Origin of the sequence: Streptomyces inusitatus, assembly GCF_014651115.1 — a bacterium.
In the GTDB taxonomy this organism is placed as follows: domain Bacteria; phylum Actinomycetota; class Actinomycetes; order Streptomycetales; family Streptomycetaceae; genus Streptomyces; species Streptomyces amakusaensis.
The window spans coordinates 1-57,671 of record NZ_BMWG01000018.1 but is presented as its reverse complement, the minus strand read 5'-3'; the positions used below and the strand labels follow the sequence as shown (position 1 = coordinate 57,671).

General features: G+C 72.1%; 46 protein-coding genes and 1 pseudogene (1 of these 47 running past the window's edge). 36 read left to right on the top strand and 11 right to left on the bottom strand.

Annotated elements, in window-relative coordinates; genetic code table 11:
• From ligA to gatB, 6 genes are all read left to right on the top strand, one after another.
• Positions 1-1,925, top strand: partial view of an NAD-dependent DNA ligase LigA gene (gene ligA, locus IE247_RS23970; RefSeq protein ID WP_229869305.1) — the 3' portion only. It extends 313 nt beyond the left edge of the window; only the last 1,925 of its 2,238 coding nucleotides appear in the window; the start codon falls outside the window, past its left edge; it ends in the stop codon at positions 1,923-1,925.
• A gap of 326 nt (positions 1,926-2,251) precedes the next feature.
• Positions 2,252-4,408: a putative bifunctional diguanylate cyclase/phosphodiesterase gene (locus IE247_RS23965; protein ID WP_190125321.1), complete on the top strand. Its 2,157-nt coding sequence runs from the start codon at positions 2,252-2,254 to the stop codon at positions 4,406-4,408.
• Positions 4,409-4,527: 119 nt separating this feature from the next.
• A complete protein-coding gene (gene gatC, locus IE247_RS23960) occupies positions 4,528-4,824 on the top strand; it encodes an Asp-tRNA(Asn)/Glu-tRNA(Gln) amidotransferase subunit GatC (protein ID WP_190125320.1) in 297 nt (98 codons plus the stop codon).
• A gap of 7 nt (positions 4,825-4,831) precedes the next feature.
• Complete coding sequence (gatA, locus tag IE247_RS23955; RefSeq protein ID WP_190125319.1) at positions 4,832-6,325, top strand: Asp-tRNA(Asn)/Glu-tRNA(Gln) amidotransferase subunit GatA; 1,494 nt, start codon at positions 4,832-4,834, stop codon at positions 6,323-6,325.
• On the top strand, positions 6,322-6,561 hold the full coding sequence (locus IE247_RS23950) for a hypothetical protein (protein ID WP_190125318.1): 240 nt from the start codon (positions 6,322-6,324) through the stop codon (positions 6,559-6,561). Before gatA ends, IE247_RS23950 begins: the two co-directional genes overlap by 4 nt.
• Before the next feature lie 16 nt (positions 6,562-6,577).
• Complete coding sequence (gene gatB / locus IE247_RS23945) at positions 6,578-8,089, top strand: Asp-tRNA(Asn)/Glu-tRNA(Gln) amidotransferase subunit GatB (protein ID WP_190125317.1); 1,512 nt, start codon at positions 6,578-6,580, stop codon at positions 8,087-8,089.
• Positions 8,090-8,221: 132 nt separating this feature from the next.
• Here the strand turns inward: gatB and IE247_RS23940 are convergent, their stop codons facing one another.
• Positions 8,222-9,121 carry a hypothetical protein gene (locus IE247_RS23940; RefSeq protein ID WP_190125316.1) on the bottom strand — a complete coding sequence of 300 codons (900 nt, stop codon included), beginning with the start codon at positions 9,119-9,121 and terminating at the stop codon, positions 8,222-8,224.
• Between the two features lie 240 nt (positions 9,122-9,361).
• Between IE247_RS23940 and IE247_RS23935 the strand changes: the two genes are divergently transcribed.
• The 6 genes from IE247_RS23935 (at position 9,362) to IE247_RS23910 (ending at position 17,181) form a co-directional block, all read left to right on the top strand.
• Positions 9,362-11,590 (top strand): MMPL family transporter, encoded by a 2,229-nt coding sequence (locus IE247_RS23935; protein WP_190125315.1) that lies wholly within the window; start codon positions 9,362-9,364, stop codon positions 11,588-11,590.
• Positions 11,591-11,624: 34 nt separating this feature from the next.
• Positions 11,625-12,194 carry a GNAT family N-acetyltransferase gene (locus tag IE247_RS23930; RefSeq protein WP_190125314.1) on the top strand — a complete coding sequence of 190 codons (570 nt, stop codon included), beginning with the start codon at positions 11,625-11,627 and terminating at the stop codon, positions 12,192-12,194.
• A 58-nt stretch (positions 12,195-12,252) separates the two neighbouring features.
• Positions 12,253-12,834 (top strand): hypothetical protein, encoded by a 582-nt coding sequence (locus IE247_RS23925; RefSeq protein ID WP_229869304.1) that lies wholly within the window; start codon positions 12,253-12,255, stop codon positions 12,832-12,834.
• Between the two features lie 62 nt (positions 12,835-12,896).
• Positions 12,897-13,673, top strand: a complete 777-nt coding sequence (locus IE247_RS23920; RefSeq protein ID WP_190125312.1) for a GNAT family N-acetyltransferase — start codon at positions 12,897-12,899, stop codon at positions 13,671-13,673.
• Between the two features lie 236 nt (positions 13,674-13,909).
• Positions 13,910-14,080 carry a hypothetical protein gene (locus IE247_RS23915; RefSeq protein WP_190125311.1) on the top strand — a complete coding sequence of 57 codons (171 nt, stop codon included), beginning with the start codon at positions 13,910-13,912 and terminating at the stop codon, positions 14,078-14,080.
• A 59-nt stretch (positions 14,081-14,139) separates the two neighbouring features.
• Positions 14,140-17,181, top strand: coding sequence for a helix-turn-helix transcriptional regulator (locus IE247_RS23910; protein ID WP_190125310.1), 3,042 nt, complete (start codon positions 14,140-14,142; stop codon positions 17,179-17,181).
• Positions 17,182-17,218: 37 nt separating this feature from the next.
• On the opposite strand, the gene IE247_RS23905 is transcribed toward IE247_RS23910, so the two are convergent.
• Both IE247_RS23905 and IE247_RS23900 read right to left on the bottom strand, forming a co-directional pair.
• Positions 17,219-18,409: a PQQ-dependent sugar dehydrogenase gene (locus tag IE247_RS23905; protein WP_190125309.1), complete on the bottom strand. Its 1,191-nt coding sequence runs from the start codon at positions 18,407-18,409 to the stop codon at positions 17,219-17,221.
• 154 nt (positions 18,410-18,563) lie between these two features.
• Positions 18,564-19,577 (bottom strand): aldo/keto reductase, encoded by a 1,014-nt coding sequence (locus IE247_RS23900; RefSeq protein ID WP_190125308.1) that lies wholly within the window; start codon positions 19,575-19,577, stop codon positions 18,564-18,566.
• Between the two features lie 217 nt (positions 19,578-19,794).
• On the opposite strand from IE247_RS23900, the gene IE247_RS23895 reads away from it, so the two are divergent.
• From IE247_RS23895 to serA, 6 genes are all read left to right on the top strand, one after another.
• On the top strand, positions 19,795-20,742 hold the full coding sequence (locus IE247_RS23895) for a 2-hydroxyacid dehydrogenase (protein ID WP_229869303.1): 948 nt from the start codon (positions 19,795-19,797) through the stop codon (positions 20,740-20,742).
• Positions 20,743-21,163: 421 nt separating this feature from the next.
• Positions 21,164-23,947 carry a putative bifunctional diguanylate cyclase/phosphodiesterase gene (locus IE247_RS23890; RefSeq protein WP_229869302.1) on the top strand — a complete coding sequence of 928 codons (2,784 nt, stop codon included), beginning with the start codon at positions 21,164-21,166 and terminating at the stop codon, positions 23,945-23,947.
• Positions 23,948-24,269: 322 nt separating this feature from the next.
• The gene (locus tag IE247_RS23885; RefSeq protein ID WP_190125307.1) at positions 24,270-26,129 is read left to right on the top strand and encodes an acetolactate synthase large subunit; all 1,860 of its coding nucleotides are present in this window, start codon (positions 24,270-24,272) and stop codon (positions 26,127-26,129) included.
• 29 nt (positions 26,130-26,158) lie between these two features.
• Positions 26,159-26,683, top strand: a complete 525-nt coding sequence (gene ilvN, locus IE247_RS23880; protein WP_190125306.1) for an acetolactate synthase small subunit — start codon at positions 26,159-26,161, stop codon at positions 26,681-26,683.
• Positions 26,684-26,832: 149 nt separating this feature from the next.
• Positions 26,833-27,834 (top strand): ketol-acid reductoisomerase, encoded by a 1,002-nt coding sequence (gene ilvC, locus IE247_RS23875; RefSeq protein ID WP_190125305.1) that lies wholly within the window; start codon positions 26,833-26,835, stop codon positions 27,832-27,834.
• A gap of 310 nt (positions 27,835-28,144) precedes the next feature.
• Positions 28,145-29,749, top strand: coding sequence for a phosphoglycerate dehydrogenase (gene serA, locus IE247_RS23870; RefSeq protein WP_190125304.1), 1,605 nt, complete (start codon positions 28,145-28,147; stop codon positions 29,747-29,749).
• An 84-nt stretch (positions 29,750-29,833) separates the two neighbouring features.
• Here the strand turns inward: serA and IE247_RS23865 are convergent, their stop codons facing one another.
• Both IE247_RS23865 and IE247_RS23860 read right to left on the bottom strand, forming a co-directional pair.
• Positions 29,834-30,604 (bottom strand): class I SAM-dependent methyltransferase, encoded by a 771-nt coding sequence (locus tag IE247_RS23865; RefSeq protein WP_190125303.1) that lies wholly within the window; start codon positions 30,602-30,604, stop codon positions 29,834-29,836.
• Between the two features lie 500 nt (positions 30,605-31,104).
• A complete protein-coding gene (locus IE247_RS23860) occupies positions 31,105-32,403 on the bottom strand; it encodes a PucR family transcriptional regulator (protein WP_190125302.1) in 1,299 nt (432 codons plus the stop codon).
• A 176-nt stretch (positions 32,404-32,579) separates the two neighbouring features.
• On the opposite strand from IE247_RS23860, the gene IE247_RS23855 reads away from it, so the two are divergent.
• Both IE247_RS23855 and pruA read left to right on the top strand, forming a co-directional pair.
• Positions 32,580-33,506 carry a proline dehydrogenase family protein gene (locus tag IE247_RS23855; protein WP_190125301.1) on the top strand — a complete coding sequence of 309 codons (927 nt, stop codon included), beginning with the start codon at positions 32,580-32,582 and terminating at the stop codon, positions 33,504-33,506.
• A gap of 45 nt (positions 33,507-33,551) precedes the next feature.
• A complete protein-coding gene (gene pruA / locus IE247_RS23850; RefSeq protein WP_190125300.1) occupies positions 33,552-35,192 on the top strand; it encodes an L-glutamate gamma-semialdehyde dehydrogenase in 1,641 nt (546 codons plus the stop codon).
• A 156-nt stretch (positions 35,193-35,348) separates the two neighbouring features.
• Here pruA and IE247_RS23845 read toward each other — a convergent pair whose 3' ends face one another.
• A complete protein-coding gene (locus IE247_RS23845) occupies positions 35,349-35,807 on the bottom strand; it encodes an SRPBCC family protein (RefSeq protein ID WP_190125299.1) in 459 nt (152 codons plus the stop codon).
• A 136-nt stretch (positions 35,808-35,943) separates the two neighbouring features.
• Between IE247_RS23845 and IE247_RS23840 the strand changes: the two genes are divergently transcribed.
• The 10 genes from IE247_RS23840 (at position 35,944) to IE247_RS23795 (ending at position 46,179) form a co-directional block, all read left to right on the top strand.
• Positions 35,944-36,486, top strand: coding sequence for a GNAT family N-acetyltransferase (locus IE247_RS23840; RefSeq protein ID WP_190125298.1), 543 nt, complete (start codon positions 35,944-35,946; stop codon positions 36,484-36,486).
• Positions 36,487-36,798: 312 nt separating this feature from the next.
• On the top strand, positions 36,799-36,939 hold the full coding sequence (locus IE247_RS23835; protein WP_190125415.1) for a hypothetical protein: 141 nt from the start codon (positions 36,799-36,801) through the stop codon (positions 36,937-36,939).
• 79 nt (positions 36,940-37,018) lie between these two features.
• Positions 37,019-38,059 (top strand): 3-isopropylmalate dehydrogenase, encoded by a 1,041-nt coding sequence (locus IE247_RS23830; RefSeq protein ID WP_190125297.1) that lies wholly within the window; start codon positions 37,019-37,021, stop codon positions 38,057-38,059.
• Positions 38,060-38,302: 243 nt separating this feature from the next.
• Positions 38,303-39,391, top strand: a complete 1,089-nt coding sequence (locus IE247_RS23825; protein ID WP_190125296.1) for a branched-chain amino acid aminotransferase — start codon at positions 38,303-38,305, stop codon at positions 39,389-39,391.
• A 56-nt stretch (positions 39,392-39,447) separates the two neighbouring features.
• Positions 39,448-39,951, top strand: a complete 504-nt coding sequence (locus IE247_RS23820) for a tetratricopeptide repeat protein (RefSeq protein WP_190125295.1) — start codon at positions 39,448-39,450, stop codon at positions 39,949-39,951.
• Between the two features lie 175 nt (positions 39,952-40,126).
• Positions 40,127-40,360 carry a hypothetical protein gene (locus tag IE247_RS23815; RefSeq protein WP_190125294.1) on the top strand — a complete coding sequence of 78 codons (234 nt, stop codon included), beginning with the start codon at positions 40,127-40,129 and terminating at the stop codon, positions 40,358-40,360.
• A 25-nt stretch (positions 40,361-40,385) separates the two neighbouring features.
• A complete protein-coding gene (locus IE247_RS23810) occupies positions 40,386-41,000 on the top strand; it encodes a TetR/AcrR family transcriptional regulator (RefSeq protein WP_190125293.1) in 615 nt (204 codons plus the stop codon).
• 133 nt (positions 41,001-41,133) lie between these two features.
• Entirely contained in the window at positions 41,134-42,483 is a 1,350-nt protein-coding gene (locus tag IE247_RS23805; RefSeq protein WP_190125292.1) for an MFS transporter, read from the top strand.
• A gap of 595 nt (positions 42,484-43,078) precedes the next feature.
• On the top strand, positions 43,079-44,710 hold the full coding sequence (gene cimA / locus IE247_RS23800) for a citramalate synthase (protein ID WP_190125291.1): 1,632 nt from the start codon (positions 43,079-43,081) through the stop codon (positions 44,708-44,710).
• A 50-nt stretch (positions 44,711-44,760) separates the two neighbouring features.
• Entirely contained in the window at positions 44,761-46,179 is a 1,419-nt protein-coding gene (locus IE247_RS23795) for a hypothetical protein (RefSeq protein ID WP_190125290.1), read from the top strand.
• A 164-nt stretch (positions 46,180-46,343) separates the two neighbouring features.
• Here the strand turns inward: IE247_RS23795 and IE247_RS23790 are convergent, their stop codons facing one another.
• Positions 46,344-46,949 carry a YceI family protein gene (locus IE247_RS23790; protein ID WP_190125289.1) on the bottom strand — a complete coding sequence of 202 codons (606 nt, stop codon included), beginning with the start codon at positions 46,947-46,949 and terminating at the stop codon, positions 46,344-46,346.
• Positions 46,950-47,137: 188 nt separating this feature from the next.
• Between IE247_RS23790 and IE247_RS23785 the strand changes: the two genes are divergently transcribed.
• The 3 genes from IE247_RS23785 to IE247_RS34805 all read left to right on the top strand — a co-directional run bounded on the left by IE247_RS23785 (position 47,138) and on the right by IE247_RS34805 (position 49,591).
• On the top strand, positions 47,138-48,280 hold the full coding sequence (locus IE247_RS23785) for a threonine synthase (RefSeq protein WP_190125288.1): 1,143 nt from the start codon (positions 47,138-47,140) through the stop codon (positions 48,278-48,280).
• Positions 48,277-48,960, top strand: coding sequence for a helix-turn-helix transcriptional regulator (locus IE247_RS23780; RefSeq protein ID WP_190125287.1), 684 nt, complete (start codon positions 48,277-48,279; stop codon positions 48,958-48,960). The genes IE247_RS23785 and IE247_RS23780 overlap by 4 nt, the downstream gene beginning before the upstream one ends.
• Positions 48,961-49,024: 64 nt before the next feature.
• Positions 49,025-49,591, top strand: coding sequence for an EF-hand domain-containing protein (locus IE247_RS34805; protein WP_190125286.1), 567 nt, complete (start codon positions 49,025-49,027; stop codon positions 49,589-49,591).
• Here IE247_RS34805 and IE247_RS23770 read toward each other — a convergent pair.
• Positions 49,537-50,526: a terpene synthase family protein gene (locus IE247_RS23770; protein WP_190125285.1), complete on the bottom strand. Its 990-nt coding sequence runs from the start codon at positions 50,524-50,526 to the stop codon at positions 49,537-49,539. The two genes, IE247_RS34805 and IE247_RS23770, sit on opposite strands and share 55 nt — an antisense overlap.
• Positions 50,523-51,887: a cytochrome P450 gene (locus tag IE247_RS23765; protein ID WP_190125284.1), complete on the bottom strand. Its 1,365-nt coding sequence runs from the start codon at positions 51,885-51,887 to the stop codon at positions 50,523-50,525. The genes IE247_RS23770 and IE247_RS23765 overlap by 4 nt, the downstream gene beginning before the upstream one ends.
• 235 nt (positions 51,888-52,122) lie before the next feature.
• On the opposite strand from IE247_RS23765, the gene IE247_RS23760 reads away from it, so the two are divergent.
• From IE247_RS23760 to IE247_RS23750, 3 genes are all read left to right on the top strand, one after another.
• Positions 52,123-54,453 carry a polysaccharide lyase 8 family protein gene (locus IE247_RS23760; RefSeq protein ID WP_190125283.1) on the top strand — a complete coding sequence of 777 codons (2,331 nt, stop codon included), beginning with the start codon at positions 52,123-52,125 and terminating at the stop codon, positions 54,451-54,453.
• 154 nt (positions 54,454-54,607) lie between these two features.
• Complete coding sequence (locus IE247_RS23755; RefSeq protein WP_190125282.1) at positions 54,608-56,191, top strand: acyl-CoA carboxylase subunit beta; 1,584 nt, start codon at positions 54,608-54,610, stop codon at positions 56,189-56,191.
• 32 nt (positions 56,192-56,223) lie between these two features.
• Positions 56,224-56,427 carry an acyl-CoA carboxylase subunit epsilon gene (locus tag IE247_RS23750; protein ID WP_190125281.1) on the top strand — a complete coding sequence of 68 codons (204 nt, stop codon included), beginning with the start codon at positions 56,224-56,226 and terminating at the stop codon, positions 56,425-56,427.
• A gap of 114 nt (positions 56,428-56,541) precedes the next feature.
• On the opposite strand, the gene IE247_RS23745 is transcribed toward IE247_RS23750, so the two are convergent.
• Together IE247_RS23745 and IE247_RS23740 are read right to left on the bottom strand one after the other, a co-directional pair.
• Positions 56,542-57,363: a nucleotidyltransferase domain-containing protein gene (locus IE247_RS23745; RefSeq protein ID WP_190125280.1), complete on the bottom strand. Its 822-nt coding sequence runs from the start codon at positions 57,361-57,363 to the stop codon at positions 56,542-56,544.
• Between the two features lie 175 nt (positions 57,364-57,538).
• Positions 57,539-57,671: pseudogene (locus IE247_RS23740) on the bottom strand (ATP-binding protein); the annotation flags it as partial.

The window sequence follows — 57,671 nt, the reverse complement described above, 5'->3', positions numbered from 1 at the left end:
GCATGCTCTCCCTGGACAACGCCTTCGACGAGGAGGAGCTGACCGCCTGGGCCGAGCGGGTCGAGCGCGAGGTCGGAAGCCCCGACTTCCACTTCCTGTGCGAGCTGAAGGTCGACGGCCTCGCCGTCAATCTGACCTACGAGAAGGGCCGGCTGACCCGCGCGGCGACCCGGGGCGACGGCCGCGTCGGCGAGGACATCACCCCGAACATCCGCACCATCTCCGACGTCCCCGAGCGGCTGCTCGGCGACGATGTGCCGGATCTTGTGGAGATCCGCGGCGAGGTCTACTTCCCGATGGACCAGTTCCAGGCGCTCAACGAGAGACGTGTCGCGGCCGGCGAGCAGCCCTACGCCAACCCGAGGAACTCGGCCTCGGGCTCGCTCCGGCAGAAGGACCCCAGGGTCACCGCCACCCTGCCGCTGCACATGGTGGTCCACGGCATCGGGGCCCGTGAGGGCTTCACCATCGACTGTCTGTCGCACGCCTACGACCTGCTGCGCTCCTGGGGTCTGCCCACCGCCCGCCACAACCGGGTGGTGGACTCCCTTCAGGGGGTGCGGGAGTTCATCGCCCACTACGGCGAGAACCGGCACTCCATGGAGCACGAGATCGACGGCGTGGTCGTCAAGCTCGACGAGATCCCCCTCCAGGGGCGGCTCGGCTCCACCGCGCGGGCCCCGCGCTGGGCCATCGCCTGGAAGTACCCGCCCGAGGAGGTCAACACCAAGCTGGTGAACATCCTCGTCGGCGTCGGCCGCACCGGCCGGGTCACGCCCTACGCCCAGGTCGAGCCGGTCCAGGTGGCGGGCTCCGAGGTCGAGTTCGCCACCCTGCACAACCAGGACGTGGTCAGGGCCAAGGGCGTGCTCATCGGCGACACGGTGGTGCTGCGCAAGGCGGGCGAGGTCATCCCGGAGATCCTCGGCCCGGTCGCCGAGCTGCGGGACGGCACCGAGCGGGAGTTCGTGATGCCCGCCCAGTGCCCCGAGTGCGGTACGCCGCTGCGGGCCATGAAGGAGGCGGACGTCGATCTGCGCTGCCCCAACGCCCGCTCCTGCCCGGCGCAGCTGCGGGAGCGGCTCTTCTATCTCGCGGGCCGCAAGTCGCTCGACATCGAGCACTTCGGCTATGTGGCGGCGGCGGCGCTCACCAAGCCGCTGGAGCCCGCCGAGCCGCCGCTGAAGGACGAGGGGGACCTCTTCGACCTCACCATGGAGGAGCTGCTGCCGATCCGGGCGTATGTCCTGGACCCGGACAGCAAGCTGCCCAAGCGGGACCCGAAGACGGGCGAGGACAAGACCGCGACGGTCTTCGCCAACCAGGAGGGCGAGGCGCGGAAGAACGCCGTCGCCATGCTGGAGAACATCGCGGCGGCCAAGAACCGCCCGCTCGCCCGGATCCTCACCGGTCTCTCCATCCGCCATGTGGGCCCGGTCGCGGCGGAGGCGCTCGCCCGTGAGTTCCGCTCGATCCAGCGGATCGAGGAGGCCACCGAGGAGGAGCTGGCCGCCACCGACGGCGTCGGCGGGATCATCGCCGCCTCCCTCAAGCAGTGGTTCGCCGAGGAGTGGCACCAGGAGATCCTGCGCAAGTGGCGGGCGGCCGGCGTCCGCATGGAGGACGAGGGTGCGGGCGAGGACACCGGGCCCCGGCCGCTCGAAGGGCTCACCGTCGTCGTCACCGGAACCCTGGAGAACCACACCAGGGATGGCGCAAAAGAGGCGTTGCAGCGACTCGGCGCGAAAGTGACCGGTTCTGTTTCCAAGAAAACCGGGTTCGTTGTGGTTGGTGATAATCCGGGGTCCAAGTTCGACAAAGCGATGCAATTGAAGGTTCCGGTTCTGAACGAGGACGGATTCGCCATCCTGTTGGCCCAGGGACCGGAAGCGGCTCGTGAGGCGGCTGTGCCCGCCGAGGAGTGACGGCGCTCCGACGGCGGGGGAGCGCACGGGAGTTGGCGGAGGGTCGCCCGAGGGGCCGAAAGCGCCCCGATGGGCGAAAACAGGCCGCTCGGTGCCACGGGAATCGACTGGTACAGGTTCACCCGTTCGGCGCATAGCAGATGGATAAGGGTGGTCCGGTCGCATTCGGGCAAGAGCAGTAGAGCGATGCCCGTCAGGGCCCTGGGCCGCCTACTGTTGAGCCGTGCGCCTGTCGTGCACGGCTGCGTGGTGGGATTTCAGTCGTGGTGGCATGACAAAAGGACCATCGCCAGGCATCGGCACCGCCGGCTGTGAGAGGGACGGGAATGGAACCGACCGAGAGCGCCGCCCCGGTCCCGCGGCCGCGTGGGCTCACGGCCCTCGCGAGCCTGGTGGGCCTGACCCCCGGACTGCACGCCGTCGTCGTGACGGGCGCCGCGATCGTCCTCGCCACCGGGATCTCCGGAGCGGTGCGCGAGGACCGCGCGCTCTTCCCCGGCGGAGCCGTGGGCTGGGCCTTCGCCGTGCTCACCGGAATCATCGTCGGCCATCTGGTGGCCCTGGGCCGCGACCGCTGGTGGGGCGGCACCGGCTCCGGGGCCGCCCTCACCATCGCCGCCCTCCTCCTCTACGGCTGGGTGCCCGCCGGGCTGGTCAGCCTCGCCGTCGTCGCCCTGGTCGGCACCGTCCGCAAACACCGCTGGCGGCACGGCGTGCTGCACGGCTCCGTCGACATCCTCGGCATCGGCGCGGCGGCCCTCGTCCTCTCCGCCTTCGGCGCGTCCCCCAGCGTCGAGCACCCGTGGGAACCACTCGACTGGGGCATCGAGGCCGCACCCGAAGTGATCCTCGCGGCCACCGCCTATCTCGCGGTGACCCGGCTGCTTCTGTGGTACGTCCTCACCCCGCAGGGCAGCGGACTCCCCACCATCGCCCGCACCGCCCTGCTGCGACAGGGCCTCGTCGCGGTCGCACTGCTCGGCATCGCCCCGCTCATCTGCGTCGTCGCCGCCGTGCTGCCGGTGCTGCTGCCCCTCTTCGCCATACCCCTCATCGCCCTGGACTCCACCCTGTGGATCGCCCGCGCCAGAGCCGAGGAGCAGCTGCGCGACCCGCTCACCGGACTCCCCAACCGGCAGTGGCTGCTGGAGCGGACCTGGGCCGCCCTGGAGGACGCCGAGACCAGCGGCAGCCGCGCCGCGCTCGTCCTGATCGACCTCGACCGCTTCCGCTCGGTCAACGACACCCTCGGCCATCTCGCCGGCGACCGGCTGCTGCTCCAGATAGCCCAGCGGCTGCGGCACGCCCTGCCGCGCGGGGCGGAGGCCGCCAGGCTGGGCGGCGACGAGTTCGCCGTACTGCTGCCCACGGCCGACTCCATCACCAGCGCCCAGCGCGTCGCCCGCCAGCTCGCCGTCGAACTCTCCTCACCGCTCGACCTGGACGGACTCACCCTCGTCCTGGAGGCCAGCGCGGGCGTCGCCGTCTTCCCCGAGCACGCGCTCGACGCGGAGGGGCTGCTGCGCCGCGCGGACGTGGCGATGTACCAGGCCAAGCGGGACCGCACGGGCGTCGAGGTGTACGAGTCCAAGCGCGACAGCAACACCCCCGACCGGCTCGGTCTCCTCGGCGACCTCCGCCGGGCGCTGGACGCCCGGGAGGTCGAGCTGCACTACCAGCCCAAGGTGCGCTTCGACGGCCATGTGGCCGGCCTGGAGGCACTGGTCCGCTGGGTCCATCCGGAGCGCGGCCGGGTCCCCCCCGACGAGTTCATCGCGATCGCCGAGTCCTCCGGGCTGATGCCGCACCTCACGGAGTACGTACTCGACACCGCCCTCGCCCAGGTCGCCAAGTGGCGGGCCCAGGGGCTGAAGGTCCCCGTCGCCGTCAACGTCTCCCCGCGCGACGTCCACACCCCCGGCTTCGCCGGCTCGGTCGCCGCCCGGCTCGCCCGCCACGGAGTGCCCCCGGGAGCGCTCCAACTGGAGATCACCGAGCATGTGCTGCTGGAGGATCCCCAGCGGGCCGCGGACACCCTGGCCGGGCTCACCGACCACGGCGTCAAGATGTCCCTGGACGACTTCGGCACCGGCTACTCCTCCCTCGTCCATCTGCGCAGGCTCCCCGTGAGCGAACTCAAGATCGACCGCTCCTTCGTCGCCCGGCTCGCCGTGGACACCGAGGACGCGGAGATCGTCCGCTGCACCGTCGACCTCGCGCACTCCCTGGGGCTGCTGGTGGTCGCCGAGGGCGTCGAGGACGACGAGACCTGGGAGCGGCTGCGCGACCTGGGCTGCGACGCGGTCCAGGGCTGGCTGGTCGCCGCCGCGATGCCCCCGCAGGAGACGACGGCCTGGCTCCGCGCCCGGGGCGAGCGCGGCTGGCACCGCCAGCCCCAGCCCGAGCCGCGGCCCGCCGAGCTCCAGCCTCCCGCCCCGCACCCGACCGACGCCGACGAGCCCTCCGGCCAGGCGGTCCCCTGACCCCGCCGTCCCGCGGGGACCTTCCGGACCGGCCCCGGAGCCGAACCGTTTCGTGGTCAGCGCCCCTCGCCCCATAGGATTGGCCCAAACCACACTCACTCACCCCTGAGGATCGCTGCATGCCTGGCATTACGCGCGAGGAGGTCGCCCACCTCGCCCGGCTGGCACGTCTGGAGCTTTCCGGCGACGAGCTGGACCACTTCGCCGGTCAGCTCGGCGACATCATCGGCGCGGTCGCCCGCGTCGCCGAAGTCGCCGACCAAGACGTGCCCCCGACCTCCCACCCGCTGCCGCTGACCAATGTCATGCGCGCGGACGAGGTCCGTCCGTCGCTCACCCCCGAGCAGGCGCTCTCCGGCGCCCCGGCCCAGGAGCAGCAGCGTTTCAAGGTGCCGCAGATCCTGGGGGAGGACTAACCACATCATGACGGACATCATCAAGCTCACCGCGGCCGAGATCGCCGCGAAGATCGCCGCCGGCGATCTCACGGCCGTCGAGGTCACCGAGGCCCACCTCGCCCGTATCGACGCGATCGACGAGAAGGTCCACGCCTTCCTGCACGTCGACCGCGAGGGCGCGCTCGCGCAGGCCCGTGCCGTGGACGCCAAGCGCGCCGCGGGCGAGAAGCTCGGCCCCCTCGCGGGCGTGCCCCTCGCGCTGAAGGACATCTTCACCACCGAGGGCATCCCCACCACGGTCGGCTCCAAGATCCTCGAAGGCTGGATCCCGCCGTACGACGCCACCCTGACGCGCAAGCTGAAGGAGGCCGACGTCGTCATCCTCGGCAAGACCAACATGGACGAGTTCGCCATGGGGTCCTCCACCGAGAACAGCGCCTACGGCCCCACCGGCAACCCCTGGGACCTCACCCGGATCCCCGGCGGCTCCGGCGGCGGCTCCAGCGCGGCCCTCGCCTCCTACGAGGCCCCGCTCGCCATCGGCACGGACACCGGCGGCTCCATCCGCCAGCCCGCCGCCGTCACCGGCACGGTCGGCGTCAAGCCCACCTACGGCGGAGTCTCCCGCTACGGCATGGTCGCCTTCTCGTCCTCGCTGGACCAGGGCGGCCCCTGCGCCCGCACCGTCCTGGACGCGGCCCTGCTGCACGAGGTCATCGCCGGTCACGACCCGCTCGACTCCACCTCCATCGACGCCCCGGTCCCGCCGGTCGTCGAGGCCGCCCGCAACGGCAGCGTCGAGGGCATGCGCGTCGGCGTGGTCAAGCAGTTCCGCGGCGAGCACTACCAGGCCGGGGTGATGCAGCGCTTCGACGAGGCCGTCACCCTCCTCAAGGGGCTCGGGGCCGAGATCGTCGAGCTGGACTGCCCGTCCTTCGACCTCGGTCTCTCCGCGTACTACCTGATCGCCCCCTCCGAGTGCTCCTCGAACCTCGCCCGCTTCGACGCCATGCGCTACGGCCTGCGCGTCGGCGACGACGGCACCAAGTCGGCCGAGGAGGTCACCGCCCTCACCCGCGAGGCCGGCTTCGGCGACGAGGTCAAGCGCCGTGTCATCCTCGGCACCTACGCGCTCAGCTCCGGCTACTACGACGCGTACTACGGCAGCGCCCAGAAGGTCCGCACGCTCATCAAGCAGGACTTCGACAAGTCCTTCGAGCAGGTCGACGTGATCGTCTCCCCGACGACCCCGACCACCGCCTTCCCGATCGGCGAGCGCGCCGACGACCCGATGGCGATGTACCTCGCGGACCTCTGCACCATCCCGACCAACCTGGCAGGCAACGCGGCGATGTCGCTGCCCTGCGGGCTGGCCCCGGAGGACAACCTCCCGGTCGGGCTCCAGATCATCGCCCCCGCCATGAAGGACGACCGGCTCTACAAGGTCGGTGCCGCCGTCGAGGCCGCCTTCGTGGAAAAGTGGGGACACCCGCTGCTGGAGGAGGCACCGTCGCTGTGAGCGCACTGACCAAGGCCAAGGGCTTCAAGAAGTCCAAGGCAGGCACCTATCTGTCGATCGGCACCACCGCTTTTGGAGCGCTCGGCGTTCTCAAGCAGGTGAAGGCGGCCCGCGCCGAGCACGACACGCTCCGGCTGATCGACGCCGCGATCACCGGCGCCGCCATCGTCACGGGCGTCGCCCTGCTGGTGCGCGAGCTGAAGCGCCTCGGCGACGACGACGTCCTGTTCGGCTGAGAGGGAAAGTTTCACCGTGACCGTCACTGAATTGGTGTCGTACGAGGCGGCCCTCGCCGGCTACGACCCCGTCATGGGCCTTGAGGTCCATGTCGAACTCGGTACCAAGACCAAGATGTTCTGCGGCTGCTCCACCGAGCTGGGCGCGGAGCCCAACTCGCAGACCTGCCCCACCTGTCTCGGTCTGCCCGGCTCCCTCCCGGTCGTCAACGCGATCGGCATCGAGTCCGCCATCAAGATCGGTCTCGCGCTCAACTGCGAGATCGCCGAGTGGTGCCGTTTCGCCCGGAAGAACTACTTCTATCCGGACATGCCGAAGAACTTCCAGACCTCCCAGTACGACGAGCCGATCGCCTTCAACGGCTATCTGGACGTCCAGCTGGAGGACGGGGAGATCTTCCGGGTGGAGATCGAGCGCGCCCACATGGAGGAGGACACCGGCAAGTCGACCCACGTCGGCGGCGCCACCGGCCGTATCCACGGCGCGTCCCACTCCCTGCTGGACTACAACCGCGCAGGCATCCCGCTGATCGAGATCGTCACCAAGCCGATCGAGGGCGCGGGGACCCGCGCACCGGAGGTCGCCAAGGCGTACGTCGCCGAGCTGCGCGAGCTGATCAAGGCGCTGGGCGTCTCCGAGGCCCGGATGGACAAGGGCCAGATGCGCTGCGACGTCAACCTCTCGCTGCGCCGCCACGGCGTCGAGAAGTTCGGCACCCGCAGCGAGACCAAGAACGTCAACTCGCTGCGCAGCGTCGAGCGCGCCGCCCGGTTCGAGATCCAGCGGCACGCCGCCGTACTGGAGTCCGGCGGCACGATCGTCCAGGAGACCCGGCACTTCCACGAGGACGACGGCTCCACCACCTCCGGCCGGATCAAGGACAACGCGGAGGACTACCGGTACTTCCCGGAGCCCGACCTCGTGCCCGTGGCTCCCGCCCGGGAGTGGGTCGAGGAGCTGCGCGCGCTCCTGCCCGAGCTGCCCAGGGTGCGCCGCAACCGGCTCCGTGAGGAGTGGGGCGTCTCCGAGCACGACATGCAGTCGATCCTCAACGCGGGCGCGGTCGAGCCGATCGTCGCCACGATCGAGGCGGGCGCTCCGGCCGACCAGGCCCGCAAGTGGTGGATGGGCGAGCTGGCGCGCAACGCCAATGAGTCCGGCCGCGCGCTGGACGAGCTGCCCATCACCCCCGCGCAGGTCGCCCGGGTCACCGCGCTGGTCGCGGCCGGCGATCTCAACGACAAGCTGGCCCGCCAGGTCATCGAGGGCGTTCTCGCGGGCGAGGGCGACCCGGACGCGGTCGTGGACAGGCGTGGGCTGAAGGTCGTCTCCGACGAGGGCGCGCTCGGCACCGCCGTGGACGAGGCGATCGCCTCGAACGCGGGCGTCGCGGACAAGATCCGCGGCGGCAAGGTGGCGGCCGTGGGCGCGCTCGTGGGCGCGGTCATGAAGGCCACCCGGGGTCAGGCGGACGCGGCTCGCGTCAAGGAACTGATCCTGGAGAAGCTCGGTGTGACCGAGGGCTGAGTCCCCGGCGCAGCCGTACGCGTTCGGCAGGGGCGGTCCGCACCACCACGGTGCGGGCCGCCCCTGTCCGTACCCGCGCCCGCTCGTACCCCCGTGCCTGTCCCCGCCCCCGCTCCGCCGCGGCGGCCCGGTTCAGTGGCGTATGCCCAGCCCGGGGAGGAGCAGTTCGCCCCGGTCCTTGCAGCTGACGTCCCGGGCCCGCAGGTCCTTGGGCTCCCGGGTGCCCCGGGCTCTCAGCTCGGCGATCGCCAGCCGGGCGGCCTCCGCGGCCTCGGGCCGGTCCGGGTCGGGGAACTCCGCCTGCCACCAGCCCCGGTCGCGGGAGTGCCAGCCGCGCGAGCGCATCAGACGCTCGCGCTCGGGGGTGTCCTCGCCGTCCCGGTCGTCCACCGAGACATGGAGCCCGTCCGCCAGGGCGTAGGAGAGCTGGATCCGCCGGCCCCGGTCCGCGTCGCTGGTCAGGGAGAATCCCGCCCAGTCGCCGCCGACCTGCACCGGAAGCTGCTCGATCCAGGCGCCGAGCATCAGCTCCAGCGCGCTCGCGAAGTGCTCCAGCGAGGAGGCCGTGCGCCCGCCGGTGCGCTCCGTGGGGCGCTCGCCGGGGCCGCTGCGGTCCAGCTGCCAGATGTAGGGCAGCAGGTCGAAGTCGTGCGCCTCGTCGGCCGCCCAGGCGCCGCCCCAGGCGAAGGTGCGCAGCTCGTCGGCCTCCATGCCCTCGGTGTCATGGACGGAGAGCCGGGCCCGGTGGGAGTCCCCGGAGAGGAGGACGGTCCGTCTCGCGTCGCGCCAGCGGACATTGGGCCCGTGGGCGGAGCCGCCGTAGAGCGTCGGCTCGCCGATCCGGGCGACTATCGCCCCGTACACCTCCCGGAAGGACTCCCGCCGCTTCCGGAGCGAGGCCCCCGGCTCATGGGCGAGCACCGCCCGGGGGCCGTGACCGGCGCGGGTCGCGGTCGCGTCGTGCAGGGTGAGGGCGAACTGCGCGGCCTCGCCGGGCGTCAGGGTCGGCTGGTTGGTCCCCGTCGTCTCCATGCCGTCCATCGTGCCAGCCGGGACCGACAACAGCCGCTGCCCGCCGGGGCGTTTATCGCGCCGGGCGCGTGCGGAAGCGCGGAGCGCGCGCCCCCGCGCCTGTGACTAAGCCCACGAAAACCGGCTAAAAGGGCTAAGAGTGGGGATTGGCTGACAGAGTGAGTCGACCCGCATGTCACGCGTTCTTTCCGGGGTGTTCCCCAGCGAAGATCCAAGAATTTCACCCAGGGGGCACCTCCGTTGGCAGCCATCGCCCGCTGGTGCGTCACGCACCGACTCGTCACCGTGCTGATATGGGTGCTCGCCGCCGCGGGCACGGCCCTCGCCGCCGGGGCCGCCGGAACGGCCTACTCCAACGACTACGAGGTCCCCGGCACCGAGTCCGGCCGCGCCGCCCAGCTCCTGGAGCGGGGCTTCCCGGGCGCCGCGGGCGGGGACGGCGCCACCGTCGTCTGGCACGCCGAGGACGGCGGGGTCCGCGCCGAGGCCGTGCGGCGGCCGATGGAGCGCATGCTGGCGTCGGTCGCCGCGCTCGAACCGGTGGCCGCCGTCACCGGCCCGTACGAGGCGGGCGGGGCCGTGCGGATCAGTCCCGACGGGCGCACCGCCTACGCGGACGTCACCTTCCGGCAGCGGGCCGAAGACCTTCCCGCGGGCGCGGTCGAAGAGCTGGTGGAGACCGCGAGAGCCGCCGCGGCCGACGGGGTCCGGGTCGAGCTGGGCGGTGCCGCCATGGGCCGGGCCCAGGCCCCCCAGGGATATCTGGCCGAGGCCGTCGGGGTGGCCGTCGCCGCCGTGGTCCTCTTCCTCGTCTTCGGCTCGCTCGCCGCCAGTCTGCTCCCCATCGCCACCGCCCTCGTCTCCGTCGGCGCGGCGTACGCGGGCACCGTCCTGCTCGGCCATGTGATGACCGTCGCCGACTTCGCCCCGATGCTCGGACTCCTCATCGGCCTCGGCGTCGGCATCGACTACGCCCTCTTCATCGTCACCCGCCACCGCGCCGGACTGCGCGCAGGACTCCCCGTGGAGCGGGCCGCGGTCACGGCCGTCGCCACCACCGGACGCGCGGTCGTCTTCGCCGGGGCCACCGTCTGCATCGCCCTGCTGGGCATGCTCATCCTGCGGCTGAACTTCCTCAACGGCGTGGCGGTCGCCGCCTGCCTGACGGTGATCCTCACCGTCGCCGCCTCGGTGACCCTGCTGCCCGCCCTGCTCTCGTACATCGGCCCCCGGGCGCTGAGCGGCCGGGAACGGCGGCGGTTGCGCGAGTGCGGGCCGAGGCCGCAGCTCCCGACCGGATTCGCGGCCCGCTGGTCCGCGTTGGTGGAGAAGCGCCCCAGGGCGCTGGGCGCGGTCGCCGCCGTCATCATGGCGGTCCTGGCGCTCCCCGCCCTCTCGCTCCATCTCGGCACCTCGGACCAGGGCAACAACCCGGCAGGCTCCACCACCCGCGAGGCGTACGACCTGCTGGCCCACGGCGGCCCCGGCGCGGGGGGCGGCTTCGGCCCCGGCGTCAACGGCCCGCTCACCCTCGTCGCCCGCGTCGGCTCCCCGGCGGACCGGGCCGCGCTGGAGCGGCTGCCCGCCGCCCTCGGCGAGGCCCGGGGCATCGCGTCGGCCGGCCCGGTGACGTACAACCCCGCCGGTGACACGGCGGTGCTCACCGTCGTACCCGACTCCTCGCCCCAGTCGAAGCGGACCAGTGAACTCGTCGACCGGCTCCGGGGCGAGCTGCTGCCCGCCGCCGTCGGCCCCTCGGGACCGGCCGTGCACGTCGGCGGGGTGACCGCGAGCTACGACGACTTCGCCGAGGTCATCGTGGGCAAGCTGCCGCTCTTCGTCGGCGTCGTCATCGCCCTCGGCTGTCTGCTTCTGCTGCTGGCCTTCCGCTCGGTCGCCGTCCCGCTGAAGGCCGCCCTGATGAATGTGGCCGCCGTCGCCTCCTCCTTCGGCGTCGTCGTCGCGATCTTCCAGTGGGGCTGGGGCAGCGAACTGCTCGGCCTCGGCCGGGCGGGCCCGATAGAGCCCTTCCTTCCGGTCATCATGGTCTCGGTGCTCTTCGGGCTCTCCATGGACTATCAGGTCTTCCTGGTCAGCCGGATGTACGAGGAGTGGCTGGCCACCGGCGACAACCGGCGCGCGGTGCGGGTGGGGCTCGCCGAGACCGGCCGGGTGATCAACTCGGCCGCCGTGATCATGATCTCGGTCTTCCTCGCCTTCGTCCTCAGCGGCGACCGGGTCATCGCCATGTTCGGCATCGCGCTCGCCGCCGCCGTCGCCCTGGACGCCTTCGTCCTGCGCACCCTGCTCGTCCCCGCCCTGATGCATCTGCTCGGCGGAGCGAACTGGTGGCTCCCGCGCGCCCTGGACCGGCGGCTGCCCCGCATCAGTATTGAGCCGCCCAATTCTCATGATTATGCGAAGATTCCTCAGCCGCGCATGAGCCAGGACGAACGGCTCGTGCCGTAAACGTGCCGTAAACCGGTCCGGAGGAAAGACCACCATGTTCGCGACACCCCTGGAGACGGCCGACGGCCGACGCGCGGAGCTGTGCCCCCTGGAGCCCTGGCAGGCGGCGGAGTTCCTCGCCCACATGGACCGGGGCCGGGAGTACGTCGGACGCCACATCGGCCTCCCGGACGCCGCCGGCGACCTGGCGGCGGCGCGCGCCTTCCTCCAGTCGTACGCCGACAAACAGGCCGCCGACAGCGGCCGGATCTTCGGCATCCGGCTCGACGGGACACTCGTCGGCGGAGTGCTCTTCCGGCTCTTCGACGCCGGCGCGGGCACCTGCGAGGTCGGCTGCTGGCTGGAGCCGTCCGCCGTGGGCCGGGGCCTGGTCACCCGGGCCGCCGGGATCCTCATCGACTGGGCGGTCGAGGAGCGCGGCATTCACCGGATCGAGTGGGTCGTCTCCAGCGAGAACACCCCGAGCGTCAAGGTCGCCGAGCGGCTGGGCATGCGCCGGGACGGCGTGCTGCGACAGGCCTCCTCCCACCGGGGCGTACGCAAGGACCTGGAAGTCTGGTCCGTGCTCGCCCCCGAGTGGCGCGAGCACCGGGCGGGCGCGTAGCGCTCCGGCGCACCGGTCGTTAAGGGGACTCTCAGACGGGCCGCCTACCGTGCGCCCAATGAACCCCACGGACACCGACAAGACCACCGACGACACCACCGCCCCCAGCCTCCGCAAGGACGGCGAGGAGGCCCCCGCGGAGACCGCGGAGGCCCTGGCCCCTGAGTCTCCTGAGGCCTCTGACGCCTCTGAGGTCGCGGAAGCCGACGCCGACGCCGAGGAGCTGGACGAGTCTCCCCGCGAGTCCTCGGGGCTGCTGGCCGCCACCGCGGGCGTCGTCGCCGCCGGACTGGGCGTCATCGGTCTCAGCGGCAGCTGGGTCGGCACGATCGCCGCCGAGCGCCAGTCCCTGCTGGGCAGGTTCGAGACCTCCCAGAGCGCCACCCCCGCCGAGCAGATCGCCGCGCTCTACGGCGACGCCTGGCACACCACCGCCCTGGTCAACGGCGTCTTCGCGACCCTCGCCGTGATCGTCGGCATCGCCGTCCTCGCACTGCCGCGCACCCCCGTGTGGATCCGCGCCGTCGCCGCCGGCGGAGCCGTCCTCGGCCTCCTCGGCCTGCTCGCCGCGATCGGGATGTACGTCGACGTCCTGCCCATGCCCGACGGCGGCGGCGCGGGCGCGGGCGGCGGGAGCTGACCGACCGCCCCACGCGGCGAATATCGGTGGCGTCCGCCCCGCGGCGGTGTTCCACTCGGCGGATGGATCAAGAGAGAACGCTCGCCCTGTTCGACCGCCGGGTACGCCGGGAGGCCGTCCCCGACAGCCCCGGGGCCCGGGTCGAACGGGTGGGCGCCGTGGTGCGCCAGACCGGCGGCGAGCACGACTGGAACGGCGTCCTCTGGTCCGGTCTCGACGAGCGGACGGCGGACGCGGCCATCGCCGCCCAGATCGACCACTACACCGCGCCGGGCCTGGACTTCGAGTGGAAGCTCTACTCCCACGACCTCCCCGGCGACCTCGGTGAACGCCTCCTGGGGGCGGGCTTCGCCCCCGAGCCCCCGGAGGCGCTCATGGTCGCCGAGACCGCCGCGCTCGACACCTCGGCCCGGCCGCCCGAGGGCGTCCGGCTGGTCGAGGTCACCGACGCGGCGGGCGTCGAGCTGATGGCCCGGGCCCAGGAGCGGGCCTTCGGCGAGCGCCCCACCCGGCTGCGGGAGCAGCTGCTGTCGCAGCTCGGCCTGGACACCGCGGTGCTGACCGTGGCCCTCGCCGGCGACGAACCGGTCTGCGCCGCGCGCCTGGAGCTGAACCCGGCGGCCGGATTCGCCGGACTCTGGGGCGGCGGCACCGTGCCCGCCTGGCGCGGCCGGGGCGTCTACCGCGCCATGGTCGCCCACCGGGCCGCCGTCGCCGCCGCCCGGGGCCACAGCCACCTCCAGGTCGACGCCTCCGACGAGAGCCGCCCGATCCTGCTGCGGCTCGGCTTCACCGAGCTGAGCACCACCACGCCCCACCTCTACTCCGTACCCCGCTGACCCGTGCCGCGGACCGTGCCGCCGACCGGCCCGGGGCGCCTTCTAAGGCGACCACGACCCGGCCTTAGAACCCGGGCCGGGCCCGGCCCGGGCGGGGGAGCCGCGTCTAAGGACCCTCCCCGCGCGAAGATGCGGAACCCTCCCCATGCGACGCACCCCCCTGGCGGACGAGATTGGTGTCACGGCCCGGCGGCGAACACGCCGGCCGCACCGACACCGATCCACAGGGGGCAGAGATGTTTCAGTACCGGCTTCAGGAACTGCGCAGGGCCGAACTGGTCGAGCAGGCCGAGACCTACCGGCTCACCCGCCGGCTCCGCACGGCGCGGCGGGCCGCGAATCGCTCCGGCGAGAACCCGCAGGGCCGGGTGAGCGACCCGTCCGAGCGCTTCGCACGAGCTGCCTGACCAGCGTCGTGAACGTCCCCGCCGCCGCCGGAGCTGTCGCACTGTCAGAGCCCTGTGCGATGCTCCACAGCGTGGAGACCAGGTCAGTCAGTCCCGTGTTCGTGGGGCGCGCCGGTGAGCTGTCCGTGCTCACCGGCGCGCTCGGCCTCGCCTCGGCGGCCCGCGCCGGGGCGCCGCAGGCGCTGCTCGTCGGCGGCGAGGCCGGCGTCGGCAAGACCCGGCTCATCGAGGAACTGATCGCCGAGGCGTCCCGCGGGGGCGCGGTCGTCATCGTCGGCGGCTGCGTCGAGATCGGCGCGGAAGGACTGCCGTTCGCCCCCTTCTCCACCGCCCTGCGGGCCCTGGAGCGCCTGCTCCCCGGCGAGCTGGCCGCCGCCGCCGAAGGCCATGAGGAAGAGCTGGCCCGGCTCCTGCCCGAGCTGGGCCCCCGCCCGCGCGGCGACCACAGCCGGTACGACGAACAGGACATGGCGCGCCTCTTCGAGCTGACCGTCCGCCTGCTCGAACGCATCAGCGCGGAGCGCACCGTCGTCCTCGTCCTGGAGGACATCCACTGGGCCGACGCCTCCACCCGCCATCTGCTCTCGTACATCTTCCGCACCCTGCGCCGGGGCCGCCTCGTCGCCATCGCCACCTACCGCTCCGACGACGTCCACCGCCGCCACCCGCTGCGGCCCTTCCTCGCCGAGACGGAGCGGCTGCGCACGGTCCAGCGCGTCGAGCTGACCCGCTTCACCCGCGGCGAGGTCCACCGCCAGCTCGCAGGCATCCTCGGCGCCGAACCCGAGGCGGCCCTCGTCGACCGCGTCTTCGACCGCTCCGACGGCAACGCCTTCTTCGTCGAGGAACTCGCCCGCATCATGGCCGAGGGCAATGTCTGCGGACTCTCCGACTCCCTCCGCGACATCCTCCTCGTGCGGGTCGAGGCCCTCTCCGAGGACGCCCAGCGCATCGCCCGGATCCTCGCCGAAGGCGGCTCCACCGTCGAGTACGGACTCCTCCTGGCCGTCGCCCGGCTCCCCGAGGACGACCTCATCGAGGCGCTGCGCGCCGCCGTCGGCGCCAACATCCTGCTGGCCAGCGCCGACGGCGACGGCTACCGCTTCCGCCACTCCCTCGCCCGCGAGGCCGTCAGCGACGATCTCCTCCCCGGCGAACGCTCCCGGATCAACCGCCGCTACGCCGAGGTGCTGGAGGCCGACCCCTCACTCGTCCGGGAGGACGAGCGGACCACCCGCCTCGCCAGCTACTGGTACCACGCGGGCGTCCCCGCCAAGGCCCTGCCCGCCGTGCTCCGCGCCTCCGTCGAGGCCCGGCTGCGCCACGCCTACGCCGAGCAGCTCAGACTCCTGGAGCGGGCCATGGAGCTGTGGGACGCCGTCCCCGACGAGACCCGGGCGGGGCTGCGGCCCCTCGACTACGCCGAGGCGTATCCGGCGTGCGGCTGCGACCCCGGCACCACCCCCCTGCGCTTCCTCGACCTGATGGCCGAGGCCACCGTCGCCGGCCGGCTCAGCAGCGAGCGCGAACGCGCGCTGAAGATCACCAAACGCGGTCAGCGGCTGGCGGCCGACGAGCGCGACCCGCTGCGCGCCGCCTGGTTCTCCGTCGAGCGCTCCCGGCTCGTCTCCGCCCTCGGCCGGGGCGACGGCTGGGCCGAGCTGGCCCAGGCACAGGAGCTGGTGCGCGGGCTGCCGCCCTCCGCCGTCCACGCCGAAGTGCTCGCCGAGGCGGCCGGCTGGCGAAGGCTGCACGCCCCCGGCCCCGACACCCTCGAAACGGCCGAGCGCGCCGTGGAGTACGCCCGGATGGTCGGCGCGGAGGAGATCGAGCTGCGCGCCCGGTTCGTCCTCGGCGTCCTCATGGTCGACGCGGGCGACCACGACGCCGGCCTCGCCGAGATGCGCGCCGTCCGCGACCGCGTCGTCGCCCGGGGCCTGCCGACGCTCATCGGCCGCGTCCACGCCACCCTCCCGACCGTCCTGGAGGCCGTCGGCCGCTCCCAGGAGGCCGTGGAGGTCATGACCGAGGGCATCGACCTCACCCACCACTACGGACTGCTCGACTCCGAGGCGTGGATCCTCGGCAACCTCGCCGAGTCCTACTACACCCTGGGCCGCTGGGACGAGGCGCTCGCCGCCGCAGAGCGGGGCCTGCGCATCGGACCGAGCCCCAAACCCCGGGGCTTCGCCACCCTCCAGCTCGCCGCCCTCGGCCTCGCCCGGGGCGACACCGAGGGGGCGGCCCGGCTGCTGACGGCGGCCCGCGACCACTTCGGACCGAACGACCCGATGCCGCAGAGCTCCCTCCCGATGGCCGCCATCGCCATCGGGGTCGCCGTCGGGCAGGGGCGGGTCGAGTCGGCGCGCGCCGAGTTCCGCCGCGTCGCCGAGCAGGGCTTCCCGCCCGGCACCCAGCGGTACGCCTGGCCGCTGCTGCGCGCCGCGGCCGCCCTGGAGGCCGACGCCCGGGGCCTTCCCTCGGCGGACGAGGGCCGCGCGCGGGCGCTGGACCTCATCCGGAAGACGGCCGGCTCGTTCGCCGCCACGGTCCCCGTCTGGATCGCCCATGAGCGATGGGTGCGCGCCGAGCTGCTGCGCGCCGAGAGCCGCGACACGGCCGCGGACTGGGCGGAGGCCGACGAGGCCTTCGAGGGCGCCGTCTTCCCGTACGAGCGGGCGGCGGTCCGCGTCCGCCTGGCACAGGCGCTCCTCCCCGAGGACCGGGACCGTGCCGCCGAGCTGCTGCGGTGCGCCGCCGGCACCGCCCGGCGGCTCGGCGCGCGCCCCCTGGCGGATGAGACGGCCCTGCTCGCCCAGAGCGCCCGGCTCTCCCTGACGGACGGAGCGCCCACCGCTCCCACCGCCGCGCCGGGCCCGGCGTTCGGCCTCACCCCGCGCGAGGAGGACGTCCTGAGGCTGGTGGCGGCGGGCCGCAGCAACCGCCAGATAGCCCAGTCGCTCTACATCTCCCCGAAGACGGCGAGCGTGCACGTCTCCAACATCCTCGCCAAGCTCTCCGTCTCCGGCCGCGGCGAGGCCGCCGCCCTCGCCCACCGCCTCCGCCTCTTCCCCTCCGCCGACGACCAGGTCCCCGCCTGACCCCGGGGCGTCCCCGCCCGACCCCGGGGCGCGCCCCTCAGCTCACATCGAGCCGGAGGATCCGGTCGTCCTCCCGCTCCGGGGTGCCCCGGCCGTCCGTCTCGCTGGTCAGCAGCCAGAGCCCGGAGCCGTCCGCCGGGAGGACCGTGCGGAGGCGGCCGTGCTCACCGGTGAGGAAGGCCTCGGGCTCCGCGGCGGGCTTCGGGCCGTCCAGCGGGATCCGCCAGAGCCGTTCGCCGCGCAGTCCCGCCATCCAGATCGAGCCCTGGGCGTAGGCGATCCCGCTGGGGGACGCCTCCTCGGTGGACCACTGCGCCACCGGGTCCACGAAACCGGCCTTCCCGGCCCGGCCCTCGGCCTCCGGCCAGCCGTAGTTCTTCCCCGGCTCGATCAGATTCAGCTCGTCCCAGGTGTTCTGGCCGAACTCCGCGGCCCACAGCCGGTCCCCGGAGTCCCAGGCCAGCCCCTGCACATTGCGATGGCCCAGCGAGTACACCAGCGAATCCGGATCCGGATTGCCCGGCGCGGGACGGCCGTCCGGGGTCATCCGCAGAATCTTCCCGCCGAGGGACTTCGGGTCCTGCGACAACCCCGTCTCACCCACCTCGCCCGTCCCGGCGTACAGCATCCCGTCCGGGCCGAAGGCGATCCGCCCGCCGTTGTGGGTGATCCCCTTGGGGATGTCCCGCAGGACCGTGTCCGGCGCGCCCAGCCGCTTCCCGGCGGGCTTTCGCTCGTCGAAGAGCATCCGGGCGACGCGATTGTCCGAAGCGGTGGTGAAGTACGCGTACACCTGCCGGTCCGAGGCGAACCTCGGGGAGACGGCCAGCCCCAGCAGCCCGCCCTCACCCGCGGGGGCGACCCCCGGCACCGAGCCGACCACGGTCTTCTTGCCGTCCGCCGCGCCGACCCGGGTGATCGTGCCCTCGTCCCGGGAGGCGACCAGCAGATCGCCGCCGGGCAGCACGGCCGCGCCCCACGGTGACTTCAGCCCCTCGGTGAGCGTGGCCGCGACCTTCACCGACCCCTTCGCGGGCGGCGGCGGGGCGTCCGACGCGCCGCGGCCCGCGCCGCCGGGGCCGGTGGACGAGGACGCCGGGGCGGGGGCGGGGGCGGGGGCGGAGGCCGAGGGGGTCAGCCCCGGCAGTCCGCCCGATCCGGCGTCCCCGCCGTCCGAAGAGCATCCGGTGGCCAGCAGAGCCACGACCGCGGCCAGCGCGGCCGTCATCCCAGGACGTTGCACAGTTCCGATCCTCCCGACGGCGGCGGCTCGTGCCCCCTCACACCCTTCCTACTCCACCGCGCCCCGCAAGGTTCCCGATTCGGCCGCCTGCCGTACGCGGCCCGCGCCCGGCCCGCGTACGCCGGCGGCCGGGCCGCGCTCAGTCCCACGACCCGCGCGCCCCCGGCAGCCCCTCGATCTCCCAGACGTCCCGGGGCGAGAGCCCCAGCCGGCTGGCCGAGGCGTTCTGCACCGCCCACTCCACCCGCTTGGTCCCCGGCACCGCCACCACGTTCCGTCCGCGCCCCAGCACCCACGCCAGCGCCACCTGCGCCGGGGTGACACCCGGACCGTGCCGCTCGGCGATCCTGCGCAACCCCGCCACCAGCGGCTGGTTCGCCGCCATCATCTCCGCCGTGAACCTCGGGTGCCGCGCCCGTATGTCGTCCGGCTCGAACCCCTGCCCGGGGGTGAGCGTCCCGCTCAGAAACCCGTTCCCCAGCGGCATCGCCGCCAGAAACCCGATCCCGCGCGTCTCGCACCAGGGCAGCAGCCGCTCCAGCGCCTGCCGCGACCACACCGACAGCTCCGCCTGGACGGCGCTCACCGGGAACACCTGCTGGACCCGCTCCAGCTGCCGGATCGTTCCCTCGTACAGATCTCCGTCGGACCTGTGCGCGGTACGCACCCCCACCGAGCCGACCCCCATCGCGGACACCCCGAGCGCGCGCACCTTCCCGGCCCCCACCAGCTCCGCCATCGCCCCCCAGGTCTCCTCGACCGGCACCTCCGGATCGGCGCGGTGCAGCTGATAGAGATCGATCACATCGGTCTGCAACCGCCGCAGCGAGGCGTTGCACGCCCGCTTCACATAGCCGGGCCGCCCATTGGCCACCACATGCTGATCCCCGGCGAGCAGCCCGACCTTGGTGGAGACGAAGGCGTCCGCGCGCCGCGTCTTCAACGCCCGCCCGATGAGCAGCTCATTGGTGAACGGACCATACATATCGGCCGTGTCCAGCAGGGTGGAGCCCGCGTCCAGCGCGGCGTGCACCGTGCGCAGCGATCGCTCCCCGCGCTGCTGAGAGGTGGTGTAGGCCCAGTTCATCGGCATACAGCCGAGCCCGACCGCGCCCACCTCCAGAGCCGCCGCACCCAGTGTCCTGCGCTCCACCTGCCCGTACCCCTCCCTCAGCCGCCCACCAAACCAGGGTCTTTCGTTTGGATCTTGCTGGGCTCGCGTGCCCTGGTGCCATGCCTCGCCGCGTTGTCGTCGGTCGCCGACGCTCCGCGTCGACTCCCTCCTCCGCCTTGCGATCCACGGCACCAGACCCCGCTCGCTCATCCAGCCTGATCCAAACGAAAGACCCTAACCAATTAGCCTGCTGGCCATGACGTCTGACATATGGCTCTCGCTGCCGGCCGACGGGATCAGCGGTCTCCCGACGCTCGCCGGAACGGATTTCTCCTACCGTTTCTGGGACGGCGAACCGGAATTTCCCGCCGACCCGGCCGACTGCGTCTTCTACACCGTCCCCTACCTCAAGCCCGACATCGGGGTGCTCCCACTGCCCGGGATGACTTCTTTGCGGGTCATTCAGACACTCTCCGCAGGCACCGACCATCTCGAACCAGACCTCGGAACGCTGCACTCCGGCGTACGCCTCTGCAACGCCAAGGGTGTGCACGACGCCTCCACGGCCGAGATCGCGCTCACTCTCACCCTCGCCTCACTGCGCGGCATCCCCGAATTCGTCCGGGGCCAGGACGCCCAGGAGTGGCGGACGGGCTTCTATCCGGCCCTTGCCGACAAGTCGGTGCTGATCATTGGATACGGGGCGATCGGCGCGGCGATCGAAGACCGGCTCATTCCCTTTGAGTGCGCGCGGGTGGTGCGCGTCGCGCGCTCCGCACGCACCACGGAGCGCGGGGAGGTGCACGCGCTCGCCGATGTGCCCTCTCTGCTCCCGGACGCCGATGTGGTCGTCCTCGCCACTCCGCTGACCGCTCTGACGAAGGGCCTGGTGAACGCGGAGTTCCTGGCAGGGATGAAGGATGGTGCACTTCTGGTCAATGTCGCCCGGGGCGCGGTGGTGGACACCGGGGCGCTGCTCGCCGAGGTGACCCGGGGGCGGCTGAGGGCCGCCCTGGATGTCACCGACCCCGAGCCGCTGCCCTCCGGACACCCGCTGTGGGGCGCTCCTGGAGTGCTGATCAGTCCCCATGTCGGAGGTTCCACTTCCGCCTTTCTCCCGCGTGCTCGGCGGCTGCTGGCGGCCCAGGTCCGCCGTTTTGTCGAGGGCCTGCCGCTGGAGAATGTCGTACTCACCACCGAATAGCCCCAGCCTTCCCCAGCCACCCGGTGCACAGGCACCATGACAGCGACGCCCCGTCACTCCGTCGTCACAAGCGAAAACTCTGCGAAGTCATCCGATCGCTCCGCGTGCCTGCGTGGCGAATGATGGTCACTGAGAGTAGAGGGCCTATGTCCCTGAGTGACAATCCTGGTGTATCGTCCGGACCTGGGGGCTGCGCCGGTGCAAAGGGGCGGTGCGCTGACACGACCCGGCTGACGCGACCTGACTGCCGATCAGACTTTTGAGGGGGGCGACGGGCGATGCACGGCCAATGGACCCAAGATCCGACACGGCGAGGACGTCGCCGACGACCCTCGCCCGCCGCACGGCGCGCTCCCGAGCCGCCGCCGACCCTCTCCCTCCCCGCCCGGGCCCGCCCCGCCGCGCCGCGAGGAGCGGGGCGGTGAACGCCCAGGGGGCGCTGATGGCGCGTGAGTCCGTCCCCGCCGGCACGGGACTGCTCACCCAGCTTCTCCTCGCCCTCGTCTGCGCCGGATACGCCGTGGGCGCGGCCCTCGGCTGGGGCTCCCGCGAACTGGCACTGATCATGGGCGACTTCGGCCTCAGCGCCGGAGCCCTGATCGCCGCCGTCTCCTGCTTCCTCTACGCCCGCATCAGCCCGCCCCGCGCCCGGCCCGCCTGGCTGCTCTTCGCGCTCTCCTCCGCCATGGCCTGCGCGGGAAACGCGGTCTGGGGGTGGTACGAGATCGTCCTCGACCGCGAGGTGCCCGGCCCCTCCGTCGCCGATCTCTTCTTCCTCTGCTTCGCCCCGCCGGCCATCATCGGCCTGCTCGTCCTCGCCAAACGCCCGGTCACCCGGGCCGGCTGGGTCTGCCTCGGCCTCGACGCCTGGCTGATCGGCGGCTCGCTGCTGACCCTCTCCTGGAGCCTCGCGCTCGCCCACACCACCCGTGTCCAGGGCGAGAGCGTGGCTCCCGCCGCACTCGCGCTCGCCTATCCACTGCTGGACATCGTGCTGGTCAGCATGGTCTTCGCCCTCCACTTCCGGCGCTCGGCCACCAACCGCTCCGCCGTCAACACCGCGATCGGGGCGCTGGCCCTCACCGTCGTCTGCGACGCCCTGTTCACCTCGCCGCTGCTCCGCGAGAGCTACCGCTCGGGACAGCTGCTCGACGCGGGCTGGTTCGCCGGCTCGCTGCTGCTGGCCTACGCCCCCTGGGGCGCACGCCGCGGCGCCGAGCCGCCCCGGCAGCCGGCCGCCCCGCGCCACCCCGGCCGCCCGGCGGCCGGCTCGCTGGCCGCGCTCACGCCGTATCTCGCCGCCGCCGTCTGCACCCTCGGAATCCTCTACAACGTGGTCGAGGGACGCACCGTGGACCGCGTCGTGGTGCTCACCGGCTGCACGGTCGTCCTCGCCCTCGTCGTCCGGCAGGGCATCATGCTCCAGGACAATGTGGCCCTCACCCATGAGCTGGCCCAGAAGGAGAACCACTTCCGCTCGCTGGTCCAGGGCTCCAGCGACGTCATCATGATCGCCGCCCCGGGCGGGACGCTGCACTACGTCAGCCCCGCCGCCTCCGGGGTCTACGGCCGGGAGGCGGAGGACCTGGTCGGCTCCCCGCTCTCCTCCCTCATCCACCCCGACGACCTCGGCCGGGTCCTGCACGAGGTGCGCAGATTCCTGGCCGCCCCCTCCCCGGACGAACCCACCACCCGCATCGAGTGCCGCTTCCGCTCCGGCGCGGGCGACTGGCTCAATGTGGAGTCCACCGTCAACCGCCACCAGGGCGGGCTGATCTTCAACAGCCGGGACGTCACCGACCGGGTCCGGCTCCAGGCCCAGCTCCAGCACAGCGCCGAGCACGACCCGCTCACCGATCTGCCCAACCGGGCGCTGTTCACCGAGCGGGTCCGCCAGGCGCTCACCGGCCGCCGCGCGGGCGACCCCGGCACCGCCGTGCTCTTCATCGACCTCGACGGCTTCAAGGCGGTCAACGACCGGCTCGGCCACCAGGCGGGCGACCAGCTGCTGATCCAGGCGGCCCACCGGCTGGAGGAGTCCGTGCGCTCCGGGGACACCGCCGCCAGACTCGGCGGCGACGAGTTCGCCGCCCTCATCCTCGGCGAGGGCATCCGCGACCAGACCGACCGCGAGAGCCAGGTGGTCGAGATCGCCGACCGGCTGCGGCTCACCCTCTCCCAGCCCTACCGCATCGACGGCAACGACGTCCGGGTGGCCGCCTCCATCGGGGTCGCCTTCGCCGAGAAGGGGATCACCCCCAGCGATCTGATGCGCAACGCCGACCTCGCCATGTACCGGGCCAAGGCCGGCGGCAAGGACCGCGTCGAGCTGTACGTCCCCCAGATGCAGGCCGAGGTGGTGCGCCGCACCGAGCTGGCCGCCCGGCTGCGCAGCGCCCTGCACGAGGGTGAGTTCGCCCTGCTCCACCAGCCGGTGGTCAGCCTCACCACCGGCCGGATCGAATCCGTCACCGCCCAGGCCCGCTGGCGCTCCGCCCAGGGCATCCTCTTCACCCCCGCCGAGTTCCTCCGGGTCTCCGCCGACAGCGACCGCACCGCCGAGCTGGGCCGCTGGCTGCTGGAGGAGGCCGTGCAGCAGGCCGCCGAGCGGGACCGGCTCGGCCACCGGGTGCCGGTCTCGGTCCGGCTCTCGGCCCGCCGGCTGCTGGACAGATCGCTGCCGATGGGCACCGTGGAAGCCCTGCTCAGCCGCCATGGACTGCCCTCCGGGGCGCTCATCGTCGAGCTGGCCGACAGCGACCCGAGGATCTCCTTCGACGAGCTGGAACAGCGCCTGGTCTCCCTGCGCAGACTCGGCGTCCGGATCGCCCTCGACGGCTTCGGCACCGGCCACGCCGCCCTCACCGCACTGCGCAGACTCCCCGTGGACATAGTCAAACTCGATCGATGTCTGGTCGAGGGGGTCGTGGAGTCCGCCCGGCTGCACAAGATCACCAATGGGCTGCTGAGAATCGCCGGCGATCTCGGCCTCCAGACGGTGGCCGACGGGGTGGACGCGCCGGAGCAGGTGATCGCCCTGCGCGCCATGGGCTGCACCCACGGCCAGGGCATGGCCTTCTCCGGACTGCTGGACGAGTACCGGCTCCGCCGCGCGCTGGTACGGGACGACTTCCCCGTACCCGCGGGCCTCGCCCTGCCCGTACCGCACCGCTGGCGGGTGGAGCATCCGCAATGGACCAAGTAGCCGCCCGGGGACTGTCCGCCCGGACAGTCCCCACGACCAAATAGTGAGACGCGCGTCCCACCCGCTTGACAGTGACAGCGGGTCAGGGAGAGGGTCAATGCCATGCGCACCCGAATTCTCGTACTTGGAAAGCGCGTCGGCTGAGCGGGGACCTGCACCACAGGACCCCGCTGACTCCCACCGACGCGCTCCCCTCGCTTGCCTCACGGCACGAGGGGTTTTTTATTGCACCGACGCCCGTGCACAAGCACAAGAATCCACGCGAAACCCTCAGTCACACATCGCAGAACCCTCAGCTTCAGCCCTCAGCTTCGAGAAGAGAATGCCGATGACCGAGCAGGCCACCGGGGCCCACCATCCGCAGCCGCGGGCCCGTAACGGCGGACACCAGACCTCCGCAGTCGAGCACGTCACGGGCGCGCAGTCCCTCATCCGCTCTCTCGAAGAGGTGGGCGCCGACACCGTCTTCGGCATCCCCGGAGGCGCGATCCTCCCCGCGTACGACCCGATGATGGACTCCACCCGGGTCCGCCACATCCTCGTCCGGCACGAGCAGGGGGCCGGACACGCGGCCACCGGCTACGCCCAGGCCACCGGCAAGGTCGGGGTCTGCATGGCCACCTCCGGGCCCGGCGCGACCAACCTGGTCACCCCGATCGCCGACGCGCACATGGACTCCGTCCCGCTGGTCGCGATCACCGGCCAGGTCGCCTCCAAGGCGATCGGCACCGACGCCTTCCAGGAGGCGGACATCGTCGGCATCACCATGCCGATCACCAAGCACAACTTCCTGGTCACCAAGGCCGAGGACATCCCGCGCACCATCGCCGAGGCCTTCCACATCGCCTCCACCGGCCGCCCCGGACCCGTCCTGGTCGACATCGCCAAGGACGCCCTCCAGGCCAGGACCACCTTCAGCTGGCCGCCCGTCCTGGACCTGCCCGGATACCGCCCGGTCACCAAGCCGCACGCCAAGCAGATCCGGGAGGCCGCCAAGCTGATCGTCCAGGCGAAGCGCCCGGTCCTCTACGTCGGCGGCGGGGTCATCAAGGCCCGCGCCAGCGCCGAGCTGAAGGTTCTCGCGGAACTCACCGGAGCCCCCGTCACCACCACCCTGATGGCGCTGGGCGCATTCCCCGACAGCCACCCGCTGCACGTCGGAATGCCGGGCATGCACGGTGCGGTCACCGCCGTCACCGCACTCCAGAAGGCCGACCTGATCGTCGCCCTCGGAGCCCGTTTCGATGACCGCGTCACCGGCAAGCTGGACAGCTTCGCCCCGTACGCGAAGATCGTCCACGCCGATGTCGACCCGGCGGAGATCGGCAAGAACCGCACCGCCGACGTCCCGATCGTCGGGGACGCCCGCGAGGTCATCGCCGATCTGGTCCAGGCCGTCCAGGCCGAGCACAGCGAGGGCCACACCGGCGACTACACGGCCTGGTGGAAGGACCTCAACCGCTGGCGGGACACCTACCCCCTCGGCTACGACCAGCCCGACAACGGCACCCTCTCCCCGCAGCAGGTCATCGAGCGCATCGGCCAGCTCGCCCCCGCCGACACCATCTACGCGGCCGGCGTCGGCCAGCACCAGATGTGGGCCGCCCACTTCATCACCTACGAGCAGCCCGCCACCTGGCTGAACTCCGGCGGCGCCGGAACGATGGGATACGCCGTCCCCGCGGCCATGGGCGCCAAGGCCGGAGCCCCGGACCGCACCGTCTGGGCGATTGACGGCGACGGCTGCTTCCAGATGACCAACCAGGAACTCACCACCTGCGCGCTCAACAACATCCCCATCAAGGTCGCCATCATCAACAACGGCGCCCTCGGGATGGTCCGCCAGTGGCAGACCCTCTTCTACAACCAGCGCTACTCCAACACCGTGCTGCACTCCGGCCCCGACGCCTCCGGCAAGGAGCCCAGCGCGGGCACCCGGGTCCCCGACTTCGTCAAACTGTCCGAGGCCATGGGCTGCTACGCGCTGCGCTGCGAGTCCCCGGACGACCTCGACAAGGTGATCGCCGAGGCCAACGCGATCAACGACCGCCCGGTCGTGATCGACTTCATCGTCCACGAGGACGCCATGGTGTGGCCCATGGTCGCCGCCGGCACCTCCAACGACGAGGTGCTCGCCGCCCGGGGCGTCCGCCCCGACTTCGGCGACAGCGAAGACGACTGAGCGAGCAGAGAGAGACGAGAGACCGATCCATGTCCAAGCACACGCTCTCCGTCCTGGTGGAGAACACGCCCGGCATCCTCGCCCGGATCGCCGCGCTGTTCTCCCGCCGGGGCTTCAACATCGACTCGCTCGCCGTCGGAGTCACCGAGCACCCCGACATCTCGCGCATCACCATCGTGGTCAACGTCGAGGATCTGCCGCTGGAGCAGGTGACCAAGCAGCTCAACAAGCTGGTCAACGTTCTGAAGATCGTCGAGCTGGAGCCCGGCTCCGCGATCCAGCGCGAACTGGTGCTGGTGAAGGTCCGCGCCGACAACGAGACCCGCTCCCAGATCGTCGAGATCGTCCAGCTCTTCCGCGCCAAGACGGTGGACGTCTCGCCCGACGCGGTCACCATCGAGGCGACCGGCTCCGGTGACAAACTGGACGCCATGCTCAAGATGCTGGAGCAGTTCGGCATCAAGGAACTGGTCCAGTCCGGCACCATCGCCATAGGGCGCGGCGCGCGCTCCATCACGGACCGCTCCCTGCGGGCCCTGGACCGCAGCGCGTAGAAGCGGAACCCCCGCCCGGGGCTGTGACATCCGCCGGTACACCGACGGCACAGCCCCGCGGCAGTGCTCGCTATGCGAGACCGGAAGACTTCCTCAGGCGCACCCGCCGTACGGTGGGACGCACACCCGTACATCAAGGAGATATCCCAGTGGCCGAGCTGTTCTACGACGACGACGCCGACCTGTCCATCATCCAGAACCGCAAGGTCGCGGTCATCGGCTACGGCAGCCAGGGCCACGCCCACGCGCTGTCGCTCCGCGACTCGGGCGTCGACGTCCGCGTCGGTCTGCACGAGGGCTCCAAGTCCAAGGCCAAGGCCGAGGAGCAGGGCCTGCGCGTGGTCAGCGCGGCGGAGGCCTCCGCCGAGGCCGACGTCATCATGGTCCTGGTGCCGGACCCGCTCCAGGCCCAGGTCTACGAGGAGTCCATCGCCCCGAACCTGAAGGACGGCGACGCGCTGTTCTTCGGCCACGGCCTCAACATCCGCTACGGCTTCATCAAGCCGCCGGCCGGTGTCGACGTCGCCATGGTCGCCCCCAAGGGCCCGGGCCACCTGGTCCGCCGCCAGTACGAGGAGGGCCGCGGCGTTCCGTGTATCGCCGCCGTCGAGCAGGACGCCACCGGCAACGGCTTCGCGCTGGCCCTCTCCTACGCCAAGGGCATCGGCGGTACCCGCGCCGGCGTCATCAAGACCACCTTCACCGAAGAGACCGAGACCGACCTCTTCGGCGAGCAGGCCGTGCTCTGCGGCGGCGCCTCGGCGCTCGTCAAGGCGGGCTTCGAGACCCTGGTCGAGGCCGGCTACCAGCCCGAGATCGCGTACTTCGAGTGCCTCCACGAGCTGAAGCTCATCGTCGACCTGATGTATGAGGGCGGCCTGGAGAAGATGCGCTGGTCGGTCTCCGAGACCGCCGAGTGGGGCGACTACATCACCGGCCCCCGCATCATCACCGACCAGACCAAGGTCGAGATGCGCAAGGTCCTCGCCGAGATCCAGGACGGCACCTTCGCCCGTAACTGGATGGACGAGTACCACGGCGGTCTGAAGAAGTACAACGAGTACAAGAAGCAGGATGAGAACCACCTGCTGGAGACCACCGGCAAGGAGCTGCGCAAGCTCATGAGCTGGGTCGACAACGACGACGCGTGAGTCGTGGGGGAGGGCCGGGGCCGCTGTGTCCCGGCCCTTCGCCGTATTCCGGACCGTGTTCCGGCCCGTACGCCGCCCACTCACCGCCCGCCCGCCGTCCGCCCCGCGGACGCGCCGGGTGCGCCCCCTGGGCCTCCACGGACGGGTGATCCTGCCACTGAGGCGTAAGAGATCGCCCGATGCACCACTACACTTCTCAACAACACTTACGCGTCAGGCCCACAGCGTCGTGCGTCTTCCACGCGGCTTGCCCCCTCCACCGCCTGCGGCCGTCGGGACGGCCGTCCGCACTGGACATGTGAGGACTCACGTGAGCTCGAAACCCAGCAAGAAGCCAGTGGTACTCATCGCTGAAGAGCTGTCGCCCGCCACTGTGGACGCGCTCGGCCCCGACTTCGAGATCCGCCACTGCAACGGTGCGGACCGCGCGGAGCTGCTCCCCGCCCTCGCCGATGTCGACGCCATCCTGGTGCGCTCGGCCACCAAGGTCGACGCCGAGGCCGTCGCCGCGGCGCCCAAGCTGCGCGTCGTCGCCCGCGCCGGCGTCGGTCTGGACAATGTCGACGTCTCCGCCGCCACCAAGGCCGGCGTGATGGTGGTCAACGCCCCGACCTCCAACATCGTCACCGCCGCCGAGCTGGCCTGCGGTCTGCTGGTCGCCACCGCGCGCAACATCCCCCAGGCCAACACCGCCCTGAAGAACGGCGAGTGGAAGCGCTCCAAGTACACCGGCGTCGAGCTGAGCGAGAAGGTCCTCGGCGTGGTCGGCCTCGGCCGCATCGGTGTGCTGGTCGCCCAGCGGATGTCCGCCTTCGGCATGAAGATCGTCGCGTACGACCCCTATGTGCAGCCCGCGCGCGCCGCCCAGATGGGCGTCAAGCTGCTCTCCCTCGACGAGCTGCTCGAAGTCGCCGACTTCATCACCGTGCACCTCCCCAAGACGCCCGAGACCCTCGGACTCATCGGCGACGAGGCCCTGCACAAGGTCAAGCCGACCGTCCGCATCGTCAACGCCGCGCGCGGCGGCATCGTCGACGAGGAGGCGCTGTACTCGGCGCTCAAGGAGGGCCGGGTCGCGGGCGCGGGCCTCGACGTCTACGCCAAGGAGCCGTGCACCGACTCCCCGCTCTTCCAGTTCGACCAGGTGGTCTGCACCCCGCACCTCGGAGCCTCCACCGACGAGGCCCAGGAGAAGGCGGGCATCGCGGTCGCCCGCTCCGTGCGGCTGGCGCTCGCCGGCGAGCTGGTCCCCGACGCGGTCAACGTCCAGGGCGGCGTGATCGCCGAGGACGTCAAGCCCGGTCTGCCGCTGGCCGAGCGCCTCGGCCGGATCTTCACCGCCCTCGCGGGCGAGGTCGCCGTCCGGCTCGATGTCGAGGTGTACGGCGAGATCACCCAGCACGACGTCAAGGTGCTTGAGCTCTCCGCGCTCAAGGGCGTGTTCGAGGACGTCGTCGACGAGACGGTCTCCTATGTCAACGCCCCGCTCTTCGCCCAGGAGCGCGGTGTCGAGGTCCGGTTGACGACCAGCTCGGAGTCCCCGAACCACCGCAATGTCGTCACCGTGCGCGGCACCCTCTCCGGCGGAGAGGAAGTCTCGGTCTCCGGCACCCTGGCCGGCCCCAAGAACTTCCAGAAGATCGTCGCCATCGGCGAGCACGATGTGGACCTCGCCCTCGCCGACCACATGGCCGTCCTCCGCTACGAGGACCGCCCCGGCGTCGTCGGCACCGTCGGCCGGATCCTCGGTGAGGCCGGTCTGAACATCGCGGGCATGCAGGTCTCCCGCGCGGAGGAGGGCGGCGAGGCGCTCGTCGTGCTCACCGTCGACGAGAACGTCCCGCAGCCGGTGCTCAACGAGATCGCCGAGGAGATCGGCGCGACCTCCGCCCGCTCGGTCAATCTGACCGACTGAGCGGCCACCGCCGGTACGGGTGAGGGCCCGGCCACCACGAAGCCCGCGCTTCGTGGGGCCGGGCCCTCACCCGTACCGGATCCGTCAGCGAACGGCGACCAGGACGCTGTCGTCGCCGCACTGCCAGACCGTGGTGACCGCGCTGAAGCCCGCCGCGAGCAGCAGCTCCGTCTGCTCCTGGGTGCTCGGATAGTACGGAGGGGCGAAGGCGTGCCGCCCGACCGCCGTACGGGAACGGGCCTCGACCAGATCGGCCAGCTCGGGCTCGGCGAGGAACGCCTTCCACCAGGAGGCCCAGTCCTCACGGTCCGCCCGGCCCGCCCGCTCGGCACGGCGGTCGCGGATCTCACGGGCCAGACCGCGCACCGCCTCCGAGTCCTCCGGTCCGCGGTTGTTGGCGTCCACGAAGACACCGCCCGGAGCCAGCCTGGCCGCCAGCTCGCGGTAGACCTCGGTGAGGGCCTCCGGGGTCAGCCAGTGCAGCGCCGTCGAGGAGACGGCCGCGTGCCAGGGGCCGTCCACGGCGGCGCGGTCCGCCCAGCCGGGGGCGTTCAGATCGTCCAGCAGCAGCCGGGCGCCGGTGCCCACGACGGCCTCCTCGGCCAGCCCCAGCATCAGCGGGTCGCCGTCGATGCCCACGACATCGGCGTGCGGCAGGGCCCGGGCGAGGCGGGTCGCGAGCGACGCGGTCCCGCATCCCAGATCGACGATTCCGGGCCGCGCGGGAGCGGTCCGCTCCAGGGACCACCGGGTGACATCGACGACCACCTCGAACCGTTCATCGCGGTCCGGGCTGTAGCGCTCCTGCTGTTCGTCCCATCGTCGCAGCCACGTGCGAGCGGTCTCACCGAGCATCGCTGCTCCTTTCCGTACAGTCGTCGAGCGGCATGATTGTCTGCGGTGCGCACCGTTTTTGTCCGTTGTCGGTGATGCGTGGCGCCGTGACGGCCTGCTCGAACCCACCGTGCCGAATGTCGCGGGAGAGCCCGTGAGACATGCGGAATCCGGCCGGGAACGGCCTGCCGTCGCACGGCTACGGTGGTGGATGAGCCTTGCCCGCGCCGGATAACGGGGCGGGGACCCCTTGCGATGCCGACATTCCTCTTCGCCTGCCTTCGGTCGATGGTCAATCGGGTAACGGGCAAGGGAATTGAGGGAACTAATCGGCCACCGCGTACGGGGCCTGGCACAAGATCCGATGCTAGCTCGCAGGTCCCCGGGCCTCAAGAGGGCCATGCGCAACTCCTGTCACACCAGTCACAGGTCTGTTCCGGACAGCCGGCAGCGGTCCGGGAGCCCGCCGGAGCACCCGCCCGCCATGGATTCCGGTACGGGCACCCCGTACTTCCCGGCACTCAGAGCCGGGCCGCCTTCAGCGCCATGTGCAGCAGCAGCCGGTCCTCTCCCCGCGCCAGATCGAGACCGGTCAGCTGCTCCACCCGGGAGAGCCGGTAGTAGAGGGTCTGCCGGTGGACGCCGAGCGCCGAAGCGGTGCGCCCCGCCTGCCCGGCGCAGTCAAGGAAGACCTCGGCGGTACGGGCCAGCTCGGTGTGCGAACGCTCCAGCAGCGCCCGGACGGCGGGGTCGGGGGCGGTCCGCGGGGGCAGCGCGGTCAGCAGCCGGTACGGTCCGATCTCCGCCCACCGGGCGACCGGGCCCAGCTCCGGCTGGGCCGAGGCCGCCCGGGCCGCGGCGGCGGCCTCCCGCCAGGCGGCGTTCAGCTCGGCGAGCCCGCGCCGGGGCTCGCCGACGCCCGCGGTCGCGGCCCCGCCCGCCGCGGCGCGCAGCCGCTCGGCGGCGGTGAGCGCGGGGGCCGGGGTGTCGGCGGCCCGCAGCCGCATCAGTACGGCGAGCGAGTGGACGCCCGTACGCCTCTCCCCGGAGGCACCGGAAGCGCCGGAGCCGGAACCGGAACCGGAACCGGACGGATCCGGCTCCTCCTCGCCCGGGCCGGAGCCGGAGCCGGAGCCGGGATCGGGCGGCGGAGGGGAGTCGGCCCCCGAGGACGTCCCGTCCGGCCCCACCGGCACCGTGCACACCGCGGCCACCCCGGGCAGCGAGCGCGCGGACGCCGGGTCCGCCGAGGGCCAGGGGGTCACACAGACCACCGCGTGCGGCCCCTCCGAGCCGCGCTCGTCGCCGCCGAGCGCCGTCCGCAGCGCCGCCACCGCCATGTCGTACTGCCAGCCCCGCCGTGCCGTCAGCGCCGCGCGCAGCTCCCGGGCCAGGTCCGTGCCGGCCCGCTCCTCGTCCGCGAGCAGTCCGCCGATCCGCTCGGCGACCTCCATCGCCGCCGCGAGCCGCTCCTCGGAGGGGCCGGGGCTGGTGTCCAGCAGCCAGACATAGCCGAGGACGATGCCCCGGTGGCGTACCGGAAGGCAGATCCGGTCCCGGAAGACCCCCGCGTCCGGCGCGGCCGGGATGCGCACCGGGCCCGTCGCCCGGGCGATGCCGAACCCCTCGAACCAGGCGCGGACCGCGGGGGAGGACTTCCGGGTGAGGATCGACCGGGTCCTGACCGGGTCCATCTCGCTGTCGTCGTCGCTGTCGTGCGCGCCGAAGGCGATCAGCCCGAAATCGCGGTTCTCCAGCGTCGCCGGGGCCGCCAGCAGGCCGGAGATCTCATCGACCAGTTCCTGGTAATCGCCCTTCATCCGGACATTCTGGCATGCCCTTCAGACATCTGTCTGAGATCCGGGCCACGGATGCGTGACAGCTGTCGATGGCCGGACCCCGTGGTGATCCTTAAATTTCACAGTGGTTCTTCGTGCCGTTCCGGATCCGTTTCCCGCGATCCGCCCGGCGCCCGTACTTCTTGATGGAGGTCCCCGTGCTGGGTCCCGTGATCCTCGCCGCCTCGCGCAGCGACCAGATGCGCCGCATCGTTTCGGCCGCCCCGGTCACCAAGCCCGTGGTGAACCGTTTCATCGCCGGTGAGTCGGTCCTGGAGACGATCCCCGTCGTCCAGGAGACCGCCGCCCGCGGTCTGGAGATCACGCTCGATGTCCTCGGCGAGGACATCACCGACCCCTCCGAGGCGCTCCGCGCCCGGGACGCCTATCTGGAGCTGATCGAGGCCCTCAAGCCGCTCGGCCTCGGCGTCCGCGCCGAGATGTCGGTCAAGCTCTCCTCCTTCGGCCAGGCCCTCACCGGCGGCCATGAGCTGGCGCTGAAGAACGTCACCCCCGTCGTCGAGGCCGCCGCCGAGATCGGCACCACGGTCACCCTCGACATGGAGGACCACACCACCGTCGACTCGACCCTGGCGATCCACGCCGAGCTGCGGGAGCGCTTCCCCCAGACGGGCGCGGTCGTCCAGTCGTACCTCTTCCGCACCGAGGACGACTGCCACGCGCTCGCCGAGGCGGGCTCCCGGGTCCGGCTGGTGAAGGGCGCCTACAAGGAGCCCGCGACCGTCGCCTACCAGGACAAGGCCGAGGTCGACAAGGCGTACATCCGCTGCCTGAAGATCCTGATGGAGGGCGAGGGCTACCCGATGATCGGGTCCCACGACCCGCGGATCATCTCCATCGGCCAGGAGCTGGCCCGCCGCGCCGGCCGTAAGCTGGAGGACTACGAGTACCAGATGCTGTACGGCATCCGCGAGGCCGAGCAGCACCGTCTCGCCGCCGAGGGCCACCGGGTGCGTGTCTACATCGCCTACGGCACCGACTGGTACGGATACTTCATGCGCCGCCTCGCGGAGCGCCCCGCCAACCTGGCGTTCTTCCTGCGTTCGCTGGTCAGCCGCGGCTGAACACCCCCACCTGACTGACCCACTGCTTAAGGAGATTCGGCACCCATGGACGCTGTGACCAAGGTCCCCGCGCCGGTCAACGAGCCGGTTCACGGCTACGCCCCCGGCTCCCCGGAGCGCGCCCGTCTTGAGGTCAAGCTCAAGGAGCTGGCGGAGAACCCGATCGAGCTGCCGATGACCATCGGCGGCGTGCGCCGGATGGGCGGCGGCGAGCGGGTCGACGTCGTTCAGCCGCACAACCACGGCGCGGTGCTCGGCACCTTCGCCGGGGCCACCGAGCAGGACGCCCAGGACGCGATCGACGCCGCCCTGGCCGCGGCCCCCGCGTGGCGCGCGATGTCCTTCGACGACCGCGCCGCGATCATCCTGCGCGCCGCCGAGCTGCTCTCGGGCCCCTGGCGCGAGACGCTGGCCGCCTCCACGATGCTGGGGCAGTCCAAGACCGCCCAGCAGGCGGAGATCGACACTCCCTGTGAGCTGATCGACTTCTGGCGTTTCAATGTCGCCTACGCCCGCGACATCCTGGCCGAGCAGCCCCCGGCCAACGCGCCGGGCGTGTGGAACCGCATGGACCACCGGCCGCTGGAGGGCTTCGTCTACGCGATCACGCCCTTCAACTTCACCGCCATCGCGGGCAACCTGCCCACCGCGCCCGCGCTCATGGGCAATGTCGTGGTGTGGAAGCCCTCCCCGACGCAGACCCACTCCGCCGTGCTGCTGATGCGGCTGCTGGAGGAGGCCGGTCTGCCCAAGGGCGTCATCAACCTGGTGACCGGCGACGGCATCGCCGTCTCCGAGGTGGCCCTGAACCACCGCGACCTGGCCGGCATCCACTTCACCGGCTCGACCCGCACCTTCCAGCACCTGTGGAAGACGGTCGGCAACAACATCGAGAAGTACCGCTCCTACCCGCGCATCGTGGGCGAGACCGGCGGCAAGGACTTCGTGGTCGCGCACCCCAGCGCCGACCGCGCCGTGCTGAAGACCGCGCTGACCCGCGGCTCCTTCGAGTTCCAGGGCCAGAAGTGCTCCGCGTCCTCGCGTGCGTACATCCCGGCGTCCATCTGGAACGACGGCTTCAAGGAGGAGTTCGCGGCCGAGGTCGACGGCATCACCATGGGTGATGTCACCGATCTGTCGAACTTCATCGGCGCCGTCATCGACGACCGCTCGTTCGCCAAGAACAAGGCCGCGATCGACCGCGCGAAGACCGACCCGAGCTGCACGATCGTCGCCGGCGGCAGCTACGACGACTCGGTGGGCTACTTCGTCCGCCCGACCGTCATCGAGTGCTCCGACCCGGAGAACGAGGTCTTCAAGGCCGAGTACTTCGGTCCGATCCTCGCGGTGTACGTATACGACGACAGCTCCGCCGACCAGTACGACGCCATGCTGGACCAGATGGAGTCGGTCTCCGACTACGCGCTGACCGGAGCGGTCATCTCCAACGACCGCGCCGCCGCCGCGCACACGATGGAGAAGCTCCGCTTCGCCGCGGGCAACTTCTACATCAACGACAAGTCGACCGGTGCCGTGGTCGGCCAGCAGCCCTTCGGCGGCGGCCGTGCCTCGGGCACCAACGACAAGGCGGGCGCCCCGCAGAACCTGATGCGCTGGACGCTGACCCGCGCCATCAAGGAGACGCTGGTCGCTCCGACGGAGTACGGCTACCCGCACATGGGCTGACCGCTCCCCCCGGGCCGAGTCGATCCTCGGCCCCCAAGAACCCGCCCCCGTTCCGGCCCCCACGCCGGAACGGGGGCGGTTCCATCTGTTCAGGACGAGCGAGCGACCGGATCGGTTCCTGCCGCCACTATTTCTTCACCGATCACCGATCACCGATCACCGATCACCCAGCGCCTCGGCGTAATCCCGGATGTTGACGAGCTGACCGGCCCAGCCGCCGTCATGACTCTCGTACGAGGCCTGCGCCCGGTGCTCCTCGGGCACGTCCACCGAGGCGAACCCGCTCTCCGTGATCCGCAGCCGGGTGCCCTCGCCCTCGGCGGTGAGGATGTACTCCACCAGCGTCGAATTGCCCTCGGCCGCCTGCTCCCCGGGGTGCCCGGAGGCCCAGCGGTAGGAGAGCCGACGCGGCGGGTCCACCGCGACGACCGTGGTCGGGAACCGCCCGTACTCGCCGTGATCCAGCAGCATTGTGCCCCCCGGCCACAACTCCACCCGCGCCGGCTCCCCCTGCCCGAACCACCTCCCCACATGCTCCCCCTCGGTCAGTACCGCCCACACCCGCTCCACCGGCGCGCCGATGCCGATCTCCCGATCGATCCTGTCCTCACTCATGGCCCTCTCCTTCTCACCCCGCCCGCCCTCCAGATTCCCCACCCCTGCCCGGGCCCCGCAACCGGAACGCCCGGGCCCCGCGGGCGCCCCGGAAAACGTCTGGGGCCGGGCCGCCGGAGCTGAGAGGCTCGGGCGCATGACCGAGACGATCCGCACCCTTCACACCTCCCTGCTCACTCCCGTCGAACTGACCGCGATCCGCTCCCTGCTCGACGACGCCTTCGACGGCGACTTCAGCGACGAGGACTGGGACCACGGCCTCGGCGGCATGCACACCCTGGTGCACGACGCCGGCGGGGAGCTGGTCGCGCACGGCAGTGTGATCATGCGCCGGGTGACGCACGGCGGGCGCTCCGGACGCTCGTACCGCATCGGGTACGTCGAGGCCCTCGCGGTCCGTGCCGACCGCCGCCGCCAGGGGCTGGGCGGCCGGGTGATGGACGCGCTGGAGGAGGTCATCGGGCGCGCCTACGAATTCGGCGCGCTCTCCGCGTCCGACGAGGGCGCGGCGCTGTACCGCTCGCGCGGCTGGCGGCTGTGGGAGGGCCGGATCCAGGGGCTGGGGCCGGACGGCGTGGTGTCCTTCCCGGAGGAGGAGGGTTCCACCTTCGTCCTGGGCGAGGCTCCGGACCCGGCCGGCGCGCTCGCCTTCGACTGGCGGGACGGAGACGTTCTCTGATCGGTCCCAGCCCTTCGGCTGCTCCGTCCGGGGTGCCGCGACTCACGGTCTGACCTGCGGAGTTCATGATTCCCGTCTCAGATAGTAGGAAGTCCGACTACTTGTGGAGACAGTGGAGCCCGGCTGCCTTAGCTTGGTAGGAGCCGAACGCCTCGCTCGATCCAGCGAATGGCGGTCGTGAGCGCGCGCCCTCGCAGGCGACCCCTGCGGCCCGCTCCCCGCCCCGCCCGGCGCCTTCGAAATCCCCGCGATCCCGCGATCCCGCGATCCCGCGCCCCCCGCGATTCAGCGATCTCCAAGGAGCCGATCATCATGTCCGCGATCCCCGCCGAGACCGTCCGCCGAGTCCGTCACGCCGCCGCCCGTATGCCCGAGTCCGACCGCAAGAACGCGGCGGCGGCGCTCCAGCGCGCCCTGGACCGCCGGGACAACGGCGGGGCGGCCGGGCGCTGAGCGGAGTCCGCCCCACAGGTCTCGTCCACATGGTGGACGGGGCATGTCATGGGATGGGACGGAGAGTAGGGTGCCCGACATGTCTCGCAGCCTCAACATCGCAGTGATCCCCGGTGACGGCATCGGCCGGGAGGTCGTGGCCCAGGGCCTGAAAGTCCTCTCCACGGTGCTTCCCCAGGATGTGAAGCTGGAGACCAAGGAGTACGACCTCGGCGCGCAGCGCTGGCACCGCACCGGGGAGACCCTCCCCGACGCGGAGCTGGAGGCCCTCAAGGGCCACGACGCCATCCTCCTCGGAGCCATCGGCGACCCGTCCGTGCCCTCCGGCGTGCTGGAGCGCGGGCTGCTGCTCAAGCTCCGTTTCGCCTTCGACCACTACGTCAATCTGCGTCCGTCGAAGCTCTTCCCGAACACCTCGACCCCCCTCGCCGGCCAGCCGGAGATCGACTTCGTCGTCGTCCGCGAGGGCACCGAGGGCCCGTACACCGGCAACGGCGGCTCGCTGCGCACCGGCACCCCCGCCGAGGTCGCGACCGAGGTCAGCCTGAACACCGCGTACGGAGTGGAGCGCGTCGTCCGTGACGCGTACGAGCGGGCCAACTCCCGCCCCCGCAAGAAGCTGACGCTGGTCCACAAGAACAACGTCCTCGTCTACGCGGGCCACCTGTGGAAGAACGTCTTCGACGCGGTCGGCCAGGAGTACCCCGAGGTCACCACCGACTATCTGCATGTCGACGCCGCGACGATCTTCTTCGTCACCCAGCCCGAGCGCTTCGACGTCATCGTCACCGACAACCTCTTCGGCGACATCCTCACCGACCTCGCCGCGGCCGTCTCCGGCGGCATCGGCCTGGCCGCCTCCGGCAACATCAACCCGACGGGCGCCTTCCCGTCGATGTTCGAGCCGGTCCACGGCTCGGCCCCCGACATCGCGGGCACCGGCAAGGCCGACCCGACGGCCACCGTCCTCTCCGTCGCGCTGCTCCTGCGCCACCTCGGCTTCGAGCCCGAGGCCGTCCGTATCGAGGAGGCCGTCTCGGCCGACCTCGCGGAGCGCGACGGTTCGTTCCGGACGACGGACGAGATCGGCGACGCGCTCTCCGTACGAGTAGCGAGCTGAGGCCCGACGCTTTCCAGAAGCCGCCGGGCCGCGCATTCCGCGCCCGGCGGCTTCTCTCTGTGCGGCTCCCGGGTGCACCATCGAACCGGGACCGCTTTCACCCCGTTGCACCCCGTTTCTCGTGTCGACCTCTTCGGGCGATAATCGAATCGGGCCGTGGCATGCGGGAATGCTCGGACGCCTTGGCATCAGTAGCGGCGTGAGCGCGGTCCGTCACAATCAACGGTGAAGGACATTGCATTCATGACGACGCCCACGATCGAGCTGAAGCCCTCCTCGCATCCGCTCTCCGACGCGGAGCGGGAGGCGATCCTCGCCGACCCCGGGTTCGGCCGGCACTTCACCGATCACATGGTGACCATCAAGTGGACCGAGGGAGTGGGCTGGCACGAAGCCCGGCTGACGCCCTACGCCCCGCTCTCGCTCGACCCGGCGAACATGACCCTGCACTACGCGCAGGAGATCTTCGAGGGGCTGAAGGCCTACCGCCGCCCCGACGGCTCGGTGGCCACCTTCCGCCCGGACGCCAACGCCGAGCGCTTCCAGCGGTCCGCCCGCCGGCTCGCCATGCCCGAGCTGCCGACCGAGCTGTTCATCGAGGCCTGTGACGCGCTGATCCGCCAGGACAGGGCGTGGGTCCCGGCGCACGGCGGCGAAGCCTCCCTCTATCTGCGCCCGTTCATGATCGCGACCGAGGTCGGCCTCGGCGTCCGGCCGGCCAACGAGTACCTCTTCATCGTGATCGCCAGCCCCGCCGCCGCCTACTTCCCGGGCGGCGTCAAGCCGGTCTCCGTCTGGCTCTCCGAGAACTACGTCCGCGCCGTCCCCGGCGGCATGGGCTTCGCCAAGACCGGCGGCAATTACGCGGCCTCCCTGCTCGCCCAGGCCGAGGCCGCCGCGCAGGGCTGCGACCAGGTCGTCTGGCTGGACGCGCTGGAGCACCGCTGGGTCGAGGAGATGGGCGGGATGAATCTGTACTTCGTGTACGGGGACCGCATCGTCACCCCCGAGCTGACCGGCTCCCTTCTCGCGGGCATCACCCGCGACTCGCTCCTCAAGCTCGCCAAGGACCTGGGGTACGAGTCCGCCGAGGGCCGCATCTCCACCGAGGACTGGCGGCGCGACACCGAGAACGGCACCCTCACCGAGGTCTTCGCCTGCGGCACCGCCGCGGCGATCACCCCCGTCGGGCTGGTGAAGTCCGCCGACGGCGAGTGGACCCAGGGCGGCGGCGAGCCCGGCGAGGTCACCATGAAGCTGCGCGAGGCCCTGCTGGACATCCAGCGCGGCACCGCCGCCGACACCCACGGCTGGATGCACCAGCTGGGCTGACCCGCCCCGCGTACCCTCATGCCCCCTTCCTCCCGCACACCGGTGAGGATGGGGGCATGAACGTATCCGAGCGCGACCGCGAGCTGGCCGAAGCCGTCCTTCTGCGTGAGCGGGGGAGCGCCGAGGAGGCCCGGCTGCGGCTGCTCGCGCTCGGCGAACTCCTCCCCGCCGACGCGGAGATCGCCTACCAGACGGCCTGGGCCCATGACGTCCTCGGACGTGAGGCGGAGGCCGTGCCGTACTACGAACGCGCCCTCGCCGCCCCGGACCTGGCCCCGGAGGACCGCCGGGAGGCGCTGCTCGGGCTCGGCAGCACCTACCGCGCGCTCGGCCGGTACGAGGAGGCCGAGCGGACCCTGCGGCTCGGGGCGGCGGAGTTCCCGGAACACGGCGGGCTGCGGGTCTTCCTGGCGATGGCGCTCTTCAACACCGGCCGCCACGAGGAGTCCGTACGGCTGCTGCTGGAGCTGCTGGCGGCGACGAGCGAGGACCCGTCGGTACGCCCCTTCCGCGCGGCGATCGAGAGCTATGCCCGGGATCTGACCGCGATCACCGGATGAGCCGGACTTCGGGTGTTACCCAATGGTTTCCCCCGGCCCCTTCTGCTCGCCACACCCGCTGATTAGAGTGTTGTTCTAATCAGAGATGTGGTGATATGCGAATGACCTCGACCGAACGCGGCCGGCGGCCCGCGCCGCCGTGCCGCGCCGCCCGGCGCCGGCCGGGAGCCGGACGGTGATCGCGGTCGTCGCCGTGATCGCGGTCACCGTACGGAACCGGGGCGCGGAGGAGAACTCCCCGGACGACCCGCCCCCGGCGCTCTCGCTGCTCGCGGTCGTCCTCGCGGTGGCCGCCGTCACCGCGCTCACCGGGATGCTCTCGCCCCGCGCCGGGACGGGGGCCCGCAGGCGGCCCCCCGAGCGGGAGGCACCGCCGCCGCCGCGCCGATCGGGTAGAACGTACGAGTGAACGAACCGCACCCCGAGGCATCCGGATGACCCCGCCCTCCCGGCGGCGCAATGTCGCCCCGCCCCGCGAGGCCGTGCTCGCCGCCGCCATGGCCACCATCGCCGAACACGGCCTCGACCGGCTCACCATGGCGGGGCTCGGCCGGGACGTCGGAATGAGCAGCGGGCATCTCCTCTACTACTTCCGCACCAAGGACGAACTCCTGCTGCGGACCCTGGAGTGGAGCGAGTCGCTCCTCGGGGCGAAGCGCGCCGCCCTGCTCTCCGGCCCGGGGAGCGCCGCCGAGCGGCTCGCCGCCTATGTCGGGCTGTACGTCCCCGACGGGCCGGGCGATCCGCACTGGAGTCTCTGGCTGGAGGTCTGGAACCGCTCCCAGGCCGCCGGCGCCGAGGACGCCCGCGCCCGGCAGGGCGCGATCGAGGCCGCCTGGCACGGCGACCTCGTCGCCCTGCTCGCCGAGGGGATCGCCCGGGGCGAGTTCCGGGCCGTCGACCCCGACCGCCACGCCACCCGGCTGCGCGCCCTCCTCGACGGATTCAGCGTCCATGTCGCCGTCGGTCTCCCCGGCGCCGGGCGGCCCGAAGTCCTCGCCCACACCGCCGAGTTCCTGGTCGAAACCCTGTTCGCGCCGGTGCCCTGAGGCGTTCGGGGGCTCCCGCGAGCACCGCTCTCCGGGCTCTGGCCACGGCGGGAACGCAACGCACGCAAGTACTCCTGATCGTTGTCCCGGCGGCCCTTGTCGGCCCCCCACCCCTCCGGCACGGTTTCCCCCCATGGGACGAGAGCACTGGAAGAAGATCTGGGTCGGCTCCGCGGGCAACATGGTCGAGTGGTTCGACTGGTTCGTCTACGCGAGCTTCGCCACCTACTTCGCGGGCGCGTTCTTCCCCGAGGGGAACGACACCGCCAAGCTCATGAACACGGCGGGCATCTTCGCCGTCGGCTTCTTCATGCGCCCGGTCGGCGGCTGGCTGCTCGGCCGGGTCGGCGACCGCAAGGGCCGCAAGGCGGCGCTGACCCTCACCGTCACCCTGATGTCCGCCTCCGCGCTCCTCATCGCCGTCGCCCCCACCTACGCGGTCGCGGGGTACGGCGGCGCGGCCGTCCTCCTGGTCGCCCGGCTCCTCCAGGGCCTCTCCGTCGGCGGCGAGTACGCGGCCAGCGCCACCTATCTCACCGAGGCGTCCGCCCCCCGGCACCGGGGCCTCGCCTCCAGCTTCCAGTACGTCTCCATGACCGCCGGCCAGATCCTCGGCCTCGGCCTGCTGATCGTCCTCCAGCGCACCATGTCGGACGAGGCCCTGCACGACTGGGGCTGGCGCATCCCCTTCGCCATCGGCGCGCTCGGCGCGGCGGTCGTCTTCTACCTCCGCCGCAACATGCTGGAGACCGAGGTGTACGAGGAGTCCGCCGACGACACCCCCGCGAACCGGAAGGGCACCATCAGGGCGCTGCTCGCGCACCGCCGGGAGGCGTTCCTCGTCATCGCGCTCACCATGGGCGGGACCGTCGCGTACTACACGTACACCACCTATCTCACCAAGTACCTCTCCAACTCCGCCGGGCTGGACAAGCAGACCGCCACCCTGGTCTCCTTCTGCGCCCTGATCGTCTTCGCCTGCCTCCAGCCGCTCGCGGGCATGCTCTCCGACCGCGTCGGCCGCCGCCCGCTGCTGATCACTTTCGCCGTCGGCTCGACCCTGCTCACCGTGCCGATCATGGCGATGCTCAAGCACGCGGACTCCTTCTGGCCCGCGCTCGGACTCTCCCTGCTCGCCCTGGTGGTGATCACCGGCTACACCTCGATCAACGCCTGTGTGAAGGCCGAGCTGTTCCCGACCGGGGTGCGCGCGCTGGGCGTCGCGCTCCCGTACGCGATCGCCAACGCGCTCTTCGGCGGCACCGCCGAGTATGTGGCGCTCTGGTTCAAGGACTCGGGCATGGAGGCCGGATTCTCCTGGTACGTGGCGGGGTGCGCGGCCGTCTCGCTGATCGTGTACCTGAGCATGCGGGAGACCCGGGACATCGATCTGAACCTGGTGGGCCGCTCCGGGAAGCCCCGGGGGCCCGGGAACCCCGAAGAGCCCGGGGAGCGGGAGCCCGCCGGGGTCACCTCCTCCTGAACCGGACCGCCCGGCCGAGTGATCTTGGCCGAAGGTCGTGCACCGCCGGGCCGGATGTTTGACTCCCGGCGGCGCCCCCGGATCTCATGAGGGCCCGGCGGGGGCCGGGGCTCATGATTTCGGGGGGAACCATGGCCTCCGGCTCAACGTCGGCCCAGGACTCCGCCCGCGCGCTCGCACCGTCCCCAGGGACCCCGGGCCGCCCCGAGGCCTCCCCGACCGCCTCCCCGCCCACCGCGCCGACGGCTGATTCCGGTCAGGGATCCGGAGCCCGCCGCGGTGGCCGGAGTGCGCCGGGCGGGGGACCGCATGCCGAGACGGACCACCGTTTCGCGTGGAGTTGTGACAGACTTCCCCGGTGCTTTCGTTCGCCATGATTATCGGCAGCAGGCGCGCCGGTCCGCCGTGATCGCTCCGTACCAACCCGTACGGCAGCGCCCACCACGCCCCAGACCCGCGCGCAGACCTCTCGCACCCGCGAGGGGTTTTTTCATTTCCCGGCCCCACCCCGGACGGAAATGAGCGGCACGCGAAAATGGGGCAAGTGGAGCCAGAAATTCCGGGAGCCACTCACCCGACAGGAGTCACAGCAGCCATGACCACACAGCCCAAGGACACGGACACGGACATGGGCACGGCCACCGACGACAGCTTTCATGTCTTCGACACCACCCTTCGCGACGGGGCCCAGCGCGAAGGCATCAATCTGACCGTCGCGGACAAGCTCACCATCGCCCGGCACCTGGACGACTTCGGCGTGGCCTTCATCGAGGGCGGCTGGCCCGGGGCCAACCCCCGGGACACCGAGTTCTTCTCCCGCGCCCAGCGTGAGATCACCTTCCGGAACGCCCGGCTCGTCGCCTTCGGGGCCACCCGCCGCGCGGGCGGCTCGGCCGCCGACGACCCCCAGGTGCAGGCGCTGCTCGACTCCGGCGCCCCGGTGATCACCCTGGTCGCCAAGGCCCACGACCGCCATGTCGAACTGGCGCTGCGCACCACCCTCGAAGAGAACCTGGAGATGGTCCGCGACACCGTCTCCCACCTCAGATCGCAGGGCCGCCGGGTCTTCGTCGACTGCGAGCACTTCTTCGACGGCTACCGCGCCAACCCCGAGTACGCCAAGTCCGTCGTCCGCGCCGCGGCCGACGCCGGCGCGGACGTCGTCGTCCTCTGCGACACCAATGGCGGAATGCTCCCCGCCCAGATCCAGGCGGTGGTCGCGACCGTCCTCGCCGACACCGGGGCCCGCCTCGGCATCCACGCCCAGGACGACACCGGCTGCGCCGTCGCCAACACCCTCGCCGCCGTCGACGCGGGCGCGACCCACGTCCAGTGCACCGCCAACGGCTACGGCGAGCGCGTCGGCAACGCCAACCTCTTCCCGGTCGTCGCCGCGCTGGAGCTGAAGTACGACAAGCGGGTGCTGCCCCCGGGCGCGCTCGCCGACATGACCCGTATCTCGCACGCCATCGCCGAGGTCGTCAACCTCACGCCCTCCACCCACCAGCCCTATGTGGGTGTCTCGGCCTTCGCCCACAAGGCGGGCCTCCATGCCTCCGCGATCAAGGTCGACCCCGATCTCTACCAGCACATCGACCCCGCGCTGGTCGGCAACACCATGCGGATGCTCGTCTCCGACATGGCCGGCCGCGCCTCCGTCGAGCTGAAGGGCAGAGAGCTCGGCATCGAACTCGGCGGCGACCGCGCGCTGGTGGGCCGGGTGGTCGAGCGCGTCAAGGAGCGCGAGCTGAAGGGCTACACCTACGAGGCCGCCGACGCCTCCTTCGAGCTGCTGCTGCGCGCCGAGGCGGAGGGCAGGGCGCGCACCTACTTCCGCACCGAGTCCTGGCGGGCCATCGTCGAGGACCGCCCCGACGGCACCCACGCCAACGAGGCCACGGTGAAGCTGTGGGTCAAGGGCGAGCGCATCGTCGCCACCGCCGAGGGCAACGGCCCGGTCAACGCGCTCGACCGGGCGATGCGGGTCGGCCTGGAGCAGGTCTACCCGCCGCTCGCCAAGCTCCAGCTCGTCGACTACAAGGTCCGCATCCTCGAAGGCCGCCACGGCTCGGACTCCACCACCCGGGTGCTGATCACCACCGGTGACGGCACCGGCGAATGGTCCACCGTCGGGGTCGCCGACAACGTCATCGCCGCCTCCTGGCAGGCGCTGGAGGACGCGTACACCTACGGGCTGCTCCGCGCGGGGGTCGAGCCGGTCGAGTGACCGCCGTCGGCGCGGGTCCCGGGAGACAGCTCTTCGGGTAGCGCCGACGCATGAGGACCAGGCTGCCCTCCGCACTGTCCGGTCTGCTGCTGGCGCTCTCGGCGGCCGTCTCCACCACGGCCCCGGGAGCGTCGGCGGCCACCGGCCGTGAACAGTCGGCCACCGGCCCCGCGCGGGCCGCCGCGCCCCTGGACGCGACGCCCGGCGGCGACGGGGCCGCCGCCGTGGCCCGGACGTTCAAGGACGGTCCGGTCCATGTCGATCCGCGCGCCGCCGCACAGCTCTCCGACGCCGACGCGAACGCCCTCGCCGAGAAGATCAAGAAGGCGGACAAGCCCCTCTTCGTGGCCGTGCTCCCCGCCGACGCGGAGTTCGCGCCGGACAGCGTGCTCGGAGACCTCCGTACTCAGACCGGTGTCACCGGTCTGTACGCCGTCCGGCTCGGCGACCGGTTCAACGCGGGCGCGGACGGTCAGGTCCTCGCCCGGCCCGTCGTGCGCGACCTGGTCACGGCGGTCCGTACACCCCCGGGGGCCGACGCGGCCACCCAGCTGAACAACTTCGCCGATCAGGCCCTGCCCCGGCTGCGCGGCACCGCCCCCGCCTCCTGGGCGGCGGCGGGACAGGGCGGGGGAGGCGACAAGAACACCGGAGCGCTGATCGTCCTCGGCGCGATCCTGGCGGCGGCCGGCCTGGGCTTTTACACCGTCGTCCACCGCGGACGCCGTCGCCGGGCGGCCGAGGAGCGGGCCGCGCTGGAGCGGCTGCGGGTGGTCGTGGACGAGGACATCACCGCGTTCGGCGAGGAGCTGGACCGGCTGGACTTCCACCCGGCGGAGAAGGGCGCGGACGACGCCATGCGCGCCGACTACGAGCGCGGGCTGGACGCGTACGACCGGTCGAAGTCCCTGATGGCCTCCGCCGGGCGGCCGTCGGACGTCCGCGAGGTGACCCGGGCCCTGGAGGACGGCCGCTTCAGCCTGGCAGCCCTGGACGCCCGCCGCACCGGCCGGCCGCTCCCGGACCGGCGCGTCCCCTGCTTCTTCGACCCGCGCCACGGGCCCTCCGTCACCGACCGGAGCTGGGCCCCGGCGGGCGGCGCGGCCCGCGAGGTCCCGGTCTGCGCGGCCGACGCGGCCCGGCTGGACGACGGGCTCGACCCCTCGGCCCGTACCGTCGACACGGCGGAGGGCCGCCGTCCCTACTGGGAGGCGGGCCCGGCCTACGGCCCCTGGGCCGGCGGCTACTTCGCGGGCGGCATCCTCCCGGGGCTGCTGGTGGGCACCATGCTCGGCGGGATGCTCGCCTCCCCGGCGTACGCGGGGGAGTACGGCGGCGAGGACTACGCGGGATCCGGCGGCGACTCCGGTGACTCCGGCGGGGACTTCGGGGGCGACTGGGGCGGCGGCCCGGACGGAGGCGGCGACTTCGGCGGCGGGGGCGGTTTCGACGGCGGCGGGGGCTTCTGAGGACACGCGCCCCGGAGACGGCCCCTGGAAACGGCCCCGGAAACGGCAGAGCGCCCGCCCTCGCCGCGGGGGGACGGCGGGACGGGCGCGCTCTGGGGGCGCCGCCGAAGGTTCGTCGGCGGGCACGGTGGCCGGTGGGGCCGGGGCGATCCGCGTGATCGGCGTCAGGCGGACTTGATCGCGGAGATGTCGAAGTTCAGCTTGACCTTGTCGCTGACCATCACACCGCCGGTCTCCAGCGCGGCGTTCCAGGTCAGGCCCCACGCGGAGCGCAGGATCTCGGCGCTGCCCTCGAAGCCGACGCGCTCATTGCCGTAGACGTCCGTGGCCGCGCCGTTGAACTCCAGGTCGATCGCGAGCGGACGCGTGACGTCCTTGATCGTGAGGTCGCCGGTCACCCGGTACTTGTCGCCGCCGAGCTGCTCGGCGGCGGTGGAGCGGAAGGTCATCAGGGGGAACCGCTCGACATCGAAGAAGTCGCTCGCGCGCAGATGTCCGTCCCGGTCCGCGATGCCGGTGTCGATCGACTCGATCTTCACATCGATGGCGGCGGCGGAGGCGGCGGGGTCGGCCCCATTGAGCTTCAGGGTGCCCTCGTGCTCGCCGAAGCTGCCGCGGACGTTGGTGACCATGGCGTGGCGGACGGTGAAGCCGATGCTGCTGTGCGCCGGGTCGATGGTGTAATCGCCGCTCAGGGCCGCGAGAGCCGGGTCGACGGGGGCGGGGGCGGTGGCGACGGCGGTGTCGGACTTACGGCTGAAGATACCCATGATGACGCACTCCTGTGGGGGAAGGGGTTCGGCGCGGATGCGGCCTTGTTGTCGAACCTTGTTGTTGAAGCTTCAACGAGAAGGACTCTAGACCTATTCCGTTCAACATTCAACTTCTATCGTCGAGGTCTCCGCGAAGGTCGTTTGTGATCTTGACAAGGAGTTCAGTTCTGGCCATCTTGTCGACCATGACCGCTCGCTATCTCGATGAACGCTCGGGCACCGGCTACCCCCTCACCGACCCCCTCCGCTGGCGCGCGGACAGCGGCGCACCCCTCTCGGTGAGCCCCCTCCCCGGCATCACCCGCGCCGATGTGGACACCTCCCGCCGCTCGATCTGGCGCTACCGCGCGGCCCTGCCCGGCGACATCCGCGAGCCCGTCTCCCTGGGCGAGGGCTGCACCCCGCTGGTGCCGGGGGAGTGGGACGGCGTCCCGGTCTCCTTCAAGCTGGAGTGGTTCAGCCCGACGGGCAGCTTCAAGGACCGCGGCACCAGCGTGATGATCTCCTTCCTCGCCCAGCAGGGCATCCGCGAGGTCATCGAGGACAGCTCCGGCAACGGCGGCTCCTCCGTCTCCGCCTACTGCGCCGCCGCCGGGATCCTCGCCCGGATCCTCGCCCCCGAGTCCACCTCCCCCGCCAAGATCCTCCAGAGCAGGATGTACGGGGCCGAGGTCCAGCTCGTCCCCGGCGACCGGGAGGCCACCGCGGCCGAGGCCCTGCGCCAGTCCGCGCACACCTACTACGCCAGCCACAACTGGCACCCCTTCTTCCTCCAGGGCACCAAGACCCTCGCCTACGAGATCTGGGAGGACCTCGGCTTCCGCGCCCCCGACCAGATCGTCACCGTCGCCGGCGCGGGCAGCACCGTCCTCGGCTGCCATCTCGGCTTCTCCGAACTCCTCGCCGCCGGGCAGATCGACCGGCTGCCCAGACTGCTGGTCGCCCAGCCCGCCAACTGCGCCCCCCTCCACGCGAGCTTCCACGCCGGCGCCGACACCCCCGTGCCCTGCTCCTTCGCCCCCACCGTCGCCGAGGGCACCGCCATCCGGCGGCCCGTCCGGCTGCCCGAGGTGCTCCGCGCGATCCGCGCCTCGGACGGGGACATGGCCGCGATCGACGAGAGCGGCATCGAGGACGCCGTACGGAGACTCGCCGCCAAGGGCCTCTACGCGGAGCCCACCAGCGCCACCGCCGCCGCGGCCGTCGGAGCCTTCGCCGAACGGGGGGCCATCCGGCCCGGCGAGGAGACCGTCGTCGTCCTCACCGGCTCCGGCCTCAAGGCCGCCGGCGCGATGGAGCGGATCCGCGACCAGGACGGCACCCGATGAGCACCGGCGACGAAGTCCTGCTGCGCGAGGCCGAGAAGATCGCCGTCGCCGTCGGACGGATGCTCCCGGGGCTCTGCGAGGTCGTCCTGCACGATCTGCGCGACCCCGCCAACTCCGTCCGGGCCGTCGAGAACAACCTCTCCGGCCGCTCGGTCGGCGAAGGCGTCACCGAACTGGGCCTCGCCAGGATCCACGACCCCGACTTCCCCGGCGTCCTGCAGAACTACCCCAACCGGTTCCCGGACGGCCGCCGGGCCAAGAGCACCTCCATCGGCATCAAGAACGCCGACGGCGTCTATGTGGCGGCCCTCTGCCTCAACCTCGACGTGTCCCTGCTGACGGGTGTCGCCGCCGGGATCGAACGCCTGGTCCGGACCGAGGAGCAGGAGCTGCCGCTCGCCGAGACCCTCCGGGCCAGAACCGCCGACGGGCTGCGGAGCGCCGTGGACGACTTCGCGGCGCACCGCGGCCGTACCGCCCGCGAACTGGGCACCGCCGACCGCAGGGAGCTGGTCCACGAGCTTCAGGCGCAGGGCTGGCTCCAGGTCAAACACGCCGTACGGACCCTCGCCGGGATACTGGGCGTCTCCCGCGCCACCCTCTACAACCATCTGCGCGGCCGGCCTCCCCGTACCCCGGGGGCGGGAGAGGGGGAGCGGGAGGACGGCGGCACGTCATGACCGCGCCCGCCAAACCACCCGGGGGAGGCGTCTTCGCCGAGGGCGCCCCGGGTAGCGTCCCGCCATGAACGAACCCGCCAGGAGCGAACGCACCGTGCTGGACGTCAAGCTGGACCGCTCCTTCGACATGCTCGACACGGACGGCGACGGCCGGATCCACGAAGGGGACCTGGTCTCCCTCGCGGCCCGGCTCGGCGCGGCCTTCGGGACCCGGGCCCCCGGCACCGTGGTCCGGCTCCAGGAATCCTTCACCCTGCTGTGGGAGACCGACCTCCAGCACATGGACGCCGACGGCAAGGGCGCGATCGACCGCGCCGAGTGGCGCGCCGGGGTCCGCCGGGCCGTCGCCGACGACCGCGACGGCTTCCTCGACCGGATGGGCGCGATGCTCCAGGTGTGGCTGGAGCTGTGCGACACCGACGCCGACGGCCGCATCACCCGCACCGAGTACACCACCATGTACGGCGAGACCCTCGGCCTGCCGCCCGGGCCGCTCAACGAGGCCTTCACCACCCTCGACATCGACGGCGACGGACATATCGGCGGGGACGAGCTGCGCGCCGCCGTCGAGGAGTTCTACACCAGCGAGGCGACCGACACCCCGGGCAACTGGCTCTTCGGACCCCTGTAGCGGGCGGTGGAGCCGCTCCACGCGCAGACCCCGTCCACCAGCTCCCGCGTCCCCTCCAGATAACGGCGGCTGCCCGGGTGCTCCCGGGCCAGCCGCCCCCGCAGCACCTCGCTCTCCCGCCGCAGCACCCTTACCCGGTTCCGTACGGCGCTCAGCGCCTGGTCCCGGCTGAGACCGTGCTCGTGGGAGAGGACCAGCACCATGTTGAAGCCGCTGTCGCGCTCCTCCTCGCGGGCCAGCGAACAGAGGTCGTTGACGAGCGTCGCGGCATCGGCGGTGTGGGAGCGCAGCCGGTGCCAGGCGGGCCTGGCCCGCAGCCGGCCGGGGAGCTCGGCCCCCTCGACCCGCTCCAGCATGTTCATGAACGGATAGAGACAGCTCGCGTGTCTGCGCAGCAGGGTCGCCTCCGCGACGGACGGCAGACTGCCCCGGCTGCGGTGCGCGGTCTCGGCGACGAAGGTGCCCAGACAGTCGGCCCAGTCCCGGGCCGACCGCCGCCGCCACACCGTCGTCCTGCCCCGGCACTGCCGCTGCCACAGCTCGCTCCAGGCCGTGACCACGCCCCGCGCGGGCCGGACGCGGGCGGGCGCGTCCATGACGTCGGTCAGCCGCCGCACCAGCGCCCCCGCCAGGGCCGGATCGCGGCCCAGCGGCCCGTCGAAGCGGTCGTCGAGGACCGTGTACCAGCCCAGCAGATCGGTCAGCAGCTCCCGTTCGGCCGCGGGGGCCCCCGGATAGGAGAGGCGTATCAGCTCCGGCAGCGCGTAGGAGCGATACAGCGCCGATTCGCCCTCGGCGAGCAGCCGGTGGCGCGCCAGCCACCCGGTGTGCCGGTCCCCGTCCGCCGCCCGGCCCGGGGACGGCACCCGGGGCCGGTGCGCCGCGCCCGGGGCTCCCGGGAGCGGCTGCCGTACGAGGGCGGGCGCGCGGCTCACGGGGCGCCCCCCGCCGCCCCGGCGGGCCGCTCGGCGGCCGAGGTCCGCACCGTGCGAGGGGAGACCGTCATGAACACATCGCGCGCCTGGACGGTGGTCCACACCACCTCCCGCGCCCGGGTACCGGCCACCGGCTCCGGCCGCCAGGTCAGCAGCACCGTCGCGGCGACCACGGTCAGCTCCATCCAGGCGAAGGACTCGCCCACGCACTTGTGCCGGCCCGCCCCGAACGGCAGGAACAGCCGGGGGTCGGCGACACGCTCCCCGTCCGCCCAGCGGTCCGGGTCGAAGCGGAGCGGATCGGCGTAGCGCGCCGGATCCCGGTGCAGCGCGCTCAGGCTGTACAGCAGCTCGGTCCCGGCCGGGACCGCGTACGGCCCCAGCTGTACGCCGACGGCGGCCGTCCGGGTCAGAAAGGCGTTGGGGGCGTGCAGCCGCAGCACCTCGCGCAGCACCCGGCGCAGATACGGCAGCTTCGCCAGGGCCTCGGGCGTCAGTCCGGTCCCGGCGTCGCCGAGTTCGCCCTCCAGCTCGGCCAGCAGCCGCCCGTGCACCTCGGGAGCGCCCAGCAGCTCATGGAAGAGCCAGGTCAGGGTGGAGGCGACGGTCTCGGTGCCCGCGCCGAACAGGCTGATCGCCTCGGCGCGCACGGCCGGGGCGTCGAGCCCGCCCGCCGCGCACGGCAGGGCAGCAGGGGAACCGCCCGTGCCGCTCACCGCGCGGTCGACCACCCGGTCGAGCACCGCCACGGCCGCGTCGAAGCGCCGGTTGAGCGGCAGCGGCAGCCGGGCGAAGAGCGGATGGGGACAGAGCGAGCGGGCGATCTGCCCCTTCACCAGATCCGGCAGCGCCCGTTGAAAGGCGGCGGCGTCGTCTTCGGGCAGCCGGACGCCGAACAGGGCCCGGGCGACGATCTCCAGGGCGAGCCCGGTCATCTCCGCCGCGACATCGACCGGGACGCCCGGCCGCCACCGGCCGATCCGCTCCCGGGTCACCTCCTGGACCGTGCGGACCCCGCTCCCCACCCGCTCGGCGGTGAACGCGGGCCGCAGGGCGCGACGGCGCTCCCGGTGCAGAGCGCCCTCGGACATCAGCAGCCCGTCGCCGAACGCCTCCCGGAGCGTGCCCTGCACGGAGCCGCGCGGACAGTCCCGGGAGAGCGCCGCCAGCAGCGTGTGGACCAGCGCCGGGCTGGTGACCACGGCGACCTCGCGCGGCCCCAGCGACACCCGCGCCACCTCGCCGACCCGGGCGAGGGAGCCGAGGAACCCGAGCGGGTCCCGGAGCAGCGCGGGGAGATGGCCGAGCGCCGGGACGCGCCCGGGCGCGGCGGGAATGGGCCGTGGGTTCGCCGTCGTCACGGGGGCACCTCGCTCGGGTCTTCGCCGGTCCCGCCCGAGCACGGTCCCGGGCCGTGATGCGTTCACTCTCCGGTCGGCGCTCGCGTCGCCGCAAACCGTCCTCACTCGATCGAGTGGACTTGCGGCATCCGGGTGACTTCGGGCGGTTCCCGGCCGCTCTGCGCCCGCCCCCTTATCCGCAGGGCACGCGGAGTGCTAAGGGTGTGGTCACAGCGTCGTCCGCCCGGAGGCTCCCGTGTCCCAGCCGTCCGACTGGTCCCGCCGTACCGCGCTGACCGCTCTCGCCTCACTGGCCGCCCTCGGCTCGGTACCGGCCCCCGCGACGGCTGCCGACGCGGACGGCGACCCGTATCAGGCCCTGCGGCTCCGCTGGCTGGAGATCAGCCTCGGCGGCGGCTACGACCCGGCCGCCGAGCCCTACGCCACCCGGCTGGCCGAGACCGCCGCCCGCGCCGCCGCCCACCGCGCCGCCATGGCCCCGGGCCCCGGCCGGCTCTGGCCCGACCTCGCCCACGACCCGCCCGACGGGATCACCCGCGCCTACGGCCGGCTGTGGACCATGACCCAGGCGTACGCCCACACCCCCGACCCCGGACTCCTCGCCGACACCGTCCGGGGACTCGACCATCTCGCCGCCACCGTCTACCACCCCGGCACCACCCCCTACGGCAACTGGTGGGAGTGGCGGATCGGCAGCCCCCGGCTGCTGATGGACATCGTCGCCGTGCTGTACGAGAAGCTCACCCCGGACCGCCGCGAGGCCGCCTTCGCCGCCGTCGACCACTTCGTCCCCGACTCCCTCCTCGACGCCTACACCGGCGTCTCCACCGGGGCCAACCGGGTCGATCTGTGCCGCTCGGTCGCCCTGCGCGGGGTGCTCGGCCGCGCCCCCGCCAGGATCGCGCTCGCCAGGGACGCGCTGTCGCCCGTCTTCCCCCACGTCACCTCCGGAGACGGCCTTTACGCCGACGGATCCTTCGTCCAGCACACCTGGGTCGCCTACTCCGGCACCTACGGACAGGTCCTCCTCGACGGCGTCGGCCGGCTTCTCGCCCTGCTCGCGGGCTCCCCCTGGGCCGTCACCGACCCCCGCCGCCAGAACATCCTGGACAGCGTGGAGCGGGCCTTCGCCCCACTGATCCACAACGGGCTGATGATGGACTGCGTCAGCGGCCGGGCCGTCAGCCGGGGCATACAGAGGAGCGACGACCGGCGGATCCTGCGCGGCGACCACTTCCACGGCCACGCCATGATCGCCGCCATCGCGCTGCTCGCGGGCGGCGCGAGCGCGGCCGAGCGCGAGCGCTGGCACTCCCGGATCAAGGGCTGGATCGAGCGCGACACCACCACCCCCGTCCTGCGCTCACGGCAGTTCGGCGTCGCCGACCTCGCCCGGCTGCACGCGATCGCCGCCTCCCCGGCCGCCCCGGCCCCCGAACCGGTCGGGCACACCCTCTTCGCCGCCATGGACCGGGCCGTGCACCGCCGCCCCGGCTGGGCCGCGAGCATCTCGATGGCCTCGGAGCGGATCGCCCACTACGAGTGCGGCAACGGCGAGCACCCGCGCGGCTGGCACACCGGCTCCGGCATGCTCCTCTGGTGGCCCGCCCAGGCCCAGGGCGGCCAGTACACCGACTGGTTCTGGCCCACCGTCGACCCCTGCCGGCTGCCCGGCACCACCGTCTCCACCCGCCGCCCCGCCGACCGCGAGGGCGGCGAGTGGGGCCTGCCCAAACCCGCCGCCCGCTGGGTCGGCGGGGCCTGCGACGGCGAGTACGCGGCCGTCGGACAGCATCTGCTCGGACTCGGCTCCACCCTCAGCGCCCGGCTCTCCTGGTTCTGCGCCGACGACGCGATCGTCTGCCTCGGCGCGGGCATCAGCTGCTGGGACGGCGTACCCGTCGAGACCGTCGTCGACAACCGCAACCTCGGCGAGGCAGGCGCCGCCGTCCTCACCACCGGCCCCGGCTGGGCCCACCTCGAAGGACACGGCGGCTGGGTCTTCCCGGGCGCCGCCCGGCCGCGCACCCTGCGCGAGGACCGCACCGGAGCCTGGAGCGACATCAACGCGGGCGGCTCCACCGAGCGCGCCACCCGCCGCTACCAGACCCTCTGGCTCGACCACGGCACCGACCCGGTGAACGCCTCGTACGCCTACCTCCTGATGCCGGGCGCGAGCCCCCGGGCCGTCGCGGCCCGCGCCGCCGGCCGCAGCGGACCCGCCGTCCTCGCCAACAGCGCCGCCCGGCAGGCCGTCCATGTCCCCCGGCTCGGGCTGACCGCCGTGAACTTCTGGCAGCCGGGTACGGTGGGCGCGCTCACCTCGGGCGCGCCCGCCAGCGTGCTCGTACGCCGCTCCCGGCCGGACAGCAGGACCGCGACCCTCCATCTGAGCGATCCCACCCGCTCCGCCGAGCCCGTGGAGATCGTCTGGCGGCGTCCCGTCCGCCGGGTCACCGCCCACGACCCCGGGATCGAGGTACTCGGCACCGGACCCGCCCTGCGGCTGAGGCTGAGCGGGACGACGGCCGGGGCGACCCACCGGTGCGAAGTGACTCTCAGCTGAAGTGCTTGTGGGACTCAAACAAACATCACTGCCCTGGTGCTGGTGGATGGGCTGCTGAGTCGGGTGATTCTGTCAGAGACTCACAGGAGAACGGTCGCGAGACTGTACAGAGTCAACGGAAGCGTTTTCTTGGTCGGATCCGTAGGGTCAGTACATGACCGTTGTGGACGAGACCCCGAGCGAGCCGACGGACGCGCGCGGGCGCGTCGCCGAGCTGCACGAGCTGCGCGCGCAGGCGCTGCGCGGACCGAGCGACCGCGCGACCGAGGCGCAGCACGCCAAGGGCAAGCTGACCGCGCGCGAGCGCATTGAGCTGCTGGTGGACGCGGGCTCGTTCCACGAGGTGGAGCAGTTGCGGCGGCACCGGGCGATCGGGTTCGGCCTGGAGGCCAAGAAGCCCTACACGGACGGTGTGATCACCGGCTGGGGCACCGTCGAGGGCCGGACGGTCTTCGTCTACGCCCATGACTTCCGGATCTTCGGCGGCGCGCTGGGCGAGGCCCACGCCACCAAGATCCACAAGATCATGGACATGGCCATCTCGGCGGGCGCGCCGCTGGTGTCGCTGAACGACGGGGCCGGTGCGCGCATCCAGGAGGGCGTCTCGGCGCTCGCCGGATACGGCGGCATCTTCCAGCGGAACACCCGGGCCTCCGGTGTGATCCCCCAGATCAGTGTGATGCTCGGCCCGTGCGCGGGCGGCGCGGCCTACTCGCCCGCCCTCACCGACTTCGTCTTCATGGTCCGCGAGACCTCCCAGATGTTCATCACCGGCCCCGACGTGGTCAAGGCCGTCACCGGTGAGGAGATCACCCAGAACGGGCTGGGCGGCGCGGACGTCCACGCCGAGACCAGCGGCGTCGCGCACTTCGCGTACGACGACGAGGAGACCTGCATCGCGGAGGTCCGCTACCTCCTGTCGATGCTTCCGCAGAACAACCGCGAGAACCCGCCGACCGTCGCCTCCGACGACCCGGCGGACCGCCGCTCGGACGTGCTGCTCGACCTGGTGCCCGCGGACGGCAACCGCCCGTACGACATGCACCAGGTGATCGAGGAACTGGTCGACGAGGGCGACTATCTGGAGATCCACGAGCGCTGGGCGCGCAACATCATCTGCGCCCTGGCCCGGCTGGACGGCCAGGTCGTCGGCATCGTCGCCAATCAGCCGCAGTCGCTGGCGGGTGTGCTGGACATCGAGGCCTCGGAAAAGGCTGCGCGCTTTGTCCAGATGTGCGACGCTTTCAATATTCCCATCATCACCCTTCTGGATGTACCCGGGTTCCTTCCCGGTGTCGATCAGGAGCACGGCGGGATCATCCGGCACGGCGCGAAGCTGCTCTACGCGTACTGCAACGCGACGGTGCCGAGGATCTCGCTGATCCTGCGCAAGGCGTACGGCGGGGCCTACATCGTGATGGACTCCCAGTCCATCGGCGCGGATCTGACGTACGCCTGGCCGACCAACGAGATCGCGGTCATGGGCGCGGAGGGCGCGGCCAATGTCATCTTCCGCCGGCAGATCGCCGACGCCGAGGACCCCGAGGCCATGCGGACCCGGATGGTCAAGGAGTACAAGTCCGAGCTGATGCATCCGTACTACGCGGCGGAGCGGGGTCTCGTCGACGACGTCATCGACCCCGCCGAGACGCGTGAGGTGCTGATCGCCTCGCTCGCGATGCTCCGCACGAAACATGCCGACCTGCCGTCGCGCAAGCACGGCAACCCCCCGCAGTGATGTCAGCGGGGAGAAACGGAGCAGGATCAGAGATGAGCAAGCCCGAGTCCTCGCTGCTGAGGGTGGAGAAGGGCGACTGCGACCCGGAGGAGCTGGCCGCGATCACCGCCGTCCTCCTGGCCCGCGCCGCCGCCCAGCCCGGCCCCGCCCCCTCCACCCACTCCCGCACCCCCGCCGCCTGGCGCCGCCTCGAACGCCAACGCGGCTTCCAGCCCTCCCACAGCTGGCAGGGCTGAGCACTTGTTGAACCCCGGACGGGCTGGTCAATTCCAGCCCGTCCGGCGTTTGAGGACGGACCCTCGCCCCGAGGAACCCGAGCGGAACCAGGCCCCGAGCCCCTGGCCCAACAGCTACCGCAGCATCCCCGCGATCTCCCCGTACAGCCCCTCCGGCCAGGAGCCCCCCGCCTCCCGCACCAACTCCCCACTCCACTCCCAGCTCGCCCGCGCGGCCCTCCGCACCTCGTCCTCCCGCGCCGACGACGTGGTCGCCACATAGCGGCGCACATCCCGCGCCGGCAGATCCGCCTCCAGCGCCCGGCTCGGGGTGAGCCAGTGCGCGGTGCTGGACCGCAGCAGCCGGCAGAGCTTGAGCTGCTGGGGCGCGATCGCGGTCTGGAGCAGCGCGTGCCCCCGGGCGATCTCCCCCCGGGCCAGCACCTGCGCCAGCATCAGCGTCCAGTTGGCCAGCTCGTCCGCGAGCTGCCGTGCGGTCGCCACGGGCTCGGGCGGCTCGAACTCCGAGAGTTCCCGCGCCGCCGCGATCAGCCGCCCGCTCCGGTCCAGCAGCACGGCCCGCTCCGGGTCCGGCAGATGCACCGCCCCGCGCCAGCCGGTCACCGCGGCGATGCCCGACCCGGCGGCCTCCACATGGAACTCGCCCCGCATCAGATCGTCGAAGACGACTGCGAGGATCCCGTACATGTTCGTGTACGCCAGCTTCAGGGGCGCGAGCCGTTCGGCGAACGCCCGCCCGTCGAACCCCTCGACGGCTGTGTCGCGGACAAACAGATACGCCTCGATGTCGGAGTGGGCGTCGGCCTCGCCGAGGGTCCACGAGCCGTACAGCAGGACGCCCTCCAGCAGCGGCTCGGCCTCGGCGATCCGGCGGAGCCGGTCGACCCGGCGGTCGAGGGCGGGGGAGGAGGAAGAAGCGGGAAGGGGAGGGAACACGGCGGTCTCCTGAGTGAGCGCGGAGGCGGACGAAGTACACCCGGCGGCTCGCGCCGGGCTGTTGACTCGCTTGGACTCCGCGTCCCTCAGATACCCGACATGCCCACAGACTAGAGCCCTCGCGCCGCCGGTCAAAGGCGTGCGAGGGCTCCGGTGGTACGGAAGGGGGGGCCGGTCAGCGAAGCCGTGCCATCAGAGCGTGCTCGACCAGGGTGATCAGGGCGCTCTTGGCGTCCGCGCGGTGGCGGGCGTCGGTGGTGATGATGGGGGTGTCCGGGCCGATCTGGAGGGCCTCGCGGACTTCCTCG

Excerpts from the sequence above, each read along its gene's own strand:
- IE247_RS34805 (WP_190125286.1), top strand. The coding sequence starts at position 49,025 with ATGAACGAACCCGCCAGGAGCGAACGCACCGTGCTGGACGTCAAGCTG.
- IE247_RS23845 (WP_190125299.1), bottom strand. The coding sequence starts at position 35,807 with ATGAGTGAGGACAGGATCGATCGGGAGATCGGCATCGGCGCGCCGGTG.
- IE247_RS23930 (WP_190125314.1), top strand. The coding sequence starts at position 11,625 with ATGTTCGCGACACCCCTGGAGACGGCCGACGGCCGACGCGCGGAGCTG.
- IE247_RS23920 (WP_190125312.1), top strand. The coding sequence starts at position 12,897 with ATGGATCAAGAGAGAACGCTCGCCCTGTTCGACCGCCGGGTACGCCGG.
- IE247_RS23755 (WP_190125282.1), top strand. The coding sequence starts at position 54,608 with ATGACCGTTGTGGACGAGACCCCGAGCGAGCCGACGGACGCGCGCGGG.
- IE247_RS23820 (WP_190125295.1), top strand. The coding sequence starts at position 39,448 with ATGAACGTATCCGAGCGCGACCGCGAGCTGGCCGAAGCCGTCCTTCTG.
- IE247_RS23835 (WP_190125415.1), top strand. The coding sequence starts at position 36,799 with ATGTCCGCGATCCCCGCCGAGACCGTCCGCCGAGTCCGTCACGCCGCC.
- IE247_RS23905 (WP_190125309.1), bottom strand. The coding sequence starts at position 18,409 with ATGACGGCCGCGCTGGCCGCGGTCGTGGCTCTGCTGGCCACCGGATGC.
- IE247_RS23885 (WP_190125307.1), top strand. The coding sequence starts at position 24,270 with ATGCCGATGACCGAGCAGGCCACCGGGGCCCACCATCCGCAGCCGCGG.
- IE247_RS23830 (WP_190125297.1), top strand. The coding sequence starts at position 37,019 with ATGTCTCGCAGCCTCAACATCGCAGTGATCCCCGGTGACGGCATCGGC.
- IE247_RS23825 (WP_190125296.1), top strand. The coding sequence starts at position 38,303 with ATGACGACGCCCACGATCGAGCTGAAGCCCTCCTCGCATCCGCTCTCC.
- IE247_RS23860 (WP_190125302.1), bottom strand. The coding sequence starts at position 32,403 with ATGAAGGGCGATTACCAGGAACTGGTCGATGAGATCTCCGGCCTGCTG.
- IE247_RS23865 (WP_190125303.1), bottom strand. The coding sequence starts at position 30,604 with ATGCTCGGTGAGACCGCTCGCACGTGGCTGCGACGATGGGACGAACAG.
- IE247_RS23795 (WP_190125290.1), top strand. The coding sequence starts at position 44,761 with ATGAGGACCAGGCTGCCCTCCGCACTGTCCGGTCTGCTGCTGGCGCTC.
- IE247_RS23785 (WP_190125288.1), top strand. The coding sequence starts at position 47,138 with ATGACCGCTCGCTATCTCGATGAACGCTCGGGCACCGGCTACCCCCTC.
- IE247_RS23910 (WP_190125310.1), top strand. The coding sequence starts at position 14,140 with ATGCTCCACAGCGTGGAGACCAGGTCAGTCAGTCCCGTGTTCGTGGGG.
- gatA (WP_190125319.1), top strand. The coding sequence starts at position 4,832 with ATGACGGACATCATCAAGCTCACCGCGGCCGAGATCGCCGCGAAGATC.
- pruA (WP_190125300.1), top strand. The coding sequence starts at position 33,552 with ATGGACGCTGTGACCAAGGTCCCCGCGCCGGTCAACGAGCCGGTTCAC.
- IE247_RS23790 (WP_190125289.1), bottom strand. The coding sequence starts at position 46,949 with ATGGGTATCTTCAGCCGTAAGTCCGACACCGCCGTCGCCACCGCCCCC.
- IE247_RS23915 (WP_190125311.1), top strand. The coding sequence starts at position 13,910 with ATGTTTCAGTACCGGCTTCAGGAACTGCGCAGGGCCGAACTGGTCGAG.
- IE247_RS23750 (WP_190125281.1), top strand. The coding sequence starts at position 56,224 with ATGAGCAAGCCCGAGTCCTCGCTGCTGAGGGTGGAGAAGGGCGACTGC.
- gatC (WP_190125320.1), top strand. The coding sequence starts at position 4,528 with ATGCCTGGCATTACGCGCGAGGAGGTCGCCCACCTCGCCCGGCTGGCA.
- IE247_RS23925 (WP_229869304.1), top strand. The coding sequence starts at position 12,253 with ATGAACCCCACGGACACCGACAAGACCACCGACGACACCACCGCCCCC.
- IE247_RS23810 (WP_190125293.1), top strand. The coding sequence starts at position 40,386 with ATGACCCCGCCCTCCCGGCGGCGCAATGTCGCCCCGCCCCGCGAGGCC.
- IE247_RS23965 (WP_190125321.1), top strand. The coding sequence starts at position 2,252 with ATGGAACCGACCGAGAGCGCCGCCCCGGTCCCGCGGCCGCGTGGGCTC.
- IE247_RS23805 (WP_190125292.1), top strand. The coding sequence starts at position 41,134 with ATGGGACGAGAGCACTGGAAGAAGATCTGGGTCGGCTCCGCGGGCAAC.
- ilvN (WP_190125306.1), top strand. The coding sequence starts at position 26,159 with ATGTCCAAGCACACGCTCTCCGTCCTGGTGGAGAACACGCCCGGCATC.
- IE247_RS23840 (WP_190125298.1), top strand. The coding sequence starts at position 35,944 with ATGACCGAGACGATCCGCACCCTTCACACCTCCCTGCTCACTCCCGTC.
- IE247_RS23780 (WP_190125287.1), top strand. The coding sequence starts at position 48,277 with ATGAGCACCGGCGACGAAGTCCTGCTGCGCGAGGCCGAGAAGATCGCC.
- IE247_RS23940 (WP_190125316.1), bottom strand. The coding sequence starts at position 9,121 with ATGGAGACGACGGGGACCAACCAGCCGACCCTGACGCCCGGCGAGGCC.
- IE247_RS23895 (WP_229869303.1), top strand. The coding sequence starts at position 19,795 with ATGACGTCTGACATATGGCTCTCGCTGCCGGCCGACGGGATCAGCGGT.
- cimA (WP_190125291.1), top strand. The coding sequence starts at position 43,079 with ATGACCACACAGCCCAAGGACACGGACACGGACATGGGCACGGCCACC.